Origin of the sequence: Exiguobacterium sp. s146, assembly GCF_018618415.1 — a bacterium.
Classification (GTDB): Bacteria; Bacillota; Bacilli; order Exiguobacteriales; family Exiguobacteriaceae; genus Exiguobacterium.
The window spans coordinates 451610-509280 of the sequence record NZ_JACSMA010000001.1 but is presented as its reverse complement, the minus strand read 5'-3'; the positions used below and the strand labels follow the sequence as shown (position 1 = coordinate 509280).

The window sequence follows — 57671 nt, the reverse complement described above, 5'->3', positions numbered from 1 at the left end:
TTGAATCATTTGTTTCATCTCACGAATCCGGACTTTCGCGTCATATGGATTCGTCGAATACGAGCCTTCCGGCGCATTATAGTTTTTCGGGTCATAGCCCCAGTTGTACGAAGCATCCGGTTTCGTCTCATCGACCGAGGCCGTGTTATAGTCGTACACCGGAATGAACTGGACGTGCGTGACACCGAGGTCTTTCATATGGTCGAGACCTGTCTTCGTGGCCGTCTTCTTGCCGTTGACGAGAAGGCGTGTGCCTGGCTCGACGACACCGAGATATTTGCCTTTATGTTTGATGCCTGAGTCGTACTTGTCTGACGTGACGTCGAAAATCGACAAGTCGCGGACGTGCGTCTCATAGATGATGGCATCTGTCCGTTTCGCCAATTTTGGCTTCATCGCGTTCCAACGTTTCGGTTTCGTCTCGTTCAAGTCGACGACGACCCCTTGGTCCCCGTTCACACCGACCGCCGTCGCGTACGGATCGACCGCGCGGACGCTGCCTGATGCGTGCTTGACGTTGTACGTGTAGCCGATGCCGTCCAAGTCGCCGCGGACGTCCGCGACCCATGTGCCGCGCTCGCCACGTTTCATCGAAATCGTCTTCTTTAAATCTTTATCTGAAGCTGGACGTGTTTTCGGCATGTTCCATAGTTCGAGTTTCACGTCTTGTGCCGTCGGGGCCCAGAGGACGAATTGTGATTTTGAGTGCTTGTACGTCACACCGAGCTTGCCGTCATAGGCGTACTTCGCATCGAACTCCGGTGACCGGAGCACGTCGCCCGCTTGGAGCACTTTGTCTCCGAACGTCGGGTGCTTCGCCGTGATGACCGCCGCCAAGTCGATGTCGGCCTTGAAGCGGACCGTGACCGACTTGTCGCCTGACTTCTCGAGAGATTCGACCGTTGCGCCTTCGACCGTCAATTCGCTCAAGAACTTGTCATCGATGACGCGGTTGAGCTTGAGTTCCGCTTGGCGGAACGTGTCCGCCTCGAATGAGATGATTTTCGGTGAGCGATCGATTTCAGGTTCTGAGTAGTAAATCGTCGAATCTCCTTCGACGAGCCAAATCTCTTTCGCCGTGCTGAGTGCGAACCGGTCTGGCCCATCTTTTTCGGCCCATTCGCCTTTTTTCGTGACGAGTCCGATGAGCTTCTTCGCGTCCGGGTTGGCGAACTTCACGTTCGCGACACCGCCGAATGCGTCCGTTTCATCAAAGTTCATGCTTTGACCGTCGCCACCGTCTGGCCATGTCCAAAGACCCCAGTCCGTGTATGTATTGTCGTAACGGAAGTAATGAACTTTCATATCCACGTCCGTTGCTGCCGTCTCCCCGTCCGGGTTCGACGTATAGATCTTCGAGTCCCCTGACTTGATCCACACTTCGGCAACGCCGTCTTTAATCATATCGCTCGTGATGAAGCGGTCGTTCTCCGACCCTTTATCTTTCTCCCAATTGTCCGTACGGACGATGAGACCGAGCTTTTCTGGTGCGTCGACCGGGAATTCGTAGGCCGCCACCTTTCCGAAGTCGTCTTCGCCATTGAAGGCGAACGGTTTGTTCGGGAAATAATCTGGGTTATTCGCCCAAAGCCATAAGTTCCAATCCATTTGATTGTCCGGTGCCTCTTGATAGTGGACGACGACGAGTGTCGACTTGTCTTTCTCGAGAGCGGACGATGACATCGGAAACATTGAGAACACTAGTGCAAACGTTAGCGCAACTGCCCATGCCTGTTTCCATCGTTTGTTGACCATGTGGGTCCCTCCTTGTAGCATAATTTCAGGAAAACGCTTACACAAAAATTGTAAACGTTTCCTTTTCGAAATACAATCTTTTTCTAAACAATAGGGAAGTACTCCTATCTCGAGAGTGACTTTGGAAGGCGATGACAAAACGGCACAAAAAAGGCGACCTGATGATGCAGGCCGCCGCATATTAATTCCCATATTTCTTGAACAACTGATAGTTCTTGTTCCCGCCTGACAAGTTGTAGACGTCAGTGAACCCGAGGTTACGGAGCACGTTTTGCGCTGCGTTCCCCGTCACCCCACCGTTGCAGTACACGACGGTCGGCTTGTCTTTGTCCATGTCCTTGGCGGCTTCGCGCAAATCACCGAGCGGCACGTTGACCGCACAGTCGACGCACGCTTTCTCGAACTGCGAGGCTTTACGCGTATCGATGATTTGCATATCCTCACCTGCATCAATCCGTTTCTGCAGCTCGCCCGGCGTGATGAGACGCGCCGATTTGTTCATACTGTTCGCGAGTGCCATTCCTGTGTACATGACCGGATCTTTCGTCGTCGAGAACGGCGGGGCGTACGCGAGGTCGAGATGGAACAAGTCATCGACTTTCGCCTTGAAAGTGATGGCCGTGACGAACACGTCGATGCGCTTGTCGACACCTTCAAAGCCGACGATTTGAACGCCGAGCAGTTGGCGTGTCGCCCGGTCCCCGATCGCTTTAATCGTCATGTCCTTCCCGCCCATATAGGCCGGTTTGTCCGGTTTCGTATTATGGAGCACTTCGACGTCATAGCCAAGTTCACGAGCTTCCCGTTCTGACAGACCGGTCTGCGCGACAGCGAGACCGAACACTTTGAAAATGCCCGTCCCGAGGATGCCACGGTGTTCAAGGTCGCCTCCTGTGATTAAATCACCGAGGGCACGACCCATCTTGTTTGCCGTCGACCCGAGCGGACGCCAAATCGGCTTGCCTGTGACGAGCGAGAAGCTTTCGGCGACATCGCCAGCCGCATAGACGTTCTTCACGTTCGTCTCCATGCGCTCGTTGATGGCGATCGCGCCCGTCTCCCCGATTGTGACACCAATCGACTTCGCCAGTTCCGTGTTCGGACGGACACCGACGGAGAGAATGACGAGGTCCGTTTCGACCGTCTTGCCGCTCTCCGTGACGACACGTTCGACGTGACCATCACCGACCAGTTCCGTCACCGTCTCACCGAGCATGAGTTCAATGCCGTTCTTCACGAGGTGATCCTCGACGCGGCAGGCCATGTCCTTATCGAGCGGCGGCATCACTTGCGGGATGCGTTCGATGACCGTGACATCGACGCCGCGCAGCTTGAGCTGCTCGGCCATCTCGAGACCGATGAAACCGGCACCGATAATCGTCGCGTGTTTCGGATTCGTCGCATCGACAAAGTTGCGTGTCGCTTCGGCGTTCTGGATGTTGCGAATCGGGAACACGTTATCCGAATCGACACCCGGAATCGGCGGGATGATGCTCGAGGCACCTGTCGCGAGCACCAACAAGTCGTAGCTGTCGGTAAACGATTCACCCGTCTCGAGGTTCTCGACCGTGACCGTTTGCGCGTCGGCATCGATGGCCGTCACGTTATGGCGCGTCATGACGTCGAGATTGTACCGTTTCTTGAAGAACGCCGCATCGCGAGGCGTCAAATCGTCACGCGACTCGACTTCACCGCCGACATAGTATGGGATGCCACACCCTGAGTACGAGATATCATAATCCCGGTCGTAGATGGTGATTCGAGCGTCTTCGTTGTTCCGACGTGCCTTCGCCGCGACCGATGTACCGGCGGCGACCGAACCGATGATGACCAATTTCATTATAAACACTCCTTAGTAAAGTAGTAGGCTGATGTAAAGTCCAAGCAATGTGATCGCGAGCGTCGGAATCGTCAGAATGATGCCGACTTTGAAGTACTGACCCCAACCGATGCGCAAACCTTTTGAGCGAAGCACGTGGAGCCATAGCAATGTCGCCAGTGAACCAATCGGCGTGATTTTCGGACCGAGGTCGGACCCGATGACGTTCGCATAGATGAGTGCTTCCCGAATCTGGCCGGTCGTAGTCGTCAAATCGATGGCGAGCGCATCAATCATGACGGTCGGCATGTTGTTCATGACCGACGACAAGATGGCAGCCAAGAAGCCCATCCCGAACGTGGCGCTGAAGGTATTCACAGCAAACCAATCGATGAAGTTGGCGAGCACTTGCGTCAGTCCGGCGTTCTGCAACCCGTAGACGACGATATACATCCCGAGCGAGAAGAAAACGATGGCCCAAGGCGCCCCGCGGAGCACGGACCGAGTTGGTACGGCCGGTGAACGGTTCGCCATAATCAGAAAGAATATCGCGATGACGCCAGCCACAAGCGAGACCGGAATGCCGACGATGTCGCTCGTGAAGTAGCCGATGACGAGAAGAGCGAGCACGACCCACGACAAACGGAACATCGTATGGTCTTTGATGACCGAGGCCGGTTCGACGAGTTTCGATAAGTCATATTGCTTCGGGATGTCCTTCTTAAAATACAAGTAAAGGACGAGCAAACTTCCGCTGACGGCGAAGACGTTGACGAACACCATCCGCGCCGCATACTCGGCGAAACCGATGCCGAAGAAGTCGGCCGAGACGATGTTGACGAGGTTCGAGATAACGAACGGCAGACTCGCCGTATCGGCGATGAACCCTGACGCCATGACGTACGCCAACACGACCGCGTCCGGCAACTTGAGCGCCCGCACCATCGCGAGGACAATCGGCGTCAAGATGAGTGCGGCCCCGTCATTGGCGAACAAGGCTGCGACGAGCGCACCGAGCAACGTGATATAGACGAACAGCTTCACACCGCCGCCTTTGGCGATGCGGGCCATATGTAAGGCTGCCCATTCAAAGAAGCCAATCTCGTCCAAGATGAGCGAGATGACGATGAGCGCAACGAATGTGAACGTCGCGTTCCAAATGATGCCCCACACAGTACCGACGTCATCCAAATTGACGACTCCGGTGATGAGGGCAAGCGCCGCCATCCCCATCGCCGAGTAACCGATGCCGAGGCCTTTCGGTTGCTTGATGATGAGGAAAAGCGTCACTAAAAAGATGATACTAGCAATCCACTGCACAATGAGTTCCTCCAATAATTCTCTATTTGATTAACCGTTTTACCTAATCCTAAGAAGAGCGAAGTGGATGTCCACTTCGTGACGTTCAATATCTTTCCTCCTCAAATCGCACAGTCCGTCTCACAATCACAACTCGCATCGACCGTCTCGATGTTGTCGAGCAGATCGACGACGATCTTATAGAACGGGCTCGTCTCGTTCAGCCGATAGTGAATCCATTGCTTGTCGCGGCGTTCCAACAATAGCCCCGCTTGACGCATCATCTTCAAATGTCGGCTAATCGCCGGTTGCGAGATGTCGAAACAGTCGACAAAACTGCAGGCACACTGCTCCCCGCCCTGCATCTGCTTCAGCATCGTCAAACGGGTCGGATCGGCGAGCACTTTGAGCACTTTACTTAAATCATCTACAGTATGCATCGTCATTCTCCTTCCTTATCTGTATAACAAATCCGTTATATAACCTTTACGTTATGAAAATACCATAGTTTTTCATAACGAGCAATTGTCTTCTCAGAAAAAATCCGCTATGATGAATGACGTTGTGAAAACATGTATTGGTTGAATACTTTCTCTCATATAATGCGGCATTTGATCTTCGTGAGACTCGGAGATCAAAGTCAAAAAATATATAGAGAGGTGTGTTCTTTTGGAAAAATTGAATACGATTAAACAAGATTGGCTCGGCAACGTCCGGGCTGACGTCCTAGCCGGCTTCGTCGTCGCGCTCGCCCTCATCCCTGAGGCGATTGCCTTCTCCTTAATCGCTGGAGTCGATCCGATGGTAGGGTTATATGCGTCGTTCATCATCGCAATGGTCATCTCGATTGCCGGTGGGCGTCCGGCCATGATTTCGGCTGCGACCGGTGCGATGGCGCTCGTCATCGTCTCGCTCGTCGCCGATTACGGGTTGCAGTATTTACTCGCGGCCGGGATTCTCGCTGGAATCATTCAAATTGCGCTCGGCTATTTCGGCATCGCCCGCTTGATGAAGTTCATCCCGCGCGCCGTCATGGTCGGCTTCGTCAATGCCTTGGCGATTTTAATCTTCCAGGCGCAATTGACGAACTTTGAAGGTGAAAGCTGGATTATCTGGGCGCTCGTCATTGGATCGCTCGCCATCATCTTCTTGTTCCCACGCATCAACAAAGTCATCCCGGCACCGCTCGTCGCCATCGTCGCCATGACGATTCTGGCGATCACGCTCGGGCTCGAGACGAAAAACATTAGCGACATGGGTACGATTTCAGCAACGCTCCCGGAATTTTTATTCCCGAACGTCCCGTTGACGTTTGAGACGTTGATGATCATCCTTCCCTACTCGATCTCCCTCGCCTTCGTCGGATTGATCGAATCGCTGTTGACGGCACAAATCGTCGATGATATGACCGGAACCGATTCGAACAAGAATCGGGAATCAAAAGGACAAGGTATCGCCAACATCATCGCCGGTCTCTTCGGCGGGATGCCAGGATGTGCGATGATCGGCCAATCGGTCATCAACGTCTCGTCCGGTGCCCGTGGGCGCCTGTCGACGTTCGTCGCCGGACTCGCGTTGTTCATCATGATCATGACGATGAGTGATGTATTGATGCTCATCCCGGTCGGCGCCCTCGTCGGCGTCATGTTCTTCGTCTCGTATGCGACGTTCGATTGGAGCTCGCTCAAAGCGATGCGGACCGCTCAAAAATCGGATACGCTCGTCATGCTCATGACGGTGCTCGTCACGGTCGTCACGCACGACTTGTCGCTCGGTGTGTTCGCCGGGATTTTGACGGCAGCCATCCTCTTCGCCGCGAAAATCTCGAAAATTGAACTCGACCGTAGCGTGAACGCCGACCGTGCCCGTTACATCGTGAACGGGCAGCTCTTCTTCGCCTCGACATCCGAGTTCGTCAACCAGTTCGATGTGACCGAAGATGCCGATGACGGGGTCAAACATGTCACCATCGACTTCTCGAACACGCACCTATGGGACGACTCGGCCATCGGTGCCATCGATAAAGTCGTCTTCAAGTACCGTGAGGCCGGGATCGAGCTGGAACTGTTGAACTTGAACAAAGATTCAGAGAAACTGCTTAATACGCTCGCGCTGCACGTGAAGCAACAAGATGCGAACGCCAGCCATTGATTCGATTTTTTTCAGGAGTGAACATTCGCGTTCGCTCCCTTTTTTCTATCCATGGCTCTACCATTTCGCATATACTAAAAGTAGATTGTGTGAAAGAGGAGGACGTTTTAATGGGAAAGGTATTTTTAGCGGCAGACGGATCTGCCCACTCGAAGCGAGCACTTGAGAAAGCGATTCAGCTCGCCATCGCATCAGACGCCTCGATTGACATCGTCCATGTCGTCAGCGCCAAGGAATCGAAAGAAGCCGCACTCAACTCGACCGGTAACATCGATCTTGAAACGAAGCGCCAACAGATGTTGCAACCGCTCTTCGATCAAGTCGTCGCAGCTGGGCTCGAGTATGAATACATCGAACTTCGTGGGGAGCCGGACGTCGAGCTCGTCAAATATGCGAACCATCAGCCGTACGAGTACGTCGTCGTCGGTTCACGCGGACTGAACACGTTCCAAGAGTTCGTGCTTGGCAGCGTCAGCCATAAGCTGGCCAAGCGAGCCCTGGCCCCGGTCATCATCGTCAAATGATTGTCACCCTTTCTTTGCAGAGAAAGGGCTTTTTTCTATTGTATACAGGAAATAGGTCCTATATGTGGAATGGAATAGTGAACTCATTTACAAAGGAGGAACATAATTGGACATTACTAATGACTCAAATTTATTGCTCATCCTCTTGCCATTGCTCGTGCTGCAACTCATCTTGCTCGTCGTCGCCTTGATTGATTTGCTCAAACGGCAAGAAACGAACGGACCGAAATGGGTATGGCTCCTCGTCATCCTGTTCATCAACATTCTCGGCCCGATCGTGTACTTCCTATGGGGACGGACGAAACGATGAACGTCACCCAACTGACGAAACGATTCGGCACGTTCACCGCGCTCGACGACGTCAGCTTCTCACTCCGCCCCGGCTGTACCTCGCTCCTCGGTGAGAACGGGGCCGGCAAGACGACACTGCTCAATATGATTGCCCGCGTGACGACACCGACGTCCGGACAAATCGTCGGGCATGACGCCATCCGTATCGGCTATCTGCCACAGCGACCGGCGCTCTATCCATCGCTCACACCGGTCGAGACGATTCGCTATGCGGCCGAGTTGACCGGCGTCACGAATGTCGACCCGGTCCATTTGTTGAAACGGGTCGGACTCGAGCCCGTCGATCGACCGGCGGCACACTTGTCCGGCGGTATGCGACAACGGCTCGGCATCGCCCAGGCGCTCGTCCATGACCCGGAACTGCTGTTGCTCGATGAGCCGGTATCCGCGCTCGACCCGCGCGGCCGCCGGGAAGTGCTCGACCTGTTGAGCGACTTGAAACGGGAGCGGATGATTCTGTATTCGACGCACGTGCTCCCGGACGCCGAGGAAGCGAGCGATTGGGTGCTCCTGCTCCGGCAAGGTCGCCTGCTCATGGAAGGGACCGTGACCGATTTGCTCGGCTCGAAGTCCTCGATTCAAGTCCGTCTGTTCAATGACGTCGTGACGGAAGACGAGTGGCGGACACTCCCAGGCGTCAGTCACGTCACCCGTTCCGGGACGACGTGGGAACTCGAGACAGACGCGAAAGACGTGACGGAACGGGCGCTGCTGCAACTGCTCCTCGAACGCGGTTTAAGGCTCCAATCGCTCCATGTTGGGCATCCGTCGCTCGAATCCCTGTTCTTGGAGGTGAACGCCTGATGAAACTGGCCATCTTCAAGCAAGAGTGGAAAGAGTCATGGCGCAACAAGCGACTCATCTGGGTCCCGATCGCGTTAATGCTGCTCGCGGCGATGCAGCCGCTCACGCTCTATTTCCTCCCGGACATCTTGGCCTCGGGCGGCAACTTGCCGGACGGTGCGGTCATCGAGATTCCGACCCCATCACCAGAAGAAGTGCTCATGTCAGCGAGCGAACAGTTGCGACAAATCGGCTTGCTCGTCGTGCTCTTATCGGCGATGCATACGTTCAGCCATGAACGGTCGCTCGGCACGCTCGCCTGGCTCAAGTCGCTCAAAATCCCGGCCACGCGCATCGTCCTCAGCAAATGGGGCCATTATTCATTGCTCGCCGTCGTCGCAATCGGACTGGCCCAATTGAGCGCCGCCTACTACACGATTGTCCTGTTCGATTCGTTCGACGTCACCGATTTCTTGGTCGCGACCGGGCTGCTCATGCTTCATTTTGTCGTCCAGCTGTCCATCTTCTTCTTGTTCGCGGCGTTGCTCGAGAGCGGTCTCATCGCCCTCGTCATCACGCTCGCACTCCATTTCATCATGTCGCTCCTCATCGGCTGGCTCGAGTGGGACTGGATGCCATGGCGGCTCGGCTCGTTATCGGCTGAGGTGCTCATGGGCGAGAGTTTACTCGTTTGGCCGATTGTCAGCAGTGGCTTATTGATTGGAGTTACGCTGTTCATCGCCTCGAAACGGTTGTTGTTCATAAGCCGTTCGTCCTGATGTCACAACTTTTCAAAATAGTCCTTTAGCCGCCGAGTCATGGCGGCTTTTCTCATGTATACTTAATTTACAAAATAATACCAATTTTGCAAAACGATTGCGGAGGAACAACTATGAAGTGGAGTCATGTAATGGCCGGATTGGCCGTCAGTATGAGCATCATCCTCAGTACCGACCACGTCCATGCCGCGGCCGGGTTTCAAACGACGGCAACGGGAACGGTCTATACGACAAAAGACGGTACGGTGCTGACCGGCTGGCAGGTGATTGACGGCAAGACGTACTATTTCGCAACAGATGGGACGATGGCCGTCGGATGGCAAGCTATCGATGGCGCTACATATTATTTTGAAACGGACGGAGTGCTCGTCACCGGGCGCTATGAGATTGACGGGGCGACCTACTTGTTCGCCGACGACGGGAAGCAGTTGAAAGGCTGGCAGCAGCTCACGGACGGGCTTTACTACTTCAAATCGAACGGCGTCATGGCGACCGGCTTTTTGACCGTGGACGGGAAACGCTACTTGTTCTCTCTTGAAGGGAAACGGTTGAACGGTTGGCAGACGGTCAACGGCGTGAAGCATTACGTCTTCGACAACGGGACGATCCGCACCGGCATGTACACGATCAACGGCAAGAAGTACTTGCTCTTGAAAGATGGCCGCGTCGCGACCGGGTGGCAACAAGTCGGCACGCGCCACTACTATTTCGGGACAACCGGTGTACGCCAGCACGGCTTGAAAAAGATTGGCACGACCGTCTATGGCTTCCATGAGACGTATGGCTATCGGTTGGCCGGCGTCCAAAAAGTCGCCGCCCGCTATTACTATTTCGGGACGGACGGAAAACGTCGCTACGGTCTGCAGACGATTGAAGGTAAGGTATACGGGTTCCATCCCGTCTACGGTTATCGCCTGCAAGGAAAACATAAGGTCGGGAGCCATTATTACTACTTTCACTCGACCGGCGTCCGCGAGACCGGTTGGAAGTATACGACGCAATACGAGTATTACGCGCCAACTTTGACGAAGAAGACGGATTGGCAAGTCATCAACAGTAAATGGTATTTCTTCGATTCATCGGGTGTCATGTATAAGAACAAACGGATCGGCAACGCCGCGTTTGACGCACGCGGTGTCTATAGCAACCCGCTGTCCTCGTATAAGATGAGTGTGCCGCTCTATCGTCAATTCCAGATGGGCTACCCGTCCGGCTGCGAGTTCTTCTCGCTCAAGATGGCGCTCGAGAAAAAAGGACGCGTCGTCAGCGCCGAGACGTTGTACCGGGAGATGCCAAAAAGCATGTGGAACGCCCGCTATGAGAACCGGCTCTATCGCTGGGTCGACCCGAACGTCATGTTCACAGGCGACCCGAAAGGCAAGCTCAGCAAATATCGCAACTACGGCATCTATCCGAAAGGCATGATCAACTTCTCGAGCAAGTACCGGCCTGTGAAAGACTTATCCGGCCAAGGATTAGCTTCCATCGAGCGCGAGCTGTCACTCGGCAATCCGGTCATCGTCTGGGCGAGCGTCGACTTCAAACAGCCGTACGGTCACTTCAATTGGTATACCGCTTCGAACCAAAAGTTCACCGGTTTCGTCAATTACCACGTCATGCTCGCGACGGGTTATGACAAGAACAACCTCTACATCAACGACCCGTACCGCGGTCGCCTCGTCATCCCGAAAAGCCAAGTCAGCTCGGTCATGGGCGCGACGGGATGGAAAGCACTTGCCGTACGATAAGCATCCAGCCATCAGAGAAATCTGGTGGCATTTTAGGTACAACGAATCAAATATAGAAATAAAATTTCCTATTTTAGTTACTTTATATTGAATTAAAAATACAAAATGGTACACTTTCCAGTAAGTAGTAAAGCGCTTACATTCATGAAGGAGGAACAGTTATGAAGAAATGGATTGGCGGCCTCGCCGCCCTCACGCTCGTCACGTCATCTGTCATGTTGCTCGATGCCGATGCCAAGTCAGAGCCGAAGAAACCGAAAGTCGAGCTCGGGGTCGACCGGTTGATGGACAACCCTGACATATTGGCTGGTAAACGCGTCGGTCTGATCACAAACCCGACCGGAATCGATGCCAACATGACGAGCATCGTCGACTTGTTCCATAACTCGGATGATTTCGAATTGACGGCACTGTATGGACCGGAACACGGTGTCCGCGGTGATGCGCAAGCCGGATCGACAATCAGCTCTTATATTGACGAAGTGACCGGACTCCCTGTCTATAGTCTGTACGGGGCGACGAAAAAACCGACGGCTGAAATGCTCAAAGACGTCGATGTTCTCGTCTTCGACATTCAAGATGTCGGTACGCGCTTCTATACGTACATCTATACGATGGCGTATGCAATGGAAGCCGCAGCCGAGAATGATATTCCGTTCGTCGTCCTCGACCGGCCGAACCCGCAAGGTGGCCTCCGTGTCGAAGGACCCGTGCTCGACCCGGCCTATTCGAGCTTCATCGGCCTCTATCCGATCCCGCTCAAGCACGGCATGACCGTCGGTGAGCTCGCCCGCTTGTTCAACACGGAATATCAGATTCAAGCCGACCTCGAAGTCGTCAAGATGAAGGGCTGGAAGCGTTCGATGCTGTACGAAGATACCGGACTCCCGTTCGTCATGCCGTCACCGAACATGCCGACGACGGACACGGTCAACGTCTATCCGGCGACTGGACTATTTGAAGGGACGAACCTGTCGGAAGGACGTGGCACGACGAAGCCGTTCCAATTGATTGGCGCCCCGTATGTGAAGGCGCATGACTACGCCAAAACGTTGAACGACCTCGAACTACCAGGTGTCACGTTCCGCGCCGCCTCGTTCACACCGACGTTCTCGAAGAACGCAGGCAAACTGTCGCACGGCGTCGAAGTATACGTTACGGAGCCGACGAAGTTCGAAGCGGTCAAGACCGGCATCGCTATGGTCAAGACGGCACACGACCTGTATCCGGACGACTTCGAGTTCCTCGCCAACGACTTCATCACGAAGCTGACCGGGAACGCCTACGTGAAAGATATGATTCTCTCCGGCGAATCGCTTGAGGCAATCATGACGAAAGTCGATGCCGAGCGCGATGCGTTCTTGCCGATTCGGAAAGAGTATTTGTTGTATAAATAAGGACCAGACAGGCTCCACGGAGTCTGTCTCTTTTTGTAATGAAATGGTAATACCCATTATCGCCCTATTCAATATATTATATGGTTATATTATCGAAAAAGGAGCTTCCCATTTTGAAAAAATCTGCCTCAGTCTTGCTCGCTGCCGCCCTCGCGACCGCGTTCACATTTACTCCGCCGACCACTCCGCTCACCGTCAACCCGACCACGGTCGAAGCCTCCTATCGTGAGACGTCCGTCAACACAAAAGGTTCCGTTACGGGCATCAGTCAAATCAACGTCCGCAAAACACCGTCAGGCTCAGCGTCAAGTCTAGGTAAAATTGTTCGGGACGGCACGATGATGGTCCGGACGTCATTCACGACGAATGGCACCCGTTGGTACAAAATCCAATGGGGTACAGGCTATGGGTATGTCCCGGCCACGTATGTCAAGCTATCGACAGCCGAAGTCGCGTTCACGAAGACGACGTTCGTCGCCCCATCAAGCGTCTACTTGAAGTCACGCCCGCTCACGACCTCGTCGAATGTCGTGTTCTTGCGCCAAGGGATGAAGCTCGAGACGATCTCGTATCGGTATACGGGCACGACACGTTGGTATAAAGTGAACATCGGCACGAAGACCGGGTATATTTTGGCAAAACATATCACGTTCAAAGCGCCGGCGAGCGGTGTCTTGGCCGAGACGAACGAAGAGCGTCAGACAGCAGGTCTATCGGCACTCGCAGTGTCGAGCGAAGCCAACCGCGTCGCCCAAGTCCGGGCCGACGAGATGGCACGGACGGGGCAATTCTCGCATCAGCTCCGTGAGAACGGGAGCCCAGGTGACACACTCGACGCTTACAACGTCAGCTATCGCGGTTGGGGTGAGAACATCTATATGGGGTCGAGCGATCCGGCACAAGCCGTGAACGCCTGGATGAACTCGAGCGGGCACCGCGCCAACATCTTGAACGGGAACTTCACCCACCTCGGTGTCGGTACCGCCAAGAATGCGCAAGGCTCGACGATTCACGTCCAAGTCTTTTTGACCAAATGAAAATGGGGAGGTCGCATCGATTGCGACTTCCCCATTTTGTTAGCGTCGTTCGTCTTTCAGGCTTTCGAGGTTTTGTTGGGCTTGGCCGGTCTTCTCTTTGGCCGTCCCTTTCACTTGATCTTTCTGGCCTTCACGTTTGAGCGATTGATTGTCCGTTGCTTTGCCGACCGCTTCTTTCGCTTTGCCTGCCGCTTTATCGATCAAACCATCAACTTTTTTGTTAAGTCCGTCTTTCATGTGAATCTCCTCCTCGTTGTACATGCTGTCTAATTGATGTACCACTGTGAGGAAAACTCAAACATAGTGTTCTTTGACGAGTACCCGGAAACGCGGTCGGACGGTCAATTCAATCGTCGTCACCGTGCGGTCCCGGTCCTCGTTCATGACGATCAACAGCTCGCCGTGATCGCGCCGATCCTCGAGCACCTCGACTTTCCCGACCGTTCGCAACAGCTGATAGTACAGCAACTCGCCCGACGCGTCTTTGACGTTCACCTCGAACTCGTGATAACTCGGAGAGATTTTGAAATAAAACGACTCCGTCCCGTTCGAGAAACGGAACACCGACTCGTCGTAATAAAACGGAAGTGTCGTATCCATCCGCTTCGGTTCAACCGTACAAAACAACGCCCACGCCATCTCGTCCGGAAACTTCTCGCTCGACTCTTCTTTATTGAACTGCCACCCTTTCATCGCGATCCCTCACTTCAACTCCCATTAATTGTCTGAATAATTCGACTATTATAATTCATTCGGCATCGGGTTCGGAAGTTCCTGCAAACGGGAACAAAACATTGTATGCTTTTTCACGTTCCTCATTTGAAAGGAGTTGCGTCCACGTGTCTATCATCGCGCTCGACCATGTCACGAAACGGTTCGGTGAGACGATTGCCTTGAACGACTTTTCACTTCACGTCGAGGCCGGCGAGCTGTTCGGTTTGCTCGGACCGAACGGGGCCGGGAAGACGACCGCCATCTCCGTCATGCTGAACTTATATCCCGCCGACAGTGGCACTATTCAAATTTTTGATCAGTCGATGCCAAAGGACGAGCAGACGATTAAGCGGCGTGTCGGCATCGTACCGCAGCACGTCTCCGTGTACGACCAGCTGACGGTATTCGAGAACATTCAATTTTTCGCCGAGTTATATGGATTCAACCCTTCCGAGGCCAAACAAAAGACCGTGGCCGCCCTCGACTTTGTCGAGCTCACGCCCCATCAAAAGAAACGTCCGCCGGAACTGTCCGGGGGGCTCCTTCGTCGTCTCAACATCGCCTGCGGCATCGTCCATGAGCCGGAGCTCATCTTCATGGATGAGCCGACCGTCGCCATCGACCCGCAGTCACGCAATACCATCCTTGAGAACATCCGCGAGTTGAATCGGCGCGGGGCGACCATCATCTACACCTCCCACTATATGGAGGAAGTCGAGATGCTATGCGACCGGGTCGCCATCGTCGATGAGGGGCGGATTATCGCCGAGGGGACGCAAGACGAGCTGAAAGACCAAGTCATGACACTCGAGACGGCCCGCATCAAAGTCGACGCCCTCACCCCGGGTCTTCTCGAACGATTGGAAGCGCTCGAACGGGTGAAGAAAGTCGAATACGAGGAACCATTCCTCGACGTGTCGCTCGAGAAGGATACACCGCTCGCCCCGCTACTTGATGTCCTGCATGACGAGCGCGTCCGCTTCACCTCGATTTCGGTCGACCGTCCGTCGCTCAACACCGTCTTCCTGGCCCTGACCGGTAAGACACTAAGGGAGTGATGACGATGAGACTATGGACGTTCATCAAATATGATGTCAAACAGCAACTGCGCGACCGCTCGACCTTGTTTTGGATGCTCCTCTTCCCAATCATCCTGATTTTCGGGCTCGGAACGATGTTGTCGGCCATCTTCAACAACAACTTCTCGCTCCCGGTCACGGACGTCGCTTACGTCGAGCAATCGACGGATGACTACCGGGCGCCACTCGAGACGTTCCTCGCCGACGACGACATCCAATCATTCATCAATCTCGTCCCGTACGAGAGTATCGCCGCTGCCGAAACGGGCGTGAACGACGGTGACGCCGACGTCATCCTCCATTTGGACGGTCCCGATGTTCGTCTGTTGTACGAGGAACCATCGACCATCGAATTCGATGTCATCGAGGCCATCCTGCGGCAATATACGGACGTCGCCAATCAGCAGATTATGCTCGCCGAGGCAGGTGTCTCCGCCCCGTTCGAGGCCGAAACGTTCATCGACAGCGAGAGCGTCGATTTATCGGGCCGGACCCCGACGTCACTCGAATACTTCACCGTCACGATTTCCATCATGACGGCGCTGTTCGGTGCGTTCTATATCACCGGCATGCTCAGCGAGGAACAGCCGATGACCGGGAGTTATCTCCGCATTCAAGCCGCTCCGGTCAAACGGATCGAGTACCGCCTGGCCCGCAGCCTGAGTCGGTACACCCTCATCTTCCTGCAACTCGTGCTCGTGTTTTGGTTCAGTCACTTCGTGTATCGCAGTTTCTCGCTCGATTATGTCCATTTCGGGCTCTTATTCATCGCTTGGCTCGCCCTGGCCCTATACGGCACCGCATTCGGCTTTCTCGTGTCGAGCCTGCCCCGTCTCTCGCGCAGTACGAAAGACGCGATCGTCAACGGATTCGTCGCCATCATCATGATTCTCTCTGGCGGTTACGTCCCTGGTTTCGATCAAGTGACGTTGAGCGTGGCGCCATGGGCCCAGTACGTTTTCATGCCGATTTTCATGCGGGAAGGCATCCTTCAGGTTCTCCTGCGCGGCGGGGATTCGGCCGTGTTTTGGCAAAGCCTCGGGTGGCTCGCCTTGCATCTCCTCGTGTTCGCCGTCCTCAGTCTGTTGCTTTGGAAAGGGGTGAACCGTCGTGGTGCTATTTAGACATGTCGCCAAACGCATGCTTCGAAAAAAAGGGCTGTGGGTGTTCACGTTCGTCTCCGTATTCGGTTTCGCCTTGATTCTCTCGTTTCTCAGTTCGACGTCGACCTTGAACGCCTCAATCGGCATCCTCGACCGCGATGGCGGGACGCTCGCCGGTCGTGTGATTGAAGAGGCGGGACGGTTCGGTTCGGTGACACCGCTCGAGACGGACGAGACCGATGAGGCGTTACTGCAAGGACAAGACGTCGTCTTGACGATTCCGGACGGATTCACCGAGGCGCTCTTGAATGGCGAGACGCCGCGTCTCTCGTTCAGCGCGACTGAAGGAAGTGACGCCGCGTTGATCGAGCAGGCACTCAACTCGCATCTGTCCCGGGAGCGGCAATTGCTTGTGGCGAGCGGGTTTGACGAAGATCGGTTCACCGAACTGGCCGAGCGTGAGACGGAGAACGGCTATACGCTCTCGAGTGAACCGTTCCAACAGAGCGTGGCGACGACAGCGCGGACGCAGGCGTTCCTCGGTCTACTATCATTCGTTATGATGTCGGCCTTTCTCCAGTTCATCCCGTTGTTCGTCGCCGACGACCGGGACGAGAAGATTTACGCGCGCCTGTTCGCGGCCCCAGTCACGCCACGGCGTTACATCGGTTCGCTGTTCCTCTCGTTCTGTGCGGTCGGACTGATCTATGTGTTCATGCTGCTCGTTTTCAGTGCCGTGCTTTACCGACAAGATATCTTGACGCACCTGCCTGTCCTCACGTTGTTGTTCATCGTCTATCTGTTCGTCTGTCTCGCCATCGGGTCGCTTATCGCGATTCTTGCGACGCACCGAGAGAAGGCGAACATATGGCAGACGTCCGTGACGATGGCGGCGGCCATCACCGGCGGCGCATTCATCAGTCTGACGTGGCTTCCGGAGACGCTCCAAGTCGTCGGTCGCTTCTTGCCGACGTATTGGTTCAACTACGGGGTCGCTCAGATGTACGAGGACCGCTTCCCGCTCAACTCGGTCCTCATCTTGCTCGGGATGGCGCTCGTCATCTTTCTCGTCATCGGCTGGGCGTTGAAGAAACGACCGCTCACATGAAAAAGGAGAACCGCGATGGCTCTCCTTTTTCATGCTTTCATCACCGTTGCAACGTCGGTACGACCTTCTTGAAGAACATCTCGACGAGTTCAGGGTCGAACTGCCGGCCTGCTTCTTCTTCAATCACTGCTAGCGCTTCATCAAGCGTCTTCGCTTTCCGGTAAGGGCGTCCCGTCACCATCACGTCAAACGTGTCGGCGATCGAGATGATGCGGGCCGCGAGCGGAATCTGTTTACCGCTGATGCCTTTCGGATAACCGTTGCCGTCCCAACGCTCATGGTGGGCGAGTACGATTTCTGACAGCGGGCCGTATTCCGGCACGGTGCTCAAAATGTTATAGCTCACTTCGGGATGACGTTTGATTTCGCGCCACTCGGCCTCGGTCAACGTCCCAGGCTTGTCTAAAATCTCATTGCTGATGGCGACCTTGCCGATGTCGTGAAGCGTCGCGGCCGTGACGAGTTCGTTCACTTCAGCGCTCGTGAAGTTCATCGCCTGCCCGAGTTGTCGTGACAGCTCGGCGACACGCTGCGAGTGGGCTTCCTCGCGTGGAATCTTCTCATAGAGCGTCCGCATGATGAGTTGAATCGAGTAATGGCGACGGCTCTGCTTCTCCGATACTTTATGATGGTACATCCGGTCCTCGGCCAAGTTGAACACTTCGACGACGGAGAGAGAATCGTCATGCTTCACCGCTTCTCCGAACGACGCCGAGATTGGCAAACCTTCAATCGATTTAGCCAAGAACTGATGGCTCAAGTTATCGGACAATCGCTTCGCTTCCTCCAATGTCGTATTCGGAAGGATAATGACGAACTCGTCGCCACCAATGCGGGCGACCGTGTCCTTCCCGCGAATCTCGCGTTTGAGCATCATCGTCGCCTCAATCAATAAGCGGTCTCCGATCAGATGGCCGAACGCATCATTCGTCAGCTTCAAGCCATTGATATCTACGACAATCAAGGCGAGCGGATAATACGCCGTTTCGTCGTAAGTCATTAATGCTTCGTCAAAATAACGACGATTCTTCACGCCGGTCAATTGATCGTGATAACTCAAATATTCGATTTCCATCTCGTACTTTTTCTTTTCGGTCACGTCGCCAATATAGCCGTGCCAGAGGACATGACCTTCGTCGAGCTTCTCTGGACGCGACGATCCCAAAATCCATGTCGTTCCGCCATCTGGCGTGATGACACGGAACTCCGCGTCCCAAATCGTCAGGTTCTCATATGACGTCTCGATGCTCGCCATCACATTCGGATAGTCATCTGGATGAATTTTGGAGAAGACGAGACTCGGCTCTCGTTTCATCTGTTCGAGCGTGATGCCCGTCAAATCCTCAAATCCCCGGCTAAAGAACGGGAAGTTGAAACTACCATCGGGCAAGCGCTCGAATTGATAGATGGCACCCGGAACTTGATCCGACAGTTTCGTGAGCAACCGATCCCGTTCGGCCAGTTCTTCCTCGAGTTGCACCCGCTCGGTCACATCTTTGGCGACGGCATAAATATAGTTGCCTTGCGCTTTCGAATGCCATTCGATGGAACGATAGTCCCCGTCGATTGTCCGATATCGGTTGACGAACCGGAAGATGTCTTTCCCTTCTTCCAGCAAGGCGAACGCCTCGCCTGTCTTATCGACGTCATCGGGATGGACGAGACTCGTGAAATCCATATTCTCGAGTTCTTCGAGCGGGAAACCAAGGACACGTTCCCACGCCACGTTCAAGTGGAAAATCTCGTGTTTGGCGAGCGACATGATGCACTCCAAATCGACGGTCGCAAACCCTTCGAACATCGATTCTTTCGCATCCCCGATTTGCCGGTCCGCTTTCGTCATCTGTTCGAGGATGTGCACGATATACAACTCGACGAGACCGAGGCGGTTCGCTTGTTTGTTGCCCTGCATGACAATCGTCAAGTCCCCGTAAAACACACCGTCTTTCTCGATTTTGAAAAGGACGACTTGGCCGAGGTCGAAGATGCGCAAAATGTTTTTGATGAGCCGTCTTGGCAACACACCCTCGACGAGCGGTAAAATATCATCGAAGATGATTGGACTTTGTGCTTCCAATAACTTCAACCGTTTTGGAATCATCGGCCATTTCTTGCCGACCGGATGAAAGCCAAGCACATCGAGACTCCGTTCGAGTAGCTCATCCATCCCAGACAGCGCCACGGTCGAATACGTCTTCCCGTCATCATCCATCAAGTTGAGCGTCACGGCCTTGGCACCGGTGAAGCCTCGAATCTGATCGAGGAAGTGTTGGTTCATCAGCAGTTCACGCCCGGTCGTGACGAACCGATGCGATACGTTGACGAGTTGCTTCAACGCATTGTTCTCTTGGACGTGTGGCGTGATGTCATGGAACAACGTCGACACGTAGCCCGGTCGTTCACTGAACACGGACAGTTCATACCAGGCCTTATTGCGGCGCGAGAAGTGTTCGAACGTGATTGCTTCACCGCTATCGACGGCTCGTGCGACTTGGACGATCCACTCCCGCTCACTGTACTCAAAGTCTTTCAACTTATCGGTGATTCGTCCGCCGAGAAAGTGTTCGCGCTTCGCTTTCATGATGCGCTCGAACGCCTCGTTCACTTCATAGAACTCATAATCGACGGGCTCCCCCGCCTCATCGTAGAGCACTTTAAATTCGACGTAGCCTTGGGGCATATGGCGCAACAAGGATTGAAATTTGGTTTGGTCTAGGTCTGCCACGTCGGTCCCTCCTCTGCTTACTTCTATTATTCAGTTTACCTCATTTTTTATGAATTCCCTATATTTGCCGAATCGATTCTTATTCATTGGTTATATTACGTTTTTGTAAAGGCGCACGTCCGACGGTTGCATAAATTTCCCTAGGTTGTTACACTGATTTCGACATTCGATATCGAAAATCGATTTCAAGGAGATGATGTACGTGGAAGACCGCGTCCTTCGCAAACTGTTTCTCGGCTTCATTCATATTCACATTTTGCACCATGCGGCCGAACATCCGGTTTATGGCGCGTGGATGGTCGAAGAACTTCGGGAGCACGGCTACTCGATCAGTGCCGGCACACTCTACCCGATTTTACACACGATGGAGCAGGATGGCCTGCTCGTCCGGACAAATGAGCTCGTCGGAGGCCATATCCGTAAAAACTATACGACGACCGAGAAAGGTATCGTCGTCTTGGCGGAAGCCCGTCAAAAAGCGTATGAACTATTTAAAGAGATCAAGGAGTGACACACATGACTAACCAACGTGTAACGTTCAAGACGTTACTAGAGATTTTATTCGTCTCGACCCGGCTCGGCCTGACCTCGTTCGGCGGACCGGTCGCCCACCTCGGTTATTTCCACGAGGAATACGTCCGTCGCCGTAAGTGGATGGATGAACGCGCCTACGCCGACCTCGTCGCCCTTTGTCAATTCTTGCCGGGTCCGGCCAGCAGTCAGGTCGGCATCGGCATCGGCATCGTCCGAGGCGGGATTATCGGTGGGATCACGTCGTTCATCGGCTTCACATCACCGTCCGTCATCGCCCTCATCTTGTTCGCCTTGCTCGTCTCGGGGCTCGACGTCTCGGACGCGGGCTGGCTCTACGGCTTGAAAGTCGTCGCGGTCGCCATCGTCGCCCATGCCATTCTCGGTATGGCCGGCAAATTGACGCCGGATGCGAAGACTCGCACGATCGCGTTCTTCGCGCTCGCCGGCGTGTTGTTATGGCAAACCACTTATAGCCAAGTCCTCGTCATCTTGCTCGCCGGTCTGGCTGGATTCTTGCTTTTCAAACCGAACAACTTGGACGTCAAATCGGCTTCGTTCCCGCTCTCGAAACGACTCGGGGCGACATTGCTCGGTCTCTTCGGGGCCTTGCTCGTCATCTTGCCGATTTTGCGGGAGACGATTGAAAGTCAATCGATTGCTCTGTTCGATAGCTTCTACCGGGCCGGGGCGCTCGTCTTCGGTGGCGGTCACGTCGTCTTGCCACTCCTCGAGCGTGAGCTCGTACCGACCGGCTTCTTGAGCGAAGAAGCGTTCCTCGCTGGTTACGGGGCCGCCCAAGCTGTACCAGGACCGCTCTTCACGTTCGCGTCTTACCTCGGGACGGTTATCAATGGTGTGCCGGGAGGCCTCCTCGCGACACTCGCCATCTTCTTGCCGGCGTTCCTGTTGATTCTCGGTGCCTTGCCGTTTTGGGATGCGCTCCGTCGCAACCCGAAAGTCGCGGGCGCACTCATCGGGGTCAACGCAGCCGTCGTTGGGATTTTGATTGCAGCCTTTTATCAGCCAATCTTCACAAGTACTGTCAACGGTGCGGTCGATTTCGTCTTCGCGGCCTTCTTGTTCGCCATGATCGCGTATTGGAAGATGCCGCCGTGGGCGCTTGTCATCGTCGGTGTTATCGGTGGGATGATCATCGGTACGCTATAACATCAAAAAGGGACTTCACAATGAAGTCCCTTTTGTCATGGCCGCCATTTCCAGCGCATATAGTTGATGAACAGTTTTACGTACGCCAGTTGTTCCCGGACGACGTATTTCAGTTTCGTTGCCGGCGGCGTCTTCGCGTAGAGCGCGTCGGTCGATAGCCCAAAATACAAACGACCGACAAGCCGGGCCCGTCTGACGTGAAAGTCGTTCGTGACGATGGTCAGCCCGGGTGCACCGTCCCAAATCGAACGGCTCAACTGAAAGTTTTCCACCGTCGACGTCGACTCCGCCTCGATATGGATTCGCGACTCTTCAATACCTCGGGCCATTAATTCCCGGGCAATGACGCGTGCTTCGGCCATCCCTTCATCGGGACCTTTTCCGCCGGAAGCAATCAGTTCGACGTGCGGATACCGTTTCGCATAGGCCGCGGCCGCCTCAATCCGATAGCGCAAGGCGCGCGAGGGTTGGATGCCATTCACTTTGGCGCCGAGGACGAGGACGTACCGATACGTCCCGTCGGCGGTTCGTCGTTTCATCTCTCTCACCTGCCTACTTGTTAGTATAGCGACTTTACATCAAAAAAAGCCAATCATCATGTGGATGATTGGCAGTTTGTTAAAAGCTATCTTCGTAATCCCCGGACATCCCAGAGATCCGGTCGTTATGCATGAACAAGACGAGGTCGACATCGTTCTCTTCGACGTAGTCCGTAATATCGACTTTTCCTTCCGCGTAGCGGACGTCAATCGCCGATACCGTCCCGAACGACTCCCCGAGGAAGCCAAGCACCGGGTTAGCATACGAATCCTTCAAGACTAGCACGTGCAAGTCGTTGACCGGATCTTTCTGCTCGATGCGCAACTGTCCATAGTTGTCTTTCATGAACACTTTATAGAAATCAGCGAATCGGTTCGTCTCTTCCGCTTCCTCGCGGGCGATGACCGAATGACCGCAATCATCCCCGTTCCGGCATACCTCGGTCGTGAAACCGTCTTTTGGTTCCATCCACTCCAAGTAGTCGAGCTTCTCGACATACGGGAGAGAAATCTCACGAGCGTAAGAGCCGTAATAAGGCTGATCGATTTTGAACGTCTCCATGTCGGACGCCTCTAATTTCGGGATGTCCTCATAATCTTGTTGGAGTCGTTCAATGATTTGTTGATACCCGAGGAAGGCCCCTTGGACGTTCCAGTGGTGATCGTTATAGAAATAGATGTCTTCCATCGGCTGCTCAAAGAGTGTCTCTCCGAGGTCGATGAGCTCAAAGTCGGCTCCTTCGACCGCGTCATGGAGATTGCCACGGCTGTCTAAGTCGCCGCTGATGACGTAGTCCGGAATCATCTCATTTTGCGCCGCATGGACCGGCTTACTCGGCGCAGAGGCGAAGTAGACCGGGACATCCTGTTCTTGCATCGTGGCCCCGAACTCAGGGAACAGACGCTTCATGTTATCAAACCCGCGTACGGGCTCATCCGGACCAATCAGCACGCCATTGTCGAGGGCGAGTACCCCATTATTGATTTTTTGTTGGAAGACGTTCTTTTGGAAGCCCGCTTGCAGTCCCATCCAACGGTCACGTTGGAACACTTGGTCGCTCGTGTAGCTTTCAAACTCCTCCATATACGAACCGTCCCGCACGGCTTTGACCGTGGCTTCCGGCTGTTGCGCGAGCTGACGCCCTTCTAGCACCGATACTTCCCGATCTTGACCGAACCAGTACGTGGCCAGCCCGAGGAAAATCACTCCTAAAAAGACACCGAGCAACAGAAAATCGGCGAACCAGGATTGTTCGAGCCCTTTCGGCTTTTTCTCAATCGGCCGCGGGCTAGGTTTTCTAGAATCTAATGGCTTCTGCATCATATTGCTCCTTTCTCTTTAGAAGCGGAAGTAGATGAACGGGTTGAACGTGCTCGACACGATATATGAAATCGACAAGAAGAAGAGCACGAGCACACCGCTCACTCGGACGAGCCCGACGATTCGGCGGGTCGCCATCGTTTTCGTGTCGTCGAGTTCTTGACTCAAGAACTTCCCGACCACGATCCGTGGAATCGGCGTGGCCGCAATGATGGCGACCAAGAGTACGACCCCATATTGGACCAAGTAATAGAGCGCTTGTTGATCGAACAGCGGTCCGCCGTGAAGGCCGAACATTGTCTGCAAGTAAGCAATCGCATACGGGAAATCGTCAGCTCGGAAGAAGACCCAACCGATGATGACGACGAACAACGTGAATGAGAGCGACAGCCATGACGGCATCGCCTTCAACCATTTCCCGAGGAATGCACGTTCGAGCATGATGAATACCCCATAGTATACACCCCAGGCGATAAACGTCCAACTCGCCCCGTGCCAAATCCCAGTCAAGAACCAGACGACAGCCAAGTTGCGGTACGTCTTCCATTCGCCTTGGCGATTTCCGCCGAGCGGGATATAGACGTAGTCACGGAACCAGCTACCGAGTGACATATGCCATCTGCGCCAAAACTCCGAAACAGAACGAGAGATATACGGGTAGTTAAAGTTCTCTAAGAAGTGGAACCCGAACATACGCCCTAGCCCGATGGCCATATCTGAATAACCTGAGAAATCGAAGTAAATTTGGAGCGAATAGGCGATAATCCCGATCCAGGCGAGTGTCGTCGACATCTCTCCGGCCGGCATGCCAAAAATTTGATCGGCGACGTAGCCAGCACTGTTCGCCAAAATCATTTTCTTCCCGAGACCGATGACGAAGCGCTGAATCCCAGACACGAAGTCATCAATCGTCTCACGGCGATCGACAATCTCATCGGCGACCGTTTGATAGCGGACGATCGGTCCGGCAATCAATTGCGGGAAGAACGAAACGTACAAGGCCAAGTCAAAGATGTTGCGCTGGACTTGTCCATCTTTACGATACACGTCGATGACGTAACTCATCGCTTGGAACGTGAAGAACGAGATACCGAGCGGGAGCGGGATTTCCGGGTCATTCAACGAGAAGCCGAGGACACTGTTGACGTTCTCGACGAAGAAGCTCGCATATTTGAACACCCCAAGCATCCCGAGGTTCCCGAGCACCATGAGCGTCATCCACAGCTTGATTTTCTTTTCATGATGCCGGTCGCGGTCGACGAGCAGTCCAAAGACGTAGTTCATCGCAATCGACGCGAGCATAATCAATACAAATCGCGGTTCACCCCAGGCGTAGAAAAACAGACTCGCGACGAGCAAAATCGTGTTTTTAATGGGACGCGGTGAGATAAAGTACAAGCCGAGTACAATCGGCAAGAAATAGAATAAAAAGACGGTTGAACTAAATAGCATATCAGTTAGTCCCTTCCTACAAGATTACTCCTCAAACGAGAGGTATAAATCATCGAGTCGAATCGTCTGCGGCTCCGTCGTCTCAATCACATATTTGTAAGAGAGTTTGAAGTACTCCGCCCCTTCGACTTGAGGGATCGATTCCTCGATGTGGTTGTCGCCCGGGTTCAGCGTCAACTTGAAGCGTTTGTTCGAGACGCGTTCTTTCTTCGTATATTGCATGAAATACATCTCGAGCTTCACGGTCTTATCACTGAGCACGTGAATATGCGTATCGAGGCCAATCGTTTGGCAAGGGTCCATCTGCGCGTCCGGCAAAAACATTTGCGACGGCGGAATCTCGAATTTCAAATCGAACAGTTGCACGTAAATCGAGTCGGACTCACTCTCCGGCATGAACGTAACCTCTGTCTTATACCCTTCTTCGCGCATCCGTAAGTGATCCTTCTGGTAACCGCGCGGATAATAATGATAAATCGCAGGGCGGATTCTTTTGACTGCCATATCGTTTCCTCCGTTTTATAAGAAAAGAGTTGCCGTACGCATGTACGAGACAACTCTTATTCTTTTACATTAAGTTATTAGAAGTCGGTTGCCAAAATGGCGTCGACGATGCGACGTGATGCTTCCCCGTCACCGTATGGGTTCGAGGCTTGTGACATCAACTTGTATGCGGCTTCGTCTGAGAGGAGCTCATCGGCGAGACCGAAGATGACTTCTTCCTCGACACCAGCAAGTTTCAACGTACCAGCGGCCACGCCTTCCGGACGTTCCGTCGTGTCACGAAGGACGAGGACTGGAACACCGAGTGACGGTGCTTCTTCTTGCACGCCGCCCGAATCCGTGAGGATCAAGTGCGAGATCGATGCATAGTTGTGGAAGTCGAAGACGTCGAGCGGTTCAATCAAGTGGACACGGTCGATATCGTGCAAAATCTCGTTGGCGAGTTCGCGGACGACCGGGTTCATGTGGACCGGATACACGACTTCGATATCGTCATACTTCTCAATCAAACGGCGCACAGCACGGAACATGTTGCGCATCGGCTCGCCGAGGTTCTCGCGGCGGTGGGCCGTGAGCAAGACGAGACGGCGTCCCGATTCACGAATCGAATCGAGCAACTCGTTCGAGTAGTCCTCACGGACCGTCGTTTTGAGTGCGTCAATCGCTGTGTTGCCGGTGACGAAGATTTTGTCTTCCGGCTTGCCTTCACGAAGCAAGTTCTCTTTCGACGTTTCCGTCGGTGCGAAATGAAGGTCAGCCATGACGCCCGTGAGCTGACGGTTCATCTCTTCTGGGAACGGCGAGTACTTGTTGTACGTACGAAGACCCGCTTCGACGTGCCCGACCGCAGTTTGGTTGTAGAACGCTGCGAGCGAGGCCGCGAACGTCGTCGTCGTGTCACCATGGACGAGAACGATGTCCGGCTTCGTTTCAGCGATGACTTCGCCCATTCCTTTGAGGACGCGTGACGTCACGTCATACAACGTTTGCTTGTCTTTCATGATATCCAAATCGTAGTCTGGCTTGATTTCGAACAATTCGAGCACTTGGTCAAGCATTTGACGGTGCTGCGCCGTGACGACGACGATTGGTTCGACCCCTTCCCGTTTCTTCAATTCAAGAACGAGTGGTGCCATTTTAATCGCTTCTGGGCGTGTCCCGAAGACAGTCATTACTTTTTTCATCGATTCGCTAACTCCTCTTCTGTGAGCGGCGGCAAGATATACGTCTCGCCGAGCTCTGTAGATTCGACAACGGTTGTCCGGCGTTTCAACTTATCCGCTTTGAACGCGTCTTGCTGATCTTTCGATAAGTTACGGAACCATTTTAAAAACTTATTGTATTCACGAGCGACTTCTTCGACCGGTCCGTATTCGCGTACCTCACCGAACTCGAGCCATAGTCCGAGCGTACAGAACTGTCGGACTTGGGACACGGAGTGGCTGATGAAGAAAATCGTCTTGCCTTGATCCTTGAACTCGTTCATTTTGGCGAGACACTTGTCGGTGAACGTTTGGTCACCGACCGAGAGCGCCTCATCGATGACGAGAATGTCGGGATCGATGTTAATCGAAATCGCAAACCCGAGACGCGATTTCATCCCGCTCGAATACGTCTTGACGGGTTGATGAATGAAGTCACCGATATCGGCGAATTCGATAATTTCAGGTGTCAGCTCGGCAATCTCATGTTTCGTCATCCCGAGCATGAGCCCTTTCAATTCGATATTCTCCATTCCGGTCAAGTTCCCGTTCAGGCCAGACGAGATCGCGATGAGCGCCGTCTTGCCTTTCAGTTCGATTTGACCGTGCGTTGGCGGCATGACATCCGCGAGCAGGTTCGACATCGTCGACTTTCCTGACCCGTTGATGCCGATGATGCCGACGACTTCGCCCGGCGGCACTTCAAACGTGACGTTCCGGAGCGCATAGAATTGCTTGCCGTTCGTTTTATTGAGGAAAATCTCCTTCAACTTATCGGTCGGCTTATTGTACAACGTATAACGTTTTGACACGTTCTCAAATTTAACTTGATACATGGTAGCCTCCTCAAATGTAATCGATGAAATAACGGCGGAAGCGCATATGGATCATCGAACCAACAAAGAAGAGGACGAGCACGATCGCCCAATAGTAGAGACCATACGCCCAGTTGTTCGCGAGCCAATCAGTGCCGAGGAACATCGAACGATACCCTTCAATCAAATAATAGAGCGGATTGACTTGAAGGATGTCTGCGAGACGGCCGGTCGGAACCCAAAAAATCGGCGTCAAGTACATGAGCATTCGCATGAGCGATTGCAGTAAGTTTTGTAAGTCGCGCACGATCGTCGTCAGTGCGGATGTGATTAACGCTAGCGAGTAAAGTAAGGCAAGAGCACTGATCGCCAGGTATATGAACCATAGCGAATGGAGCCCCATCGGATAGCCGAACGCCCACATTAACACGTAGGATACCGCCACTAAAATGGCATGGCGATAAAACAACGATAACAGGACGTAAGCAGGAATCGTTGAGATTGGAAAGCTCATTTTGGAAACTAACCCAATCTTCGAATAGACAGACCGAGCCGTAGAAGTGATTGCCGCGGCAATAAAGAACCAGACGACAATCCCTGCAACGAGCCATGGCAGAAACGGCACGCCATCAATCGGCCTGCCGCTTCGAATACCAAATCCAAATACAAACCAATAGACTGCGATTTGCAGCAATGGCGTGACGAATTCCCATAAAAATCCGAGGTACTGCATTGAATAGTTGCTCTTCGTCTCATACGTCGCGAGACGCATGATCAGATACTTACTCGACTGCAGTTCTGAAAGAATAGCTTTCGCGGATTTAAACATGTGAATTCACCTTGAATCAACGTACGAGATTCGTTTCCTTTGTAAATTTGTACAAGTTGCCGTAGTTGACGACCGCGACATCTTCGCCAGCTGGCTTCACGATGTTACGCGTGTCAAAGATCATCGGACGACGCATCGCTCCGCTGAGTTCAGCGAAATCGAGTGTCTTGAACTCGTTGTGGTCGACGAGGACGAGGACGAGGTCCGCTCCAGCGATCGCTTCTTCTTTCGAGACGAGGTCGAAGCGGCTCGATGTCGACTTCTCGACGTGACCGTCATGAACCGAGATGTTCACACCGCGGTCGAGCAAGAGCTCACAGATGTCGACAGCTGGGCTTTCACGCATGTCATCGACGTTTCCTTTGTACGTCACGCCGAAGACAGCGACTTTCGCGTCTTCGATGCCCGCAACGAGCTTCTCGACGTTGTCGGCCACGTAGGCTGGCATTGAGACGTTCGTCTCACGCGACAAGTTGATGATTTTCGCGAGGTCTGGTGACTTCGCGACGATGAAGTATGGGTCGACCGCGAGGCAGTGACCACCAACGCCAGGACCTGGGCTATGCAAGTTGACGCGCGGGTGTTTGTTCGCCATTTCGATGACGTCGAGGACGTTGATATCGAGGTCGTTACACACTTTCGCGAGTTCGTTCGCGAGGGCGATGTTGACGTCACGGAACGTGTTCTCCATGAGCTTCGACATTTCAGCCGTCTTCGCGTCCGTCTTGACGATTTCGCCTTCGACGAATGTGCCGTAGACGCGTGCGCCAGCTTCCGCACATTCAGGCGTGATGCCGCCGACGATGCGGTTGTTGTGCACGAGCTCATGCAAGATTTGTCCAGGAAGGACACGCTCTGGGCAGTGAACGAGGAAGATGTCTTCGCCGACGACGAATCCAGCTTCTTCGACGAGTGGCTTGACGAAATCGTCCATCGTACGTGGCGCGATCGTCGACTCGACGATGATGACGTTGCCTTTCTCGACGAATGGAAGGACTTTACGTGTCGCGTCCAAGACGTATGTGAGGTCGCACGACTTGTGCTCGTCATCATTGTTTGGTGTCGGGACAGCGATGATGAATGCGTCCGCTTTCTCCGGTGAGAGTGACGCACGGAACTTGCCTTGCGCGACGACGTCTGCGACGACTTCGCCGAGACCTGGCTCTTCAATGTGGATTTCACCACGGTTCAATTTATCTACGACGTTTTGAGAGATGTCTACCCCAACGACGTCGACGCCATATTTAGCGAAGACTGCCGATGTCGGCAAACCAATATACCCAAGACCTACTGTACATACTTTCATTTGTAGTAACCTCCAAGTGTGTGTGTGCCCTGCGATTTCTCGGTGCGAGCATGTCCATCATTTTATTTCAGTTTCGACAATAAAACAATACTCATTATACTCTTGAACAAATCAGCCGGGCAATTACATTTTAATGACAAATCAATGTTTTTCCGTTTCGGACAACGCCTCTAGTATAAGCTGTTCCAGCTTTTTAGCAAGTGTTTCGACCGCGAAGTGCTCAAATGCATAGGCTTGAAGCGGTTTTCCCGCTTCGAGTAGACGGTCAGAATTGTCAGCGAACGAGCGGATGATGCCGACGGCGTCGGACACATCTTCCAGCAATAAGTCGTCCGGATAAATCGTCTCGCTGCCGGTCCAGTGTCGGATGAGCGGGTACGTACCCGACGTCATCGCTTCGGCCGGCGCCAAATGGAAGCTCTCGAGATCGCTCATCGAGAGGACGAAGCCAATCTTTTGCAACCATTCGGCCACGTCGTCGCCGTGTCCATCGAACTGGACGCTCGATTGGAACTGCGGTTCTTCGAGACGGGCGAGCAATTTATCGTAATACGCTCTTTCATCTTCCCGTTTATTGATCCAATAAATCTCATTCGGGTGATGTCCTTTAATGAAGAGTTTATAACGACTGTCTTGTTGCAACAGCTGCTCGAGGATGTCGAGCGCCAAGTCGAGCCGTTTCAACTTCGGATTGACGCCGATCATCCCGAGGTGGAACGTCAAATCTTGCTTCACTTTCGGCTGATTCAAGCGATTCCCGTCGACGGCGTTATAAATCATCGTCATCTTATGGCGCGGGATGCGGAACAGACGGTACATCTCTTCGAGCATATACGGCGAGACGAGGATGATTTTGTCGATGTTGTGCAAGTTGTACTGACGTGGGAACGGCGTCTCTTTCTCTTGACGGTGAATCCGCACGATCAGCTTCTGGTGCGGCAGCTTATGCTCCGAGTACCAGACGGCGTTGCCGAGTCCCCATTCACAGAAGATGATATCGGCCTGCTCCAAGCACGCCTTACTATGGTTGACGTTGTGAATCTTATGGCCGTCCCATTGGTCGACGAGCACGTTGAAGCGCGGGTTCTCCGAGAACTTCTGCATGAACAGCTTCAAGAACTTCAAATCATGGCCGGCGAAGACGATCGTCAACTTTTTCATCGCCCACAGCTCGTCACGGAGACGCGCATACGTGTTCGTGAACGTATAGTACTGGGCCATGTCGTACAAGCGCTTCGCGGCGTCACGGTACACGTCTGCGTCTGAGAGTGCGAGACGCGCCTTGTCGATGAACTCCGTCTCCGAATTAACGAACAACGGATAGTCCGCTCCAAGGATGAGCTCGTGCATCGGGTTGCGGTTGAGCAACACCGGTTTTCCGAGCGCGCCGTACTCGAGCAACTTCGTCGACAGTTCGAGCGAGGCATCGAGTTCCGGATGGCGCCATGATACCCCGATTGCACTCGACTCGATTAACGTCTCGACGTCACGGCGCGGGATGCCTTTCAACCATGTCACGCCCGGGTCGTGACCGAGCCGGTGTGTCACCTCTTTGCGGAAGTTCGGGTTGTTCGGGTCTTGATTGAACTTGTCGCCGGCGACATGAAGCTCTGCGGTCTTGTGAACGGACCGAAGCTTCGCAAACGCCGTCAAAATCTCGCTCGAATACCAGAGCGGTGCGAACTTGCCCGTATAGACGAGGCGGTCGTTCGGTTTCGTGAACGACGGCGTCGCTTCTTTCACGTTCGGAATCATCGGGTTCAAGATGAGGAACGGCCGCTCCGTCGGGAGGAACGTCTCAAAATAATCCTTCATCGCCGACGTTTGGCAGAGCATGCGGGCCGAGCGTGAGGCGATTTGCTTCAAGCGGGCCAGCTCCTCGTCCGACGCCTGCGTATGGTCGTGGGTGAAGTCGGTGATATACGTCCACGTCTTCGCCATCGTGTCCTCATACGCCGACAAGTTGTAGGCGAGCTGGAAGCCACGGATGAACGCCAAGTCGTATGAGCCGCTCATCATGAGCTCATGGATGAGCTGGGCCGCTTCAGACGGCTCGAGCACTTTCTTCTCATAGTACGGTTCGTCCTTCTTCGGTGACGTTTCGCCGAATACATCAAGGAAGCGCACGTTCGGCAACTCACGGATCGACGCTGTCACTTCCGGTTTGACGATGGAGCGTTTCAATAAGATATCGACGTGAATCGACGGGTCTTGTTTCAACATATGGACGACGGATGTCAGCCAGATGGCCGACCCGTCAATCAAGTTCAAGTTCACGTCCCCATAGACGAGGACGCGAAGCGGTGCTTTCGTCATAACGTTACCTCCTGGGCCATCTCGTCGGAGAGATTGGCTCCGCCTTTGACGTATTGATACGGGTCGATGCTGAAGATCCGCTCGCCGGACTGGGCCAACTCTTGGAGCGACGCATCGTTCGTCAACACGTCGAGTGCCTCTTGGATGCTGTAGAAGCGGAGCGCCGCCGGTTTGACGAGCGAGCGCGTCGGCACGGCGTCGAACACGTAGCGATAGCTCGCATCCACATCTTGTTTCTCAAGTGTCCCATCAAACGTATAATGGTCCCCTTTCGTCAAGATGTTGGCGTCGGCATAACGCGCTGCCAAGATATAGTCGGACACGTACGACGGACCGTAATAGTCGTCCCGGTTCACGAACGCCATCCATTCGAAGCCGTCCAAAATCTCAGACAAGGCGTTGTATTGCGTCAAATAACTGAGCATGAACGTCGAGATCGTCTCGGTATTGTACTCGTTATAGACGTCGATATAGCCGTCGAACTTATCGAGGAACACGACGAGGTGCGTGTGTGTATAGTCTTGCGCTTGATAAATCGACACGACCTGCTCCATCTCCTCTTTCGAGCGGACGATGGCGACCATGGCCACGCGCGCGTGGTCGACACGGTATGGGATGCCGATTGCACCGACGACTTGGGCGAGGCGCTGTGTGTACGTATGATACGTCAACACGTGACGCATCCCGCGCATGGCGACGTCCTCATAGAACGCGTCATCGGTCAACAGCTTCTTGAACGTCTCGTCGAGCATGGCGTCACCCTCGTCGAGGAAGACATAATCGCCGAGCATCTGTTTGACACCGATTGAGCGCGTGCTGACGACCGGCGTCGCACAAGCGAGCCCTTCGAATACGCGACGCGAGAACATCGTCGGTGAGTCGTTGACCGAGTTGACGTTCAGCATGACTTTGAAGCCTTTATATGCTTTTGCAATCTGGTTATATTTCAGACTTCCGCGAATCGAATCACGGAACTGTTCCGGGAATTGGAGCTGGTCCGTCTCGCCACGTTGGTTCATCTCGTAGTTGCGGTCATAAATGACGAGGCCGTAACGGTCCGCCGCGGCGAACAGACGGTCCATGTCCTGACGACGCGACTCGTGACGGTTCGCATAATACGAGCCCGCGAACGAGGCGTACGGTTCACGCGTCCCCGGTAGGCGAATCGGGTTATGTTCTTTCGGTTGTGCGGCGAACGGGAGCGCGCCGACACGGTCATGTCCACAGTCGCGGATGTAATCCTCGACCCGGTTCTCGTCCGTCGTATAGACGTAGTCGAACCGTTTCGCCGTCTCGATGAAGCGGTCGTAGTGAATCGGGTCTTCCTTGTTCCAGAACACGGTCGGGATGTTATTGTGACGGCACCATTCGAGCAGACCGTCGAGTTCTTCCCACGTGTTCGTGCCGTATTTGACGACCTTCTTCTCCCACGCCCCGGCATTCCCTTTCCACGCCGACTCGACCATCAAGAAGTCCGGTTGCTCATCGGCAAGGACGGCCGGCCAGTTATCCGGCGTGAACGTGATCAAGTCACATTCCGGACGGTACGAGGCGGTCGTGAACTCATCGAAGATGGCGGCGACTTTCAATTCGCGCAGCTCGCGCGGCACGGCACGGAAGAGTCTCGCCTCGCGTACATCAAGCCATTCCGGGCTTCTTGTGCGGTCGCTGATAATCTCTTCGGTGACGCGAATCCGGTCGATGACCGCTTCCCCGTCTCCGTCGACACGAAGGGCGAAGCGGAGACGACGCGCCTCTTTCTCGAACTCGAAAATCTTCTCCGAGCCGAGTTGGACTTGTTGCATATTCAAACGGCCTTCCGTCGAATACGTGATGATGTAGAGGACGACGTTCGTCCCTTCCCCCATCTCGCCGTCGAGCGTGACGCGGTAACGGCTGTTCGATTTGACGTCGAACAAGAAGTCGACCGGCAACAGCTTGAAGCTATTGTTCGTCTCGGCGTAGGAGATATAGCGGCGATTGCCTTCCCCTGTCTTCAGCTTGACGACGAGTTGTTCATTCTTATGTTTCAGCTTGATCGTGTCCGGTGTCGGCACCGTCCACATCGATGGTTTGAGTGATAGAATCTCTTCCCGGCGGACGCTCTTCTCGCGGACCATGCCGAGTTTCAAACCATGCAGTTCACCGTGACCAGACAAACGGACGAAATAACGGACCGTCGTATGGCTCGGTGTCAGACGGATGATGCCGCTCAAGCCGAGCGGGACCTCGATCATTTGATCTTGTCCATCGGCCGTATACGTGACGACGAACAACGAGGCGTTCGCCGTGCCCGTCACCGTCCCTTTTAAATAGAAACGATAGACATCATCATCCATATCCCCGAGCGGGAAATCGATGGCACGTTTCGTGTTCACATGCGGCAAGGCCGATTCACCGACGCCGAAGTGGACATATTGGCCACCGACGCCGTGCAGAAACAGTTTGTCATCTTCAAAATCGACGACACGGTTGATGGCCGAAATCAATTCGAGCTGTTTCGGTGTCAAATCGATGCGATAGTCGAAATCGCTGTCCTGCATGTGGTTGGCCATCCCTTCGACATCCCAGAGCGAGACCCCGTTCACGTTCAGCTCGATGACACTATAAGAGCCCTTTCCTTCCGTCTCGACCGTGAAGCGGACTTTCGTCTCGTTCGCGAGCAAGGCGATATCGGTCGGCGTCTGATTGTAGACGAACACGTCACGTGAATGCTTGTTCCGTTGATAGAGCGAGACTTTGATGGCAGGTGTGACATCACCGGCCGCCTTCGCGCGGAATTGGACGTGCATCGTCCGGTTCGATTTCGAGAACACTTTTTTGATGTCGATTGTGTCTTCTTTCTCGTCCGGGCGATACGTCAAGACGACCGCTTCCGGGCGTGAGATGACGACGTCGGCCCCTTCTAGATGGACCGCATCCGATGCGGCGTACCAATTCGGGACGATTGGTCCCGCTTGACGAGATGTCACGCGGTTGAGCGCCTTGTTGATGATGCGTTTCCCGACGCGACGCGAGCGTTGGACACCGAGATGTGCCGCCCGACGTGCTTTCGTTTGCCAACCCATATGTCTTTCCTCCAAACTGCGGGGTATTCCCCTCGATTTCACTAATAAGGAAGCGACACATCACATGTCGCTCCCGGCTGGTCATTTCCGTTTGACGATTTTGCCGACACGGCTGCGGACGGCACGCGCTGCGAGCAATCCTTTACCGACTTTCGACTGGGTCAAACTTTGATATTTACGATTGAGTTGGCGATAGCGTTTATCGGCCTTCTCGACTTCTTTTGAAATCCATTCCACCGTATAGAGCAATTCGGCGTACCGATGCAACAGACGTTGATATTGTTGGCTCGTGATGCGGTATTCACGTTGAAGTCGTTTATTTTCCTCGATTTGTTCAGCGAGCTGAATCTCGAGAAGGTTCTTTTCTTGTTTCAATTGTTCGCTCATGTTGTCACCTCAACGGAATACGTCGAAATATAGACGCTTCAATTCATTTTTTTGACCGCTCTCATACAGATCGATGAACTGTTTGAAGCGGGGACTCTTCGGTTCGAGCGGTTTGAACTGCTCGTAGATGGCATATAACAAATCGGCGTTGCCGAAGAAGTCTTCGTCCCGCGACCGGCGGATGAACTGGAGATACCACAGTTCAAAGAACCGTTCGAAGCGAGTCTCACGATAGACATCGAGCACACCTTCGCGCTCGAACGCCTTCGCTCGAGCCGTCTCACGCAACACGCACTTTTCAAAGTAACGACGTGTGATTGTGTTGACGGTCGACCCCGCTACAGCCGCGTAATAGTCGTGAATCGTCAAGTCGACGAGTGCGACGCGTTCGGCCGAGAGGAACATCTCTTGGAAGAAGAGCGAGTCCTGTCCGACCGCACCGATGACTTGTTTCAAGCCGTTGTCGACGATAAAGTCGCGACGGATGACCATCGCCTGGATGCTTTGCACTTTGAAGTTGTGCTCAAGCAGGTAAGCGCGCGGGTCTTCAATCATGCGGATGCCGCCTTTTTCGAGCCCTTCGAGTTCAATCATCGCTTCGCGGTTCGATAGCTTCAACATGCTGCCGACGGCAAGGTCGAGTCCCGGTTCGCGCGTCATCAATTGATACAATTCGTGATAGCCGTCGTTGACCGCTTCGTTATCCGGGTCAAGGAAGGCGATATACGGAGTCGTCGCTAACTCGACGCCTTTGTTACGAGGGCGTGAGGCACTGCCACTGCCGCCATCCGCGAACGAGTACGTGTAGACGTTTTTGTGTTCGCGCGCCAAGCGTTCGACGTAACGGCTCGTCTCGTTGTCGGTCGACCCGTCATCCACGAGCCAAATCTCCATATCGTCGAACATCGTGCTCCGCTTCAAGCTGAAGAAGCACTTGTTGTACAAGTAACGACCGTTATTATAGACCGGCACGACGACAGACAGTTTGTAGTCACTCGGTGCGTTCGGTTCGAAGACGACCTCGCCTTTGACGAGTTCGAACCGGTCGACTGCATAGCCCGGCAATGTCCGACTCTTGAGCGTCCGTGTCACGACTTCTTTCAGTGACAATTGCTCCGCAATGAACACGGAACGATGGACATCGGTCACGTCCGTCACGTAATCGTGTTCTGGACCCGAGACGAGCGTCTCGCCATCGAAGTAAGCAGCTTTCGTCACGAACGATACGTCCGTGTATTTGAAGGCGTTAATCAAGTCTTCTAAATAATACGCTTCATACGTGTACGCCGAGTCGAAGAACGCGACGAACGCCACTTCCTGCAAATCAGTCTCCGTCACGGCATCCGCCATGCGGAAACGGACGTTGGCATACGTCTGATCGGCGACCATGGCTTGAAGCCGCGACTCGACACCTGAACCGACGACGAGGACCGGACGGGCCCCGAGTGCTTCCGTCTCGAGTCCGAGCGCGAACAGCATCTCCTCGAAGCGGTCATGCATCGTGTGCCCGGCCATAATTGTACGGACGCCCGCTAATTGCTGGCGATACTTCTCGTCCTCGGTCTTGAACATGTTCAAGATCTGTTTCGCATCAAGACGGCCCGTCGCGATGAACACGTTCGGGAAATCGTTGTTGACGGCGATGTTGTAGTTCGTCAAGACGAGATTGCCGCGTGCTTGCGCATCGTAAATCGCCTGCGCACTATACGTCGGGCTGTTCTTCACTTCGTTGACATGAAGCACCCAATCGACCGACTTCTTCAAACGGTCCATGTCCGTCTCGCTCGCGACGAGATACTGACGGTACGCTTCGCCAAGCTCCTCGTTTTTGTCACGGTCCGCTTTGACCACATGGAGACGGTGGTTCGTCTCTAAGACGCCATCCATCAATTTGTCGACGTCTTCCATGAATGCTTTTCGCATCGGGAACGTGTTCGTGACGAGCACGTCATTCAAGCGGGCGCGCGTCATGCCGATCGGATTGTGACGCAATTGGTTGACGAACGGCTTGATGACGAAGACGCGGTCATGCTGGCACAGCTCTGTGTAATCTTGAACCCGCTCTTCGTTTGCCGTGAAGACGACATCACACTTCGCCGCGAGAGACGCATAGCGCGCGTAATGATTCGTGTCGGCCTCGGTATGGAACACGACCGGGATGTCGCGGTAGTTGGCTTGCTTAATCAATTTTTCGAGCCATTGGCGCGAGTGCGAGCGCGGTGTCGCCATATGTTCAAAACTCGTCGCCTCGTCACCAAGAAGGATTGGACTAATCATGAGGAACTCGATGTTCACACCTGCATTGACGAGCTCTAAAAACTCGGTGACCGTCTTGAACGTATGGATGTTACAGACGTTTTTCCATAATTCGGCCCGTTCGACCGGTCCGACGAACGCCACATCGATGAGTTTCTTCTTATAATAAGCACTCCCGTTCGAAGTCGGATATTCTGGTAAGTCGTTCGGGAAACGCTCGGTCGCCGCGTCCCATTCTTGTTTGAGACCGGTATGATACGTTTCGAGCTTTTGGTCATCCCAATACGGGAGTTGCGCTTTCTTCGTCAACGACGGCAAGTCGTTAATCAAAATGACATCGCCTTCATCTAGCGGTTCTTTTTGTGAAATCCGTTCCCGTTCCGCACGTACCCATTTCGCGTGCACTTGAACGTCGGACAATAATCGTCTTACATCCATTCAATTCGCCTCATTCTTTCATCATGTCGTATCGTAGGTTTCACACCTACACCCTCTGTCATAGTATCAAATATCAGATAGGCAAGCAATTTCAGTCAGATGACAATCGGACGACTTGCCATTCCCCTCTTTTGTAATACCCGACTTTTTGAGCCGATAACAAAAAACTCCCCTGAATCATCAGGAGAGTTTGACTGCTTATTCGGCTGCTACGTCGACGATGCGACCTTCCACTTTTGGCTCGACCGTTTTGAGGCCAGCCACGTGGTCACGCAAGTTTTCCCAGTCCGAGAGACCGAGGTCTTGGACGCGGCCCTCAGTGTAAGCCACACCGAGCTCTGCGAAGCCGTCGCCGCCTTTCGCTGTGAACGCGTTCGTTGCGACTTTATAACGTGTTGAATCTTCTGCTACGAGTACTGGTGCTCCGTCTTTCATGTACTCGATTTTCGTCACGCGTTCGCCTGACGGTTTCGAGCTATCGTACGTCACTTTCAAGCCAGCGACGTGAAGGAAGCCACCGTTCTCGTTCGGAAGCGGCCCGACGCTGCGCTCGAACGTTTGATAAATCTCTGTTCCCGTGAGGTCAGCGATCGCGAGCGTGTTCCCGAACGGAAGCGTCGTGAGCACATCTCCCAACGTGATATCTCCAGCATCAATCGCCGCACGGATTCCGCCGCCGTTTTGCATCGCGCCGATGACGTCCGCGTTGAACGTCTTCGCTTTCGCGAGCATGCCATCCGTAATCAAGTTCCCAAGTGGCGTCTCGTTCTTACGGACGCTCTCGCCCGTCGTGTTTCCGATGTCACTCGTACGCGGGTTCGTCAAAGCCACTTTTGCTTCGGCGCCAGTTGGTTGGTTTTTCAACTCATCAACTTCTTCTTTGAACGGAGCGAGGAGTTGAGTCGCTTTCGCGTCCGCTTCAAGTTTCGTCACATCGATTAAAGAACCCTCATGGGCGACAACTTTTCCATCTTGGTCGAACGTGACGTCAAGTGTGCCGAGGTATTGGCTGTATTGATACGCCTGGACGATCAACGTCGGGTTGTCCGTATCCGCGTTCTTCAAGACTGGAGCTGCGAGACGCGTGTGCGAGTGTCCGCCGATGATGACATCGATGCCTGCGACTTCTTCTGCGAGGATTTGGTCGTTGTCGACCGCCGGGTTGTCATCATAGCCTAAGTGCGTGACGGCGACGATTTGGTTGACACCGGCTGCTTCGAACGCTGCGACTGCCGCTTTCGCTTCTGCGATGTAATCTTGGAACTGGGTGCTGCCCGGGCTTGCGATGTCAGCCGTCTCTTCTGTCGTGAGACCGAAGAAGCCGACTTTGACGCCGTCCACTTCTTTGATGACGCCTTCATAGAGACGACCGTTATACGGTTTGTCCGTCACCGCGTCACGGAAGAGCGGGTTCAAATCTGTATCTGCTGAGAAGTCGAGGTTCGAGCTGACGAACGGGAAGTTCGCGTAGCGGATGAACTTGGCAAGTTCGGCGTTGCCGTCTTCGTCGCCACCGAGATCGAACTCGTGGTTCCCGAGTGTCATCAAGTCGTACTTCATGTAGTTCATAAGTTTCAAGTCGGCCATTCCTTCAAACTTGTTGAAGTAAAGCGAACCTGAGAATACGTCCCCAGCGTCAATCAAGAGCGCGTTTGGCTTCTCGGCGCGGACTTGTTTCACGGCTGTCGCACGTTTTGGTGCCAAGTCGAGTGAGGCGTGTGTGTCGTTCGTGTGCATGAACGACACCGTGTTCCCACCGACCGAATATGGAAGTTCAGCTTCGATTGTGCGGCCATTGCTCGTGAATTTAGCGTGAGCTGTGAACGAACCGATTTTCGATGTGTCGATGCCGTGGACACGGACGAGACGTTCGACCGTACCGTTCGCGAAGCGAACATCAAGACGAAGTGCGCTCGGCACGTTCTCCCCTTGTTTGAACGAAAGCCCTTCAGCTGGAACAATCGCCACCGGATAGTTCAAGACGCGGACGCGTTTCTCGACTTTAATCCCCTTGCCGATCACGATTCCTTTCGCCGTTTGATATGTACCGAGTTTGTTCAACTTCACCGATGACTTGTACCAATGGATTTTGGCACCGTTGTATGTTTTGTCGAGCGTGGCATCGAGGTCGCCTCCGCGGACGAAGTCGGCTTTCAGTTTGACCGTCTTAACTTTTGGTGCCGCGTCAGCTGTCGCTGCCGGAACGATCGATGAGGCGGTGATTGCCGCTACAGCGAGTGAAGCGTACAACTTGTTCGTTTTACGTGTGAGCATTTGATTTTCCCCTTTCAAATGTGGTGAAGCAGAACTAAAACGAACGATAGCGCTTACAATGTCTGACGGATCATAATCGGCCTTGCTCCCTATTCCGTCTTCAGACCTATCGTTTCAGAGACCACTTTCCTCTCTAAACATATCCAATTCCACTAGTAAATACAATTAATTTTTCGTTAATTCCGTGTATCTTTTCCAAAAAATCCTCCGATTGTAACATCGAGGGATTCTATAGAAGTTCAAAACACGTTAGGCAAAAAGACCTTATTCGGTTTCAACCAGTTCGTGAAGTTGGGTGAACGGACTTGACGCACCAGCTTTCAAATGCCCATGCTCGATCTCTTGGAGGCGGAGCGCCTCGAGTTGCATCTTGGAGGCCGCCCCCCATTTATTCGGCCCGCAATCACGAAGGGCGACCGTCCGGACCATCAGTTCCGTCGTGTCATCTGTCGCATCGAACTCGACCCATACTTGGTTCGGTCCACCCCAGGCGGCGATATCTTCGGATAAATAAAGCACGCCACCGACCCAAATTTCATAGCGCATCCGTCCTAATCCGAGTGACGACCGCTTCTCGAACGGGTTGAGCACGTTCAAGTTCAGGCGATACGTCTGCCCCGGTTTCGTCGTGAGGATTTGGGAATACGCCATATGGTCACCTTTTTGCATCGCGTTCGCCTCGAGGTGGTACGACACGTGCGTCGTCAAGCGCCGGACGTTCAACGGAATCGTCGTCTCGTCCAGCCGACCGCTCGTGATGACCCCATTGAGCGCCATCCATCCTTGATCGAGCGTCGGATGCAAATAGTCACGCATCGTGTCCCGCTTGTTCACACCCCAGAACGCGAGCACCGGCCACTCATGGCCGATCACTTCATAAAACAGTTTGGCGTATAGCCGATCCCCATAATCAGGTGTCAAGAACAATTCTAGGATGGCCCGCGCGTTGAACGGGATATACGTCTCAAACGCGACATCACTTTCGGCGAGCACTTGCTGGTGCCAGACGCCCATCCGGTATTCCCAGTACAACAAGTCATATGGGTCGTAGCCGTGAAGTGTCTCTATCGTCAAACCGACCGCAGCTACATAAGACGTCCAAAGCGAGACGACACGCTCGTCTTCCCGCGACTTCCATGAATAGCAACGAATCGCCCCTTCGACTGTCAACTCGGCCGGCAGCGTCCGGTTCTTCCGATAAAACGCTCGCCCGATCTCAAGGATGTTCGAGCGCAAGTGGCGCGTCGGACGGTCTTTATACAGTTTCATATATTCGTATGCATGGGCATGACCGTGACGTGACGTCACGCTTTGTCGCAACATCGAACGGAACTCCCGTGTCTCCTCGTCACGTTCGAACGCTCTGTCATCGACCGGGATGACCCGGTGCTGAAATTGAAGGTCACGCGCCATCATCGACGCGACTTCGGCATCGATATCGAGCGATTCGACGTGATGACCTGTCGCCACGTTCTGATACGTGAACGTCTCGATGTTCGCGAGAAACGGTTTGAGGAGCGCCAACGACAAGCGACTGTCAATACCGGCCGTGAGCGAGAAAATCATTCGTTCGTCCGACTCGAACAGCTGATGCAACTGATTGTCGAACCACGTCCGGAGCGGTTCGATGGCCGCCTCGACAGGTAGTGCCTCAAGCGGACGACGTGGATAATAACGTGTCATCCGGTTCGCCTCATCCACAAAATGGTTCGGGACGAGAATTCGAATCGACTTATAAATCGTGAAATGACCTGGCAAGTGATAATGGTTATGGTGTCGCAACTCATCCGAGCAAAGCGGGTGAGGCTTTGACTGCACATCTTCCTGCAACAATTCCAGATGGGACGCCGCTCGGAGCGGCGCTTCCGTCGTGAAGTAGACACCTCGCATCCCGGTCGCATCATGATAGAGGCGAACCGACGTTTCATCCCCCCGAATCAACACGTAGCGGCCACCCATGAAGTCAAGCGTTTCATGGAAGGCATCCACATCTTGCCCGTTTAATCGTTCGAGTACCCCTTTCCGATCACGCTGATGCGCTCGGATGTCGAGGATATCCCCAAAAGCGAGCAGCCAGCGGGCACCTTCTTGAATCAAGTCGACCGGACTGAGCGGGTCGTAATAAAAGAAATCGCCATTCGGCAATGTAATCGTTTTCCATCCTTCACGGTTTAGCCGTGTAGCGGTCATTAAAAATCCACGTTGATAAGCTTGCATCGTTTTCCCTCATTCTATAGAAAGTTCGTTCTTCACTTCTAAAAAAGACGAGCACCGGTCGTGCCGGCGGCTCATCGACTCTGACTGATAATGGTCATCCAAATATTGGAGAAAACGCCAGCCGTCTTGGCATAATCCACAGGATCAGCCATGTTCAGTTGGACGCCGTTCTGATAGACAAACAAATGCGTCACCGTCCCACCCCCGGACGCCCCAATCGTGATACCTCGCTTCGTGAGCGTCTCATCCGGTTCGGCGATAATCGAGACGACCGAATCGGCCCGATCGCGTCGGACCACGATATAGCCTCGTGTCGGTTCAATATAGGCTTGGGTGAAGCCAAGCGGCTTATGACTCCCGTTCGCATGTATGTATAGTCCTTGCGGATCAAGACGCAACGCCATACCGCTGAATCTCAACTCACTCCCCGATGTGGACGGATGTAACATCCCGTCCGCCTCGGCTTCCTGGTTTTGCTCGTAAATGACCCCTGCCATGACCAGACAGACCAGGATGAAAGTCCTAATGAGAAGTTGAAACTTTTGCCTCTGTTTCCGTTGTGTTCGACTCATAATTCCCCTCCAAATTATAAAGTATCCACTAAAAAAATAGAACAATATAATCATACCGTACTTGTTTTAAATTTCCATAATAAATTGGGATTAATATGTATTTATTGCAGTTTCATACATAGTAAAACCGGTAGCGTCAAACGCTACCGGTTTCAAGATGGCGCAGCCCGAAGGCTTTGCTCTATTTAACCCTAAGGGAGGGTCAATGAAGGTCAACGCTAATTACTTAGCGATGTTCACCGAAGTGAACAATGGGTGTTTGTTGTTCTCGAGGTCGAGCACCTCGAACGCAGCGCCTGGCTTGAGCGTGAGCGTTTGAGCCGTCTCAGCCGGAGTCAACACACGGTCAATCGTGATTTGAACTTGGTTCGACTGCGATCCCATGATCTCTGTGACTGTCGCAGATTTCGAGAGATCTTTGTCGCCAACGAGGACTTTGAAGTCTTCGTAGCCATCTTCGATTGAGTACTTCGCAATCGACTCATCGAACGTGAGCGTGATGATCGCGTAGTCACCTGACACGTTGTTCGACGTGAGGACCGCTGACGTCAAGCCTGGGAGGTCGTTCTCCGCGAACTTCTCGTTCAACGAGACTGTATCCATGACGTTGCCCACAACATCTTTGATGTTTTGGATCACGAATGCATACTTACCAGACGTTTGAATCGCGCCTTCTGCAAGCGTCAACTTGATGACGTCACGTTTCTCACTGAGGAAGACAGCTTTCTCAGCAATCGCTTTGCCTTCGATTAAGAAGTTACCCAAGTTGAGTGACGATGGGTCGAGCTTCTCGCTGAACTTGAGGTAAAGCGTGCTGTTGTCCTTCTCTTGGAAGTAGTAGCCATCGAACGTTGGCTTCTCTTTCTCGATTGGGCTTGAGACGATTGAGAACTTGATCGATTGCTCGAGGCTCTCGTTACCGACGACATCCTTCACGAGGTTAGCCGGAAGTTTGACCGAGTAGTTTCCAAGTTCAAGATCCGAGATCGGCGTCTTGATTTGGTTCTTCGAGTAGTACGAAGCGTCAGTCCATGCCGCCACTTTCTTCTCGACACCGTTCGGCGTGATGTACGAACCAATCATCTTGCCGTCGCTGTAAGCGCCCTGTTTGAGTTCTTCAGAGAACGTGAGGACGAGGTGGTTTTTGCCGTTGATGACTTCCACTTTCGCGTCTGTCACAGTCGGAGCTGTCGCATCGTTTGTGAAGTTGACGAGTTTTGTTGACGCTGCGCCATAGTTGCCAGCGAGGTCACGGAAGTGAGACACTTTCACGTCGATTTGACCGATGAACGAGTGGTCACGGACAGTGAGGACTATGCCTGACTCGTCGAGCCATGCGTTGTCATCAAGGTCAGCTTCGATTTCACCGTTCGTGAGCGTGATTTTCGCGACATGGTTGTAGCGATCCACGTAGACAGCCTCAGAGAATGTGACTGTGAGGTAGCCCGGTTTCGAAGAAGACATGCCGACGACTGAAGGATTAACCGCGTCGATGACTTTCTTCTGAACGATTTTCGTCACTGGGTTTGGCGAGATAAAGTTACCAGCGAAGTCACGGAGACCGACGAGCGTCAACTTGTAGTCTTTACCTGCTACGAACTGTGCGTCAGACAAGTCAAGGATGAACGATTTGCCGTCCCACGAGAGTTTGTCGACGTCCACTTTGTAGCCAGCGCCTGAAGCATCTTTCAACTCGAGTTTCTTCTCGAGCTCATCTTCCGAGTCGACGTTGACCGGCTCAGAGAACGTGAACTTCACGCGGTTGTTTTCAAGGTACTCAGGGTCGTTGAGGACCGGGCGTACGTTGTCTGTGAACGTGTAGATTTCTTTGAACGGGACGAGCGCTTTGCCGTCGAGTCCTTCGATTTTCGAGCTAGCAAGCACGGCGTAGCGGCCATCGAATGTCTTCTCGGCGCGAACGACGAGCGTTTTGCCGTCTTTCGAAAGTGTGCCGCGAAGTCCTTTGAGACGTTGCGCGTCTGGAATGTGATCGATTTCGACCGTTCCATCTTTGAGCATACCGTTGTAAAGGAGCGTGCTCGCGTCTACCGGTTTCGAGAAGTTGATTTCAAGTTCCTTCGCATTGAGCAACTTGACGCTCGATACCATCGGCGCTGATTCAACTACTTTATACTTGAACGATTTCGAGACCGTTCCGTACGCTTTGTTCGTGTACGTGAATGTCGCCATGAACTCGCCGACCTTCGATGTGTCGATGCCAGACCATGAACCCGGCTTCATGTAGACGCGATCTGCAAATTTCACCGGCTGTGTGCGGATTCCCGAAACAGCTTCCCCTTTTTCGAAGACGAGCATATCTTTCGGTCCGACCACTTCTTGGGCATAGTTCAAGACGCGAACGCGCTTCTCGACTTTGATGCCTTTCCCTTTGACGAAACCAACCGCCGTTTGGAAGACTCCCAATTTGTTCATGTTGACTGAAGATTTGTACCAGTGGATTTCTGATCCGTGATACTTCTTGTCAAGCGCTGCATCCAAATTGCCTTGGCGTACATAATCTGACCCTAGCTTGACGACAGGCATTGCTGCTGAAGCCGACATTGCTGGTGCGACCGCTGCCGCTGTCACTGCAAACGCTGCCGCTGCTGTGACAAATTGTTTTTTGTTTGCCATCTTGTTTAAATCCTCCCTTTGGTAAAATGCGATTTCTGCGTCTTCGACATTCTCGGCCCTCTCGATCACTCCGCGGACACCCTTACTGCCCGAGTTATGTATAGCATCGATAGGACTCGAGTCATACAAAAACAGGTATCTAAAACCATACATTGACTTTTAGCCTATGTATCGTCCCAGATTGCTTACATCCATAATATACATAACGTTTCCAGTTGAAACAAGCGACTTTTTAGCGAAAAAGGGAAATGATAATGCAATTTCATGATTTTATTTAGAATAATCAATTCACGACAGATGAATTACCAGTGTAATAAAAATCGCATTAAATCAACAAAGTAAGCGCTATCAATATTTTATAAAGAGTTCAGACTTCTGTCGTCGGATTAGATTTTTATAAATCCAACTCATAAAATATAATTACCAATTATCAATTTGGTTTTTACAATAGAAGATAATAAATAACCATATAATACCATATAGTTATGTGAATAACGTTTTCTAATAAACCATTTTGTTACCAGTTCAATCTTTATTGGATGCTTGAATAAATGATTATACTTTTCGAATAGGACTTTTGAAGGTGAGTCCAATGGACGATATACAAAAAAATGAATGGTTTTTCGCAGAAATGTTTGAATATATCCAGTAAATGGATATTGGGTTGTGAGTTCCGTTGTTGCACACAACACCCCCACTCCTTATTTTTGAGCACAAAAAAATCGCCCTTCTCTATGAAGGGCGATTAAAACTGATACGGATCAATAACCGACGAAACTGAGTGATTCCATGAACGCACGTTTCTCCGCAGCGTAGAGTGGCCATTCGATGACATCCTCACTGCCTTCTACCATCACGACGATTCGGTTCTCCGGACGGACATTCGCTTTCACGAATTGCACGAGCTTCGCATCTGGTTTGAACTCGACGTACTCGGCGACCGTTCCATCCTCATATTCAATGTACTCGACATCGTCTTGATCGAGGTTCACCTTGTACGACTTGCTTCCGACTTTCAGGCGGAGCGTGTCCATTTCAAGGAAACCACCTTCTGATTCGATGTTGAGGAAGAACTGCATGTTCGCTTTCGATGGTGAGCCATAAAACACCGGTGCGAACGTCTCGGCGTAACGGAACTCGCCATAGCTATCGAGCACTTCACGATGGACCGTTACCGGACCTGGGAAACGATAGAACTTGTTGTAGAGTGCATGTTGGACACCTAATTTGAGCACGCCGCCTTTATTGCCGGCTCCGTCAACCGCATACAACGAGATGGCTTGTCCACGTTTTTGTGTCGGGATTTTGATTGCAAATTTGCCAGTCGACATGACCGGTGCTTTATAGAGCTTCGTTCCGATTTGAGCATACACCGTCGCATACGCTTCGGCAGTCCCTGTAATCGAGGTCGATGTCGTCGTCACGCTCTGTGCGACTCGTGGGCGCGCTGGAGCTACACCGTCTTTAATGACTTTCGTCGAGCGCGTGATGCTGGTCGCGCCTTTCGCATCGACAGTTGTCGCACGGATGACCGTTCCGATTGGAAGGGCGATCGTCGCACGGCGATAGACGCCTTTCGCATCATAGCGCGCCGTGTATGTGGCTGCACCGACTTGGAGTGTCACTTTCGCGCCAGGTGTTCCTGTGACGACGATTTGACGGGCCGAGTTGTTGACCGTTCCGATTTTCGGTGTCACCGGACGTGCGGCCGGGTCGACAGCGACAACGATCTCTGTCGCCTCACTGACATTGCCCGCTGCATCGCGCAAACTGACCGAAATCCGTTTACCGACCGATTGCGGGCTCATGTTAAATTGAGCCGTTCCTGCTTCCGTGACGACACGCGTGTACACTTTGCTGTTGATGCCGATCAACGCTGTCGTACCAGCCTCTCCTTCAATCGTCAGTGACGTCGACGTATGGAGTGGCGTCGAAACGACCGGTGCGAGCGGTGCCGTGACGTCGACCGTCTCGACGACCGGTGGTTGTTCCGTCGAGCCTTCCGCTTGCGCTTGAAGTGGCAAGAGTGGCGAGACGATGAGTGAACCGGCTAAGAATAATTTCAAATACGATGAATGATTCATGACTTTCCTCCATTATGTAGGTTTTACAGTTAATTGGTCGATTTCCAAATTCTATTGTAATAATTCGACTTCATACAATGATGGTTTTTTAGTAAATCAGGTAAATGATTTCACGAAAAAAACTGCCTTGGTTCCCCAAAGCAGTTCGCGGTTCTCATACCTCATGAATCATTGTTGACTGGCCGCCTTGCCAGAGCCATGTGTCTTCTTGTTTCATATAGACGTGCAATACCCAGAACCGGCCTTCGTAAGCGTTTGTCCCGAGAATGAAACGCTCCTCGAGCAACAGTTGCACGAGTGCGATCTCGCCAGCCACCGTCTCATCGAACGTGACGGTCTCCTGCGTGATCCACTGGACAGACGCCGGGTCGACGAACTGGTCTAAAAATGTTTCTTTATCGAACTGACGTCCGCTCGAGTCGACGTAACGAAACTCGTCATGCATGATGCCTCGCATCGCGTCCAGGTCGCCCTTGACTTGAAGCGCGGCCCGTTCGTCAGAAAGTTGTTTTAAGTTGATGGTTTCCATTGATGTACCTACCTTTCGCGTCCATCATAACATACTCGTATGCTCGAGTCGTCCCACTTGTAACGGTCGTCTTACTTGCTCGATTGCATGTAACCACATCATGCGTATTCTTTTCCTTATCCTCTATTCCCTGTATACTTAGCAATATACAGTTTATCCCATTTAGAGAGGATGATGCTCGTGTTTTTCATCGACTCGTTTATCTGGCAACTCGTCATCGTCCCAATCCTCACCATCGGGACGGGGGTCCTCATCGCAATCCGAGTTGAAAAGGCGTACGTCGCCCCGCTCATCACGTTGGTCCTGAATCTCGCCATTGAAATGACGATGAGCCTCGTGTATTACGAAACACTCCATTCTCCATCGTCTTGGAATGTACTGCTCCCGATCCCTGCGTTTCTTATCGCCTACGCGTTCATCGGCAAGCGCAAGACCGAACGTCACATGGAGAACCTTTCTTGACCCACGCCTCGTGCGTGGGTTTTTCTTTGTTCCGATTCACAGTTCACAGCTTGACATTCCAACTTCAGCCCGTTAAAGTAACGATAACATTCATACGAACTCGCGATGAGAAAGAAGAGTAGCGCGAAGAGACGTCTTCAGAAAGCCGGTGGTCGATGCGAACCGGTGACGTGTCTTGCGTGAATGGGCTTTTGAGCGTTCAGACCGATATGTAGGCTCTGACGGGTCCTCCCGTTACCGAGGATAGCGAATGATGGTTCGCGATGAGTGGGGGGAGCTCCCCCAACGAAGGTGGCACCACGGGTCCCCCGTCCTTCATGTCTTTTTTAGACATGTCGGGCGGGGGATTTTTTTATTTGAAGGAGGAGATAGATATGAAACAACTCATCATCAATGGCGACGAACTGACACCGGTGGCCATTTTTCATCGATTAACAGGCGAACGGAAAGTGTTGCTCGAGAGCCGCGCCGAAGGGAAGCACGGCCGTTATTCGATTATCGCCTCGAATCCCGTCGAGACGATTCGCGCCAACGGCAACGAAGTGACCGACGCGTCCGGTACGATGCACACCGACGACCCGCTCGCCTTGTTATCGGAACTCGTTTCACGAGACACACCGGACGCCCCCTATCCGTTCATCGGCGGTGCCGTCGGCTATATCGGTTATGACATGCAGCGGGTTTACGAGCCGATTCCGAACACCCCGAGTGAGACCCGCGGCTTGCCGGACGCCTTGTTCCAACGTTATGAGACGGTCGTCCTCTATGACCATATCGAAGAACAGGTCATCGTGATCGACACCGGAGAGGACGATGCCACGGGCCGACTCGACCATGTCAAACGGTCGCTCGAGACCGCGCAGACACACGACCTCGCACCGGTCGTCCGCACGAGTGAACGGGTGTTGACGAGCAAAGATGAATTCGTCGAACGCGTCCTAAAAGCGAAAGAAGCCATCCTTGCCGGTGAAGTGTTCCAGCTCGTTTTGTCTCAACGCATCGATGCGACGTTCACCGGGGACCCGTTCCACTTCTACCGGACGCTCCGGAAACAAAACCCGAGCCCGTACTTATTCTATATCGACCTGGGCGAAGCCATCGTCCTCGGGGCGTCCCCGGAGAGTCTTGTGCGTGTCGAAGGTACCCGCGTCTCGACGAACCCCATTGCCGGCACACGCCCTCGTGGTAAGACGATCGAAGAAGACGTGCGTCACGCCGCTGATCTCATTCAAGACGAAAAAGAACTCGCCGAGCATCGGATGCTCCTCGACCTCGGTCGCAACGATATCGGCCGCGTCGCCAAAGTCGGGACGGTCACGATTCCGAAACAGATGGAAATCGAGCGCTTTAAAAATGTCATGCATCTCGTCTCCGAGGTCGAAGGCGAGCTCCGTGACGACTTGAATCCGATTGATGCGTTACGGGCCTGTCTCCCGGCCGGTACCGTCTCGGGCGCCCCGAAGATTCGGGCGATGCAACTGATCGACGAACTCGAGACGGTGAAGCGCGAAGTCTATGCCGGGGCCGTCGGGTATCTCGATGTCCGGGGCGGCTACGATTTTGCCCTAGCCATCCGGACGATGGTCGTCCAAGACGACACGGCCTACGTTCAAGCGGGCGCTGGTATCGTGTATGATTCGGATCCGGTGTCAGAATATGAAGAGACGCTGCATAAAGCCAAATCCCTTCTGGAGGTGTTCGCATGATCCTGCTCATCGATAACTATGACTCGTTCACGTATAACGTGTATCAAGACGTCGCCCGGTTCAGCGACGTCACGGTCGTCCGCAATGATGAACTGACAGTCGATGACATTCGCGACCTCAACCCTTCTGGTATCATCATCTCCCCGGGTCCAGGCGGCCCGACGGATGCCGGTGTCTCGCTCGACGTCGTCCGTGAACTGTCAGGTATGATCCCCATCCTCGGCGTCTGTCTTGGTCATCAAGTCATCGCCGAGGCGTTCGGCGGGACGGTCGGCCGGGCCGAACTCGTCATGCATGGGAAGACGTCAATCATCGAGACGACACCGAGCGCCTTGTTCGATGGAGGTTCGAGCGAGGTCATGCGCTATCATTCGCTCGTCGTCCATGAGACGAATCTCGTCGTGACCGCTCGCACGACGGACGGCGTCATCATGGCACTCGAGCATCCCGAACACCCGACGTATGGCGTTCAATATCACCCCGAGTCAATCGGCACACCGGACGGACGCGACCTGTTCGAGCGCTTCGTTGAGATTTGCCATACAAAAAGACCGAGGAACGTGTCCTCGGTCTGAGTACTAATTCATCGATTCGCCAACACTTTGACGTCATCCCCGTCCGAGACGAGGAATAATTTTCTCGGTTCGACTTCTGCCTTGAAATCGATGTTAATCGTTCGAGCCGCGGACCGGTCTTTCACCGCCGCATGTTCGCTCGCGATTAGCTGGATTTGATTTCGTTCACGGCTCGCCAAAGCGAAGCGAACTTTAAACTCTTGTTCAAAGCTTTGCAAGCCTTGGTGAAACGATTGTCGTTTCGCTTCAAATTCTTGGCTAATAGCGTTCACTTGTTTTGTCGCTTGTTCAATCGTTTCTTCGGGATCACCTAACATGCGCATCGCATGAATTTCGCCTTGTAGACTAAGAAGGAACATATAGACGAGCTCTTCGTACTCTTGAAACTCACCGATGACGTCTTTCATTGCCTTAATTTTAGTCGCTTCTTTGAACACGAGCGCTCGTTTCTTCAGGTCATACAACTTCCCGAGTGGGCCATCGATATGTTTGAGCAACGCATAGACCGTATCGATGTCCGTCTTATAGTTGTTTTCAAGTTGATGAGTGATTTTGCTGTCGACTGTATCTGTTTTCAAGAACACGTACACCCGGTCCAAATAGTTGAACGAACTACGGGCTTGTCCGTGATACTCGTTCAGTTTCATCGTGACCAACTTGCTGACAATCGTCTCAATCTTGTCTAGTGCCTGTTTGATTTCGCGTAAATGTTCCTGGGCCACGACGGTGGTCGCCAAGTCTAAGGCGATTCGCCGCACTTGGAGCGGGTTCACTTGTTTCAAATTCGCTTGCGCTTTAATTGCATTTTTCCCGTCCACCGCGAAGGCTCGCCAATACCCGTCTTCTTTTGATTTTCTTAAGGAGTAGACACCTTTTTTTAAAGCGGCCTCCACTTCAGGTGAGAAGACGAGTTCGTACGCAGGTTTTTTACCGAGCGATTGCATCGCAACCGGGACGCCGACGGATTGAACCACCCGTTTCAATAATTGTACCGTGTCTGACCCGACCGTAATCTCTTCTTTATTTGAGACGTCATCCAATACGATTGGCAAAACGGTTGCCGATTGCTCATGCTTGACCAATTCATGCGCTGCGCTAGATGGTTCAATTTGAATAACTTCTGCGTCGAGCGGGATGGGTTCTTCAGTCAATTGCTGACGCTTCTTCCAAACGAGGACAGTGACCGCGACGAATGCAATACCAAGCAATAGGTACAAGTATTCCATGTGAGTTCCCCCTTAATTGTTGTATCTAGTATAAAGGGAAATGAACGCTTCAGGTACGAGAATGCATAGAAAGACCGAGGACATGTCCTCGGTCTGAGTGTCAGGCTTTCAAGAAATCTTCAAATTGAAAGTCGTGCTTATCGAGCATGATTTGGTCCGGCGTGACGCCGTTTTGACGCAACGTCGCAATCGTCTCATGCAAGAAGTCATCGCTACCGACCACGTAAAATAGGCCGTCTTGATCTGAAGCAAGTGTCTCGACTTTCTCGTAGTAAACTGGTCGACTGTCGACGAACTCAGACGTGAAGGTATCTGTTGACTCGAACACATCGCTAAACAGATACTGTTGCGACGAGTCGACGTTCAACGAGTGGAGATGGGGTACGCCTTCCCGATTCGCCGAATACGCGAGCACGAGCGGGCGGAATGTCGCGATGCCGACACCCGACGACAGCAGATAGACGTTCTTCCCTTCCCGCTTCAACGGCACGTTCGAATACGTTTTAAAGATGGCGACCTTGTCCCCGATCTTCATGTCACGCAGCATCGATTTGAACGTCGAGCATTCCGGTTTGACCCGGGTCGTGATGCCGATCGCACCTTCATGCGGTAGCGTCGAAATCGACATATGCCGAATCAACGTCCGGTTCGGTTTGTCTCCTTGATTAAAGCCTTCAAGCGCAAAGTGCGTATGTGCCCCTTCTTCCCATGTGAAGCCTCCAGGTAACTCGAGTTTGAACGTGTATGTATCTCGCGCTTCCTGCACGACTTGTTGAATCGGTGTCCAATAAATCTGCATGCCTGATCCCCTCCTTCTATTAATAGACCGCGATCGGTCCATAAGGCCCTTGAATAATCTCTAGTTTCGTCTCGAAAATGTCCGATAGGATGTCTGCGTCCATAATCTCTTCGACCGTACCGAAAGCGGCAATCTGCCCGCCCTTCATCGCACAGATGCGGTCCGAATATTTCGCCGCGAAGTTGATGTCATGGAGCACCGTGACGATTGTTCGTCCGAACTCATCGGCGACGTGGCGCAAGTATTCCATCATCTGCACCGAGCGAGCGATATCGAGGTTGTTGAGCGGCTCGTCGAGAAGCACGTATTCCGTCTCCTGACAGAGCACCATTGCGACGTAGGCCCGCTGGCGCTGCCCGCCCGACAGTTCATCGAGATATCGATGCTCGAGCTCCGTCAAATCGAGGAAGTCGATATATTTCGAGATGATGCGTTCGTCCTCTTGCGTCAACCGTCCCTTCGAGTATGGGAAGCGCCCGAATCCTGCGAGCTGACGGACGGTGAGACGCGTCACGAAATGGTTCTCTTGCCGTAAAATCGTGACGATCTTCGCCAAGTCCTTCGATTTCGTACTCGACACGTCCATGCCGGCGACTTGGATTTGACCCGCGTCTAAGTCGAGCAGTCGACCAATCATCATGAGCGTTGTCGACTTTCCGGCCCCGTTCGGACCAATCAACGACGTAAAGCCGGCCTTCGGGATATCGAGCGTAATCGGTCCGATGCGGACATCGTCCGCATACGATTTTTGTACTTGTTCCAATTGAATCATAGCGACCTCCGCTTAAGTATGACTGCCAAGAAAATCACGCCGCCGAACAGTTCGATGATGACGGACACGACACTCGGTGTATTGAGAATGTGATACATAAAGAAATAGGCGCTCGTCAACACGAAGAAGCCGAGCGCGAATGCCATCGGGAAGACGTATTTGTGATCATACGTCGAAGCGACTTGATAGCTGAGCGTCGCGACCAAGAACCCGAAGAATGTGAGCGGTCCGATCAGCGCCGTCGATACCGACATGAGCAGCGAGATCAGAATGAGCGTAAAAATGACGCTCCCCCGATGGTTCACCCCGAACGATGTCGCCACATCTTTCCCGAGTGCGACGACGTTCAAGCGATTTGAAAAGCTATACAACAAGATTCCGACAATCAGCACGATTGGAATGACGATCGGGAAGTAGGCGGCATCGGCATGCATGACCGACCCGAACAGACGGGCCTGCAGGATATCAAAATCAGACGGTGCGAGCATGCGTCGCATGAACGAGGACACTGAGTTCAAACCGGTCCCGATGATGATTCCGACGAGGAGCATGAGTTGCAAGTTGCCGTATTTCCCTGACAAGAGCCAGCCGTACAACAGCAAACTCATGAGCACCATGAGACCGACCTGGGTCAAAAAGGCACCCGTTCCCGAAAAGCCAATCAGCGCACCCGCTCCGAAGAAGAAAATCATGCTCGTCTGAATCGTCGAGTAGAGCGCGTCGAACCCGAGCAATGATGGCGTGATGATGCGATTGTTCGTCACCGAATGAAACGCGACCGTCGCCAAACTCTGACAGAGCGCGGCAATCGCCATCGTGATGACGGCGACGACCCGACGTTCGACGACCGGGATGAACGACGGTGAATCAAACGGGACCGGATTGTTATAGACGAGCAACCCGAACGCACAAAGTAATCCCCCGACGATGAAGAACGTAAGGAACAACCAATAACGGCGCTGTTCTCGCTTCGAGCGAAACGCCGTCGCACACCGTTCTTCTGTATGCACGGACCGACCATCCACATCGTACGCGTCCCGTGGTTGCTTCTTCTCTTCAATCAAAGTGCTCATCGTACCCCTCCCGTCTTCCGTTGTCTCAAGAGTATCGCGATGAAGACGACCGACCCGACCGTCCCGAGAATGAGCGATACCGGCAATTCGAACGGCATGATGATCGTGCGCGAAATCAAGTCGCTGACGAGCACCGTTCCCATCCCGATGACGCATACCCACGGCAAGTTGCTGCGGAGGTCGTCCCCGCGAAACATCGAGACGATATTCGGGACGATCAATCCGAGAAACGGCAAGTTGCCGATGACCGTCGCCACGACCCCGACCGCGAGGGCAATCAATCCCGTCGCAATCAAGATGAGACGGCTATAATTGACGCCGAGGCTCGTCGCGACATCTTCTCCGAGACCGGCGAGCGTCAATCGGTTCGCGAGGATGAAAATGAAGAACGTGACGATGACGATGAGCCATAAGTATTCATAGCGACCGACCTGCACCGATGCGAACGACCCGACGAACCACCCTTCAATCGTCTGACTTGCTTGAAAAAATAAACCGAGAAAGGTCGACACGGCCGAGACGACCGCTCCAAGCATGAGCCCGATAATCGGGACAATCAACGACGAGCGGAGTTTGACCGACCGCAGGAACCAGAAGAAGACCATCGTCCCGATGAATGAGAAGACGATGGCACCCGTCATCCGCATCATGAGCGTCGGTGCCGGGACGAGCAGATACACAGCGAGCAGGCCGAGCCCCGCCCATTCGAGTGTACCGGTCGTCGTCGGTTCGACGAGACGGTTTTGCGTGATCAGTTGCATGACGAGCCCCGACATCGCCATGGCGGCACCGGTCAACATGATGGCCAACGTGCGCGGGACGCGGGTAATCCAAAACATGTCCGACCCGCCTTCTTGACGAATGTCATAGACGCCAGTCACGAGCGAAAGGCCCGCCAACACGCACACCATGAGTACCGCAACGATAAAGGACTTCGTCCATATGTTAGAAAAGGAGGGCTGAGACAATGTCTCAACCCTTGCTGTCATTGGTTTTTGCACAACGTGACTCCCTTATTTCGAAAGCGCGGCTGCGATGTCGTTGAATAGTTCAGAGTATGTTTGAATCGACTCGTTGATGTACGTGTCGTTCGGCGCATACACGATTTTTTCATCTGTCACGGCTTTCGTTTTTTTGAGTGCCGGTGCATTGTCAATCACGTCCGCTGCAGGAACTGCGTCTTCCATGCTCGAAATGGCGGCATCGCGGTCGAGAACGAACAACCAATCCGGGTCACTCTCCGCAATCGCTTCGACCGAGACCTCATCCCCTTGATGGTCCCCTGTCGTTTTCGCTACTTCGAGGGCCGGTGTCCAGTCAAAGATGTCATACATCGGGCCGAAGACACGACCTGTGTTCGGTGCTGAGAAGCCGATATCACCACCCGAGACGATGACTGACATCACTGTGTCTTCACCGTTGTACGCAGTTTTCACACTGTCGATTGATGCTTCAAAGTCGGCGATAAGTTCGTCTGCTTCCGTTTCTTTTTCAAAGATTTGGCCGAGTGAACGCGTCGTCGTCTTGAAGCCTTCCACCAAGATTTCGCCTGGCGTGCCCGCCTCTTCCGGGAGCTCGATGTCCAAATCGATGACGGCTGCTTCTGGGACCAACTTTTTGATGTCGTCGTAGTAATCGGCGAATCGTTGACCGACGATGACGACGTCCGGATCCACACCGGCGATCGCTTCTAAGTTCGGTTCATTGTGCATCCCGACGTCGACGATGTCTTTGTCGTTTTTATAAGGCAAGTCCGCTGGAATCAATCCGATTGGTGCTGCGACTAAATCGATTCCCCAATCCGAGAGCGTCTCGAACGTTCGGTTGTCGAGTGCGACGACTTTCTCTGGATTGACCGGCACATCGATCGTTCCGTGTGCGTCCTTGATTTCCACTGTCTTCGGTGCCGTCTCCGCTTCCGCGCTTCCTTCGTCTTTCGTCTCGTCCGTGCTACCGCATGCGGCTAGCGTGAAGACGAGTGATGTGAGCATGACTGCTGCTTTCCATTTCCCCATTCTTTCCATCTCCCTATGTATCTGTTTATTGAATGACGACCTTGTCAATGAGTCCGCAACTGTTTCACAATTTTGCTCTATGTATGGATACTGACGTCTTCTCACTGATAATGATTATCATTGTCGTTTTCATTGAGAAGCATAACAAACAAAAATAGGTTGTGCAATGCCAAATTTTCAAATTGGAAATGGAAATTTTATTCTTTCTATATAAGGCCAATAAAAAA

Annotated in this window: 46 protein-coding genes, 1 pseudogene and 1 other annotated feature (1 of these 48 cut by a window edge); of the genes and pseudogenes, 16 read left to right on the top strand and 31 right to left on the bottom strand. The window is 53.1% G+C overall.

Features of this window, described 5'->3' with window-relative positions:
* The 4 genes from pulA to KNP83_RS02655 form a co-directional block, all read right to left on the bottom strand.
* Positions 1 to 1755, bottom strand: partial view of a type I pullulanase gene (gene pulA / locus KNP83_RS02670; protein ID WP_214760300.1) — the 5' portion only. 1167 nt of this gene lie to the left of the window's left edge; the window shows 1755 of its 2922 coding nt (coding positions 1-1755); the start codon lies at positions 1753 to 1755; its stop codon lies off the left edge, out of view.
* Positions 1756 to 1936: 181 nt separating this feature from the next.
* Complete coding sequence (locus KNP83_RS02665) at positions 1937 to 3595, bottom strand: FAD-dependent oxidoreductase (RefSeq protein ID WP_214760298.1); 1659 nt, start codon at positions 3593 to 3595, stop codon at positions 1937 to 1939.
* Between the two features lie 12 nt (positions 3596 to 3607).
* Positions 3608 to 4894, bottom strand: a complete 1287-nt coding sequence (locus tag KNP83_RS02660; protein WP_214760296.1) for an arsenic transporter — start codon at positions 4892 to 4894, stop codon at positions 3608 to 3610.
* A gap of 101 nt (positions 4895 to 4995) precedes the next feature.
* Complete coding sequence (locus KNP83_RS02655; RefSeq protein WP_214760294.1) at positions 4996 to 5313, bottom strand: ArsR/SmtB family transcription factor; 318 nt, start codon at positions 5311 to 5313, stop codon at positions 4996 to 4998.
* A 229-nt stretch (positions 5314 to 5542) separates the two neighbouring features.
* Here KNP83_RS02655 and KNP83_RS02650 point away from each other — a divergent pair, with 229 nt between their 5' ends.
* From KNP83_RS02650 to KNP83_RS02615, 8 genes are all read left to right on the top strand, one after another.
* On the top strand, positions 5543 to 7024 hold the full coding sequence (locus KNP83_RS02650; RefSeq protein ID WP_214760292.1) for a SulP family inorganic anion transporter: 1482 nt from the start codon (positions 5543 to 5545) through the stop codon (positions 7022 to 7024).
* 110 nt (positions 7025 to 7134) lie between these two features.
* Positions 7135 to 7548 (top strand): universal stress protein, encoded by a 414-nt coding sequence (locus tag KNP83_RS02645; protein ID WP_214760291.1) that lies wholly within the window; start codon positions 7135 to 7137, stop codon positions 7546 to 7548.
* 106 nt (positions 7549 to 7654) lie between these two features.
* Positions 7655 to 7858 carry a PLD nuclease N-terminal domain-containing protein gene (locus KNP83_RS02640; protein ID WP_021066453.1) on the top strand — a complete coding sequence of 68 codons (204 nt, stop codon included), beginning with the start codon at positions 7655 to 7657 and terminating at the stop codon, positions 7856 to 7858.
* Complete coding sequence (locus tag KNP83_RS02635; RefSeq protein ID WP_131471867.1) at positions 7855 to 8703, top strand: ABC transporter ATP-binding protein; 849 nt, start codon at positions 7855 to 7857, stop codon at positions 8701 to 8703. Before KNP83_RS02640 ends, KNP83_RS02635 begins: the two co-directional genes overlap by 4 nt.
* A complete protein-coding gene (locus KNP83_RS02630) occupies positions 8703 to 9461 on the top strand; it encodes an ABC transporter permease (protein ID WP_214760288.1) in 759 nt (252 codons plus the stop codon). The genes KNP83_RS02635 and KNP83_RS02630 overlap by 1 nt, the downstream gene beginning before the upstream one ends.
* Positions 9462 to 9574: 113 nt before the next feature.
* Positions 9575 to 11209: a C39 family peptidase gene (locus KNP83_RS02625; RefSeq protein ID WP_214760286.1), complete on the top strand. Its 1635-nt coding sequence runs from the start codon at positions 9575 to 9577 to the stop codon at positions 11207 to 11209.
* Positions 11210 to 11424: 215 nt separating this feature from the next.
* Positions 11425 to 12606 carry an exo-beta-N-acetylmuramidase NamZ family protein gene (locus KNP83_RS02620; protein ID WP_251139224.1) on the top strand — a complete coding sequence of 394 codons (1182 nt, stop codon included), beginning with the start codon at positions 11425 to 11427 and terminating at the stop codon, positions 12604 to 12606.
* Between the two features lie 113 nt (positions 12607 to 12719).
* Positions 12720 to 13643 carry a CAP domain-containing protein gene (locus KNP83_RS02615; protein WP_214760282.1) on the top strand — a complete coding sequence of 308 codons (924 nt, stop codon included), beginning with the start codon at positions 12720 to 12722 and terminating at the stop codon, positions 13641 to 13643.
* Positions 13644 to 13682: 39 nt separating this feature from the next.
* Here the strand turns inward: KNP83_RS02615 and KNP83_RS02610 are convergent, their stop codons facing one another.
* Complete coding sequence (locus KNP83_RS02610; RefSeq protein WP_021066447.1) at positions 13683 to 13880, bottom strand: CsbD family protein; 198 nt, start codon at positions 13878 to 13880, stop codon at positions 13683 to 13685.
* A 57-nt stretch (positions 13881 to 13937) separates the two neighbouring features.
* Positions 13938 to 14336 (bottom strand): hypothetical protein, encoded by a 399-nt coding sequence (locus KNP83_RS02605; protein WP_214760280.1) that lies wholly within the window; start codon positions 14334 to 14336, stop codon positions 13938 to 13940.
* Between the two features lie 146 nt (positions 14337 to 14482).
* Here KNP83_RS02605 and KNP83_RS02600 point away from each other — a divergent pair, with 146 nt between their 5' ends.
* Genes KNP83_RS02600 through KNP83_RS02590 form a run of 3 tightly spaced genes read left to right on the top strand, consistent with a single transcriptional unit; the run spans position 14483 to position 17647 of the window.
* Positions 14483 to 15415 (top strand): ABC transporter ATP-binding protein, encoded by a 933-nt coding sequence (locus KNP83_RS02600; protein WP_214760278.1) that lies wholly within the window; start codon positions 14483 to 14485, stop codon positions 15413 to 15415.
* 5 nt (positions 15416 to 15420) lie between these two features.
* Positions 15421 to 16560: an ABC transporter permease gene (locus KNP83_RS02595; RefSeq protein ID WP_251139159.1), complete on the top strand. Its 1140-nt coding sequence runs from the start codon at positions 15421 to 15423 to the stop codon at positions 16558 to 16560.
* The gene (locus tag KNP83_RS02590) at positions 16547 to 17647 is read left to right on the top strand and encodes an ABC transporter permease (RefSeq protein WP_214760275.1); all 1101 of its coding nucleotides are present in this window, start codon (positions 16547 to 16549) and stop codon (positions 17645 to 17647) included. Before KNP83_RS02595 ends, KNP83_RS02590 begins: the two co-directional genes overlap by 14 nt.
* A gap of 40 nt (positions 17648 to 17687) precedes the next feature.
* Here the strand turns inward: KNP83_RS02590 and KNP83_RS02585 are convergent, their stop codons facing one another.
* Positions 17688 to 20372: an HD domain-containing phosphohydrolase gene (locus tag KNP83_RS02585; protein ID WP_353048509.1), complete on the bottom strand. Its 2685-nt coding sequence runs from the start codon at positions 20370 to 20372 to the stop codon at positions 17688 to 17690.
* 202 nt (positions 20373 to 20574) lie between these two features.
* On the opposite strand from KNP83_RS02585, the gene KNP83_RS02580 reads away from it, so the two are divergent.
* Both KNP83_RS02580 and chrA read left to right on the top strand, forming a co-directional pair.
* Positions 20575 to 20883: a PadR family transcriptional regulator gene (locus KNP83_RS02580; RefSeq protein ID WP_214760272.1), complete on the top strand. Its 309-nt coding sequence runs from the start codon at positions 20575 to 20577 to the stop codon at positions 20881 to 20883.
* 5 nt (positions 20884 to 20888) lie between these two features.
* Positions 20889 to 22073, top strand: coding sequence for a chromate efflux transporter (gene chrA, locus KNP83_RS02575; RefSeq protein ID WP_214760270.1), 1185 nt, complete (start codon positions 20889 to 20891; stop codon positions 22071 to 22073).
* Between the two features lie 35 nt (positions 22074 to 22108).
* On the opposite strand, the gene KNP83_RS02570 is transcribed toward chrA, so the two are convergent.
* The 18 genes and pseudogenes from KNP83_RS02570 to KNP83_RS02485 form a co-directional block, all read right to left on the bottom strand.
* Positions 22109 to 22612, bottom strand: a complete 504-nt coding sequence (locus KNP83_RS02570; protein WP_214760268.1) for a YdcF family protein — start codon at positions 22610 to 22612, stop codon at positions 22109 to 22111.
* Positions 22613 to 22691: 79 nt separating this feature from the next.
* Positions 22692 to 23933, bottom strand: coding sequence for a DHHW family protein (locus tag KNP83_RS02565; protein WP_214760266.1), 1242 nt, complete (start codon positions 23931 to 23933; stop codon positions 22692 to 22694).
* A gap of 18 nt (positions 23934 to 23951) precedes the next feature.
* On the bottom strand, positions 23952 to 25385 hold the full coding sequence (locus tag KNP83_RS02560; RefSeq protein WP_214760264.1) for an MBOAT family O-acyltransferase: 1434 nt from the start codon (positions 25383 to 25385) through the stop codon (positions 23952 to 23954).
* A 24-nt stretch (positions 25386 to 25409) separates the two neighbouring features.
* Positions 25410 to 25889: a hypothetical protein gene (locus tag KNP83_RS02555; protein ID WP_021066436.1), complete on the bottom strand. Its 480-nt coding sequence runs from the start codon at positions 25887 to 25889 to the stop codon at positions 25410 to 25412.
* A 77-nt stretch (positions 25890 to 25966) separates the two neighbouring features.
* A complete protein-coding gene (gene wecB, locus KNP83_RS02550) occupies positions 25967 to 27073 on the bottom strand; it encodes a non-hydrolyzing UDP-N-acetylglucosamine 2-epimerase (RefSeq protein ID WP_214751578.1) in 1107 nt (368 codons plus the stop codon).
* A gap of 80 nt (positions 27074 to 27153) precedes the next feature.
* A pseudogene (tagH, locus tag KNP83_RS02545) lies at positions 27154 to 27927 on the bottom strand (teichoic acids export ABC transporter ATP-binding subunit TagH); the annotation flags it as partial.
* Between the two features lie 10 nt (positions 27928 to 27937).
* Complete coding sequence (locus tag KNP83_RS02540) at positions 27938 to 28735, bottom strand: ABC transporter permease (protein ID WP_034778846.1); 798 nt, start codon at positions 28733 to 28735, stop codon at positions 27938 to 27940.
* 16 nt (positions 28736 to 28751) lie between these two features.
* Positions 28752 to 30041 carry a nucleotide sugar dehydrogenase gene (locus KNP83_RS02535; RefSeq protein ID WP_214760260.1) on the bottom strand — a complete coding sequence of 430 codons (1290 nt, stop codon included), beginning with the start codon at positions 30039 to 30041 and terminating at the stop codon, positions 28752 to 28754.
* Positions 30042 to 30182: 141 nt separating this feature from the next.
* A complete protein-coding gene (locus KNP83_RS02530) occupies positions 30183 to 32357 on the bottom strand; it encodes a glycosyltransferase (protein WP_214760257.1) in 2175 nt (724 codons plus the stop codon).
* Complete coding sequence (locus tag KNP83_RS02525; protein WP_214760254.1) at positions 32354 to 35425, bottom strand: CgeB family protein; 3072 nt, start codon at positions 35423 to 35425, stop codon at positions 32354 to 32356. The genes KNP83_RS02530 and KNP83_RS02525 overlap by 4 nt, the downstream gene beginning before the upstream one ends.
* Positions 35426 to 35506: 81 nt before the next feature.
* Positions 35507 to 35812: a hypothetical protein gene (locus KNP83_RS02520; protein ID WP_214760251.1), complete on the bottom strand. Its 306-nt coding sequence runs from the start codon at positions 35810 to 35812 to the stop codon at positions 35507 to 35509.
* 9 nt (positions 35813 to 35821) lie between these two features.
* Positions 35822 to 38506: a glycosyltransferase gene (locus KNP83_RS02515; protein WP_214760249.1), complete on the bottom strand. Its 2685-nt coding sequence runs from the start codon at positions 38504 to 38506 to the stop codon at positions 35822 to 35824.
* A gap of 198 nt (positions 38507 to 38704) precedes the next feature.
* A complete protein-coding gene (locus tag KNP83_RS02510; RefSeq protein WP_214760246.1) occupies positions 38705 to 40780 on the bottom strand; it encodes a bifunctional metallophosphatase/5'-nucleotidase in 2076 nt (691 codons plus the stop codon).
* A gap of 264 nt (positions 40781 to 41044) precedes the next feature.
* Entirely contained in the window at positions 41045 to 42997 is a 1953-nt protein-coding gene (locus KNP83_RS02505; RefSeq protein WP_214760245.1) for an asparagine synthetase B family protein, read from the bottom strand.
* Positions 42998 to 43068: 71 nt separating this feature from the next.
* Positions 43069 to 43569 carry a hypothetical protein gene (locus tag KNP83_RS02500; protein WP_214760244.1) on the bottom strand — a complete coding sequence of 167 codons (501 nt, stop codon included), beginning with the start codon at positions 43567 to 43569 and terminating at the stop codon, positions 43069 to 43071.
* Between the two features lie 222 nt (positions 43570 to 43791).
* Positions 43792 to 46203, bottom strand: a complete 2412-nt coding sequence (locus tag KNP83_RS02495) for an Ig-like domain-containing domain (protein WP_214760243.1) — start codon at positions 46201 to 46203, stop codon at positions 43792 to 43794.
* A 761-nt stretch (positions 46204 to 46964) separates the two neighbouring features.
* Entirely contained in the window at positions 46965 to 48287 is a 1323-nt protein-coding gene (locus tag KNP83_RS02490) for an Ig-like domain-containing protein (protein ID WP_214760241.1), read from the bottom strand.
* 154 nt (positions 48288 to 48441) lie between these two features.
* Positions 48442 to 48816, bottom strand: coding sequence for a nuclear transport factor 2 family protein (locus tag KNP83_RS02485; protein WP_214760240.1), 375 nt, complete (start codon positions 48814 to 48816; stop codon positions 48442 to 48444).
* Between the two features lie 171 nt (positions 48817 to 48987).
* Between KNP83_RS02485 and KNP83_RS02480 the strand changes: the two genes are divergently transcribed.
* The 3 genes from KNP83_RS02480 (at position 48988) to KNP83_RS02470 (ending at position 51559) form a co-directional block, all read left to right on the top strand.
* Entirely contained in the window at positions 48988 to 49278 is a 291-nt protein-coding gene (locus KNP83_RS02480; RefSeq protein WP_214760237.1) for a hypothetical protein, read from the top strand.
* A gap of 96 nt (positions 49279 to 49374) precedes the next feature.
* Positions 49375 to 49597, top strand: a binding site (T-box leader).
* Positions 49598 to 49652: 55 nt separating this feature from the next.
* Positions 49653 to 50984 (top strand): anthranilate synthase component I, encoded by a 1332-nt coding sequence (gene trpE, locus KNP83_RS02475; protein WP_214760234.1) that lies wholly within the window; start codon positions 49653 to 49655, stop codon positions 50982 to 50984.
* Positions 50981 to 51559 (top strand): anthranilate synthase component II, encoded by a 579-nt coding sequence (locus tag KNP83_RS02470; protein WP_214760232.1) that lies wholly within the window; start codon positions 50981 to 50983, stop codon positions 51557 to 51559. Before trpE ends, KNP83_RS02470 begins: the two co-directional genes overlap by 4 nt.
* 8 nt (positions 51560 to 51567) lie before the next feature.
* On the opposite strand, the gene KNP83_RS02465 is transcribed toward KNP83_RS02470, so the two are convergent.
* The 6 genes from KNP83_RS02465 to KNP83_RS02440 form a co-directional block, all read right to left on the bottom strand.
* On the bottom strand, positions 51568 to 52785 hold the full coding sequence (locus tag KNP83_RS02465) for a hypothetical protein (RefSeq protein ID WP_214760230.1): 1218 nt from the start codon (positions 52783 to 52785) through the stop codon (positions 51568 to 51570).
* Positions 52786 to 52885: 100 nt separating this feature from the next.
* Positions 52886 to 53584, bottom strand: a complete 699-nt coding sequence (locus KNP83_RS02460) for a ferredoxin--NADP reductase (protein ID WP_214760228.1) — start codon at positions 53582 to 53584, stop codon at positions 52886 to 52888.
* A gap of 19 nt (positions 53585 to 53603) precedes the next feature.
* Positions 53604 to 54356, bottom strand: coding sequence for an iron ABC transporter ATP-binding protein (locus KNP83_RS02455; RefSeq protein WP_214760226.1), 753 nt, complete (start codon positions 54354 to 54356; stop codon positions 53604 to 53606).
* Positions 54353 to 55420 (bottom strand): iron chelate uptake ABC transporter family permease subunit, encoded by a 1068-nt coding sequence (locus KNP83_RS02450; RefSeq protein WP_483297895.1) that lies wholly within the window; start codon positions 55418 to 55420, stop codon positions 54353 to 54355. The genes KNP83_RS02455 and KNP83_RS02450 overlap by 4 nt, the downstream gene beginning before the upstream one ends.
* A gap of 5 nt (positions 55421 to 55425) precedes the next feature.
* Positions 55426 to 56418: an ABC transporter permease gene (locus KNP83_RS02445; protein WP_251139221.1), complete on the bottom strand. Its 993-nt coding sequence runs from the start codon at positions 56416 to 56418 to the stop codon at positions 55426 to 55428.
* 24 nt (positions 56419 to 56442) lie between these two features.
* Entirely contained in the window at positions 56443 to 57444 is a 1002-nt protein-coding gene (locus KNP83_RS02440) for a siderophore ABC transporter substrate-binding protein (RefSeq protein WP_214760219.1), read from the bottom strand.
* Between the last annotated feature and the right edge of the window lie 227 nt (positions 57445 to 57671).

Excerpts from the sequence above, each read along its gene's own strand:
- KNP83_RS02665 (WP_214760298.1), bottom strand. The coding sequence starts at position 3,595 with ATGAAATTGGTCATCATCGGTTCGGTCGCCGCCGGTACATCGGTCGCG.
- KNP83_RS02655 (WP_214760294.1), bottom strand. The coding sequence starts at position 5,313 with ATGCATACTGTAGATGATTTAAGTAAAGTGCTCAAAGTGCTCGCCGAT.
- KNP83_RS02645 (WP_214760291.1), top strand. The coding sequence starts at position 7,135 with ATGGGAAAGGTATTTTTAGCGGCAGACGGATCTGCCCACTCGAAGCGA.
- KNP83_RS02635 (WP_131471867.1), top strand. The coding sequence starts at position 7,855 with ATGAACGTCACCCAACTGACGAAACGATTCGGCACGTTCACCGCGCTC.
- KNP83_RS02630 (WP_214760288.1), top strand. The coding sequence starts at position 8,703 with ATGAAACTGGCCATCTTCAAGCAAGAGTGGAAAGAGTCATGGCGCAAC.
- KNP83_RS02625 (WP_214760286.1), top strand. The coding sequence starts at position 9,575 with ATGAAGTGGAGTCATGTAATGGCCGGATTGGCCGTCAGTATGAGCATC.
- KNP83_RS02620 (WP_251139224.1), top strand. The coding sequence starts at position 11,425 with ATGTTGCTCGATGCCGATGCCAAGTCAGAGCCGAAGAAACCGAAAGTC.
- KNP83_RS02610 (WP_021066447.1), bottom strand. The coding sequence starts at position 13,880 with ATGAAAGACGGACTTAACAAAAAAGTTGATGGTTTGATCGATAAAGCG.
- KNP83_RS02605 (WP_214760280.1), bottom strand. The coding sequence starts at position 14,336 with ATGAAAGGGTGGCAGTTCAATAAAGAAGAGTCGAGCGAGAAGTTTCCG.
- KNP83_RS02595 (WP_251139159.1), top strand. The coding sequence starts at position 15,421 with ATGAGACTATGGACGTTCATCAAATATGATGTCAAACAGCAACTGCGC.
- chrA (WP_214760270.1), top strand. The coding sequence starts at position 20,889 with ATGACTAACCAACGTGTAACGTTCAAGACGTTACTAGAGATTTTATTC.
- KNP83_RS02570 (WP_214760268.1), bottom strand. The coding sequence starts at position 22,612 with ATGAAACGACGAACCGCCGACGGGACGTATCGGTACGTCCTCGTCCTC.
- KNP83_RS02565 (WP_214760266.1), bottom strand. The coding sequence starts at position 23,933 with ATGCAGAAGCCATTAGATTCTAGAAAACCTAGCCCGCGGCCGATTGAG.
- KNP83_RS02560 (WP_214760264.1), bottom strand. The coding sequence starts at position 25,385 with ATGCTATTTAGTTCAACCGTCTTTTTATTCTATTTCTTGCCGATTGTA.
- KNP83_RS02555 (WP_021066436.1), bottom strand. The coding sequence starts at position 25,889 with ATGGCAGTCAAAAGAATCCGCCCTGCGATTTATCATTATTATCCGCGC.
- wecB (WP_214751578.1), bottom strand. The coding sequence starts at position 27,073 with ATGAAAAAAGTAATGACTGTCTTCGGGACACGCCCAGAAGCGATTAAA.
- KNP83_RS02540 (WP_034778846.1), bottom strand. The coding sequence starts at position 28,735 with ATGTTTAAATCCGCGAAAGCTATTCTTTCAGAACTGCAGTCGAGTAAG.
- KNP83_RS02535 (WP_214760260.1), bottom strand. The coding sequence starts at position 30,041 with ATGAAAGTATGTACAGTAGGTCTTGGGTATATTGGTTTGCCGACATCG.
- KNP83_RS02530 (WP_214760257.1), bottom strand. The coding sequence starts at position 32,357 with ATGACGAAAGCACCGCTTCGCGTCCTCGTCTATGGGGACGTGAACTTG.
- KNP83_RS02525 (WP_214760254.1), bottom strand. The coding sequence starts at position 35,425 with ATGGGTTGGCAAACGAAAGCACGTCGGGCGGCACATCTCGGTGTCCAA.
- KNP83_RS02520 (WP_214760251.1), bottom strand. The coding sequence starts at position 35,812 with ATGAGCGAACAATTGAAACAAGAAAAGAACCTTCTCGAGATTCAGCTC.
- KNP83_RS02515 (WP_214760249.1), bottom strand. The coding sequence starts at position 38,506 with ATGGATGTAAGACGATTATTGTCCGACGTTCAAGTGCACGCGAAATGG.
- KNP83_RS02510 (WP_214760246.1), bottom strand. The coding sequence starts at position 40,780 with ATGCTCACACGTAAAACGAACAAGTTGTACGCTTCACTCGCTGTAGCG.
- KNP83_RS02505 (WP_214760245.1), bottom strand. The coding sequence starts at position 42,997 with ATGCAAGCTTATCAACGTGGATTTTTAATGACCGCTACACGGCTAAAC.
- KNP83_RS02500 (WP_214760244.1), bottom strand. The coding sequence starts at position 43,569 with ATGAGTCGAACACAACGGAAACAGAGGCAAAAGTTTCAACTTCTCATT.
- KNP83_RS02495 (WP_214760243.1), bottom strand. The coding sequence starts at position 46,203 with ATGGCAAACAAAAAACAATTTGTCACAGCAGCGGCAGCGTTTGCAGTG.
- KNP83_RS02490 (WP_214760241.1), bottom strand. The coding sequence starts at position 48,287 with ATGAATCATTCATCGTATTTGAAATTATTCTTAGCCGGTTCACTCATC.
- KNP83_RS02485 (WP_214760240.1), bottom strand. The coding sequence starts at position 48,816 with ATGGAAACCATCAACTTAAAACAACTTTCTGACGAACGGGCCGCGCTT.
- KNP83_RS02480 (WP_214760237.1), top strand. The coding sequence starts at position 48,988 with ATGATGCTCGTGTTTTTCATCGACTCGTTTATCTGGCAACTCGTCATC.
- trpE (WP_214760234.1), top strand. The coding sequence starts at position 49,653 with ATGAAACAACTCATCATCAATGGCGACGAACTGACACCGGTGGCCATT.
- KNP83_RS02470 (WP_214760232.1), top strand. The coding sequence starts at position 50,981 with ATGATCCTGCTCATCGATAACTATGACTCGTTCACGTATAACGTGTAT.
- KNP83_RS02465 (WP_214760230.1), bottom strand. The coding sequence starts at position 52,785 with ATGGAATACTTGTACCTATTGCTTGGTATTGCATTCGTCGCGGTCACT.
- KNP83_RS02460 (WP_214760228.1), bottom strand. The coding sequence starts at position 53,584 with ATGCAGATTTATTGGACACCGATTCAACAAGTCGTGCAGGAAGCGCGA.
- KNP83_RS02455 (WP_214760226.1), bottom strand. The coding sequence starts at position 54,356 with ATGATTCAATTGGAACAAGTACAAAAATCGTATGCGGACGATGTCCGC.
- KNP83_RS02445 (WP_251139221.1), bottom strand. The coding sequence starts at position 56,418 with ATGACAGCAAGGGTTGAGACATTGTCTCAGCCCTCCTTTTCTAACATA.
- KNP83_RS02440 (WP_214760219.1), bottom strand. The coding sequence starts at position 57,444 with ATGGGGAAATGGAAAGCAGCAGTCATGCTCACATCACTCGTCTTCACG.